General features: G+C 47.8%; 46 protein-coding genes (2 of these 46 cut by a window edge). 23 read left to right on the forward strand and 23 right to left on the reverse strand.

Features of this window, described 5'->3' with window-relative positions; genetic code table 11:
• From hrpA to BFC18_RS00660, 3 genes are all read right to left on the reverse strand, one after another.
• A protein-coding gene (hrpA, locus tag BFC18_RS00650) for an ATP-dependent RNA helicase HrpA (protein ID WP_070123262.1) crosses the window boundary here: on the reverse strand, positions 1–1769 show its start. It extends 2137 nt beyond the left edge of the window; 1769 of the gene's 3906 nt are visible here — the first part of the coding sequence; the start codon lies at positions 1767–1769; its stop codon lies off the left edge, out of view.
• A gap of 160 nt (positions 1770–1929) precedes the next feature.
• Positions 1930–2952, reverse strand: a complete 1023-nt coding sequence (locus tag BFC18_RS00655) for an AraC family transcriptional regulator ligand-binding domain-containing protein (RefSeq protein WP_083272837.1) — start codon at positions 2950–2952, stop codon at positions 1930–1932.
• Positions 2949–3848 (reverse strand): GGDEF domain-containing protein, encoded by a 900-nt coding sequence (locus BFC18_RS00660; protein WP_070123263.1) that lies wholly within the window; start codon positions 3846–3848, stop codon positions 2949–2951. The genes BFC18_RS00655 and BFC18_RS00660 overlap by 4 nt, the downstream gene beginning before the upstream one ends.
• 355 nt (positions 3849–4203) lie before the next feature.
• Here BFC18_RS00660 and BFC18_RS00665 point away from each other — a divergent pair, with 355 nt between their 5' ends.
• The gene (locus BFC18_RS00665) at positions 4204–6897 is read left to right on the forward strand and encodes a TonB-dependent receptor (RefSeq protein WP_070123264.1); all 2694 of its coding nucleotides are present in this window, start codon (positions 4204–4206) and stop codon (positions 6895–6897) included.
• 81 nt (positions 6898–6978) lie between these two features.
• Entirely contained in the window at positions 6979–8850 is a 1872-nt protein-coding gene (locus BFC18_RS00670; RefSeq protein WP_139138917.1) for a phytase, read from the forward strand.
• Positions 8851–8911: 61 nt separating this feature from the next.
• Here the strand turns inward: BFC18_RS00670 and BFC18_RS00675 are convergent, their stop codons facing one another.
• Both BFC18_RS00675 and BFC18_RS00680 read right to left on the reverse strand, forming a co-directional pair.
• Entirely contained in the window at positions 8912–9334 is a 423-nt protein-coding gene (locus BFC18_RS00675; RefSeq protein ID WP_070123266.1) for a CBS domain-containing protein, read from the reverse strand.
• A gap of 95 nt (positions 9335–9429) precedes the next feature.
• A complete protein-coding gene (locus BFC18_RS00680; protein ID WP_070123267.1) occupies positions 9430–10443 on the reverse strand; it encodes an isoaspartyl peptidase/L-asparaginase family protein in 1014 nt (337 codons plus the stop codon).
• A gap of 131 nt (positions 10444–10574) precedes the next feature.
• Between BFC18_RS00680 and sbcB the strand changes: the two genes are divergently transcribed.
• The gene (gene sbcB, locus BFC18_RS00685; protein ID WP_070123268.1) at positions 10575–12008 is read left to right on the forward strand and encodes an exodeoxyribonuclease I; all 1434 of its coding nucleotides are present in this window, start codon (positions 10575–10577) and stop codon (positions 12006–12008) included.
• Positions 12009–12116: 108 nt separating this feature from the next.
• The gene (locus BFC18_RS00690) at positions 12117–13778 is read left to right on the forward strand and encodes a flagellar assembly protein A (RefSeq protein ID WP_070123269.1); all 1662 of its coding nucleotides are present in this window, start codon (positions 12117–12119) and stop codon (positions 13776–13778) included.
• A 19-nt stretch (positions 13779–13797) separates the two neighbouring features.
• On the opposite strand, the gene BFC18_RS00695 is transcribed toward BFC18_RS00690, so the two are convergent.
• From BFC18_RS00695 to BFC18_RS00710, 4 genes are all read right to left on the reverse strand, one after another.
• The gene (locus BFC18_RS00695) at positions 13798–15150 is read right to left on the reverse strand and encodes a transporter substrate-binding domain-containing protein (RefSeq protein WP_070123321.1); all 1353 of its coding nucleotides are present in this window, start codon (positions 15148–15150) and stop codon (positions 13798–13800) included.
• A gap of 262 nt (positions 15151–15412) precedes the next feature.
• Positions 15413–15961 carry a PEP-CTERM sorting domain-containing protein gene (locus tag BFC18_RS00700; RefSeq protein WP_070123270.1) on the reverse strand — a complete coding sequence of 183 codons (549 nt, stop codon included), beginning with the start codon at positions 15959–15961 and terminating at the stop codon, positions 15413–15415.
• Positions 15962–16021: 60 nt separating this feature from the next.
• Positions 16022–19150 carry a S8 family serine peptidase gene (locus tag BFC18_RS00705; protein WP_245680305.1) on the reverse strand — a complete coding sequence of 1043 codons (3129 nt, stop codon included), beginning with the start codon at positions 19148–19150 and terminating at the stop codon, positions 16022–16024.
• Positions 19151–19562: 412 nt separating this feature from the next.
• Positions 19563–20738: a thiolase family protein gene (locus BFC18_RS00710; RefSeq protein ID WP_070123272.1), complete on the reverse strand. Its 1176-nt coding sequence runs from the start codon at positions 20736–20738 to the stop codon at positions 19563–19565.
• 248 nt (positions 20739–20986) lie between these two features.
• Here BFC18_RS00710 and BFC18_RS00715 point away from each other — a divergent pair, with 248 nt between their 5' ends.
• The 6 genes from BFC18_RS00715 to BFC18_RS00740 are packed head-to-tail and all read left to right on the forward strand — an operon-like array spanning position 20987 to position 27920.
• Positions 20987–21397: a MerR family transcriptional regulator gene (locus tag BFC18_RS00715; protein WP_070123273.1), complete on the forward strand. Its 411-nt coding sequence runs from the start codon at positions 20987–20989 to the stop codon at positions 21395–21397.
• A complete protein-coding gene (locus BFC18_RS00720) occupies positions 21394–22563 on the forward strand; it encodes an isovaleryl-CoA dehydrogenase (protein ID WP_070123274.1) in 1170 nt (389 codons plus the stop codon). The genes BFC18_RS00715 and BFC18_RS00720 overlap by 4 nt, the downstream gene beginning before the upstream one ends.
• A 55-nt stretch (positions 22564–22618) precedes the next feature.
• Positions 22619–24229, forward strand: a complete 1611-nt coding sequence (locus BFC18_RS00725) for a carboxyl transferase domain-containing protein (RefSeq protein WP_070123275.1) — start codon at positions 22619–22621, stop codon at positions 24227–24229.
• Between the two features lie 10 nt (positions 24230–24239).
• Positions 24240–25043, forward strand: a complete 804-nt coding sequence (locus BFC18_RS00730) for an enoyl-CoA hydratase/isomerase family protein (RefSeq protein WP_070123276.1) — start codon at positions 24240–24242, stop codon at positions 25041–25043.
• A complete protein-coding gene (locus BFC18_RS00735) occupies positions 25040–27010 on the forward strand; it encodes an acetyl/propionyl/methylcrotonyl-CoA carboxylase subunit alpha (protein WP_070123277.1) in 1971 nt (656 codons plus the stop codon). Before BFC18_RS00730 ends, BFC18_RS00735 begins: the two co-directional genes overlap by 4 nt.
• On the forward strand, positions 27000–27920 hold the full coding sequence (locus BFC18_RS00740) for a hydroxymethylglutaryl-CoA lyase (RefSeq protein ID WP_070123278.1): 921 nt from the start codon (positions 27000–27002) through the stop codon (positions 27918–27920). The genes BFC18_RS00735 and BFC18_RS00740 overlap by 11 nt, the downstream gene beginning before the upstream one ends.
• Here BFC18_RS00740 and BFC18_RS00745 read toward each other — a convergent pair.
• Together BFC18_RS00745 and BFC18_RS00750 are read right to left on the reverse strand one after the other, a co-directional pair.
• On the reverse strand, positions 27917–29101 hold the full coding sequence (locus BFC18_RS00745; protein ID WP_070123279.1) for an MFS transporter: 1185 nt from the start codon (positions 29099–29101) through the stop codon (positions 27917–27919). The two genes, BFC18_RS00740 and BFC18_RS00745, sit on opposite strands and share 4 nt — an antisense overlap.
• Before the next feature lie 93 nt (positions 29102–29194).
• On the reverse strand, positions 29195–29728 hold the full coding sequence (locus BFC18_RS00750) for an SRPBCC family protein (protein ID WP_070123280.1): 534 nt from the start codon (positions 29726–29728) through the stop codon (positions 29195–29197).
• Between the two features lie 303 nt (positions 29729–30031).
• Between BFC18_RS00750 and glgC the strand changes: the two genes are divergently transcribed.
• Positions 30032–31303 carry a glucose-1-phosphate adenylyltransferase gene (glgC, locus tag BFC18_RS00755; RefSeq protein ID WP_070123281.1) on the forward strand — a complete coding sequence of 424 codons (1272 nt, stop codon included), beginning with the start codon at positions 30032–30034 and terminating at the stop codon, positions 31301–31303.
• On the opposite strand, the gene BFC18_RS00760 is transcribed toward glgC, so the two are convergent.
• Positions 31300–32091, reverse strand: coding sequence for an alpha/beta fold hydrolase (locus tag BFC18_RS00760; RefSeq protein WP_070123282.1), 792 nt, complete (start codon positions 32089–32091; stop codon positions 31300–31302). The two genes, glgC and BFC18_RS00760, sit on opposite strands and share 4 nt — an antisense overlap.
• An 83-nt stretch (positions 32092–32174) precedes the next feature.
• Between BFC18_RS00760 and BFC18_RS00765 the strand changes: the two genes are divergently transcribed.
• Positions 32175–32990, forward strand: coding sequence for an acyl-CoA thioesterase (locus BFC18_RS00765; protein WP_070123283.1), 816 nt, complete (start codon positions 32175–32177; stop codon positions 32988–32990).
• Positions 32991–33027: 37 nt separating this feature from the next.
• Here BFC18_RS00765 and BFC18_RS00770 read toward each other — a convergent pair whose 3' ends face one another.
• On the reverse strand, positions 33028–33873 hold the full coding sequence (locus BFC18_RS00770; protein ID WP_070123284.1) for an HDOD domain-containing protein: 846 nt from the start codon (positions 33871–33873) through the stop codon (positions 33028–33030).
• A gap of 274 nt (positions 33874–34147) precedes the next feature.
• Here BFC18_RS00770 and BFC18_RS00775 point away from each other — a divergent pair, with 274 nt between their 5' ends.
• Positions 34148–35422 carry a glycosyltransferase family 4 protein gene (locus BFC18_RS00775; protein ID WP_070123285.1) on the forward strand — a complete coding sequence of 425 codons (1275 nt, stop codon included), beginning with the start codon at positions 34148–34150 and terminating at the stop codon, positions 35420–35422.
• Between the two features lie 74 nt (positions 35423–35496).
• Positions 35497–35925 (forward strand): hypothetical protein, encoded by a 429-nt coding sequence (locus tag BFC18_RS00780; protein WP_070123286.1) that lies wholly within the window; start codon positions 35497–35499, stop codon positions 35923–35925.
• On the opposite strand, the gene BFC18_RS00785 is transcribed toward BFC18_RS00780, so the two are convergent.
• Complete coding sequence (locus BFC18_RS00785) at positions 35918–36295, reverse strand: SufE family protein (RefSeq protein ID WP_070123287.1); 378 nt, start codon at positions 36293–36295, stop codon at positions 35918–35920. The two genes, BFC18_RS00780 and BFC18_RS00785, sit on opposite strands and share 8 nt — an antisense overlap.
• Positions 36295–36696, reverse strand: a complete 402-nt coding sequence (locus BFC18_RS00790; protein ID WP_070123288.1) for a DUF2750 domain-containing protein — start codon at positions 36694–36696, stop codon at positions 36295–36297. Before BFC18_RS00790 ends, BFC18_RS00785 begins: the two co-directional genes overlap by 1 nt.
• A gap of 124 nt (positions 36697–36820) precedes the next feature.
• On the opposite strand from BFC18_RS00790, the gene BFC18_RS00795 reads away from it, so the two are divergent.
• Together BFC18_RS00795 and BFC18_RS00800 are read left to right on the forward strand one after the other, a co-directional pair.
• Positions 36821–37666: a hypothetical protein gene (locus BFC18_RS00795; protein WP_070123289.1), complete on the forward strand. Its 846-nt coding sequence runs from the start codon at positions 36821–36823 to the stop codon at positions 37664–37666.
• Positions 37667–37677: 11 nt separating this feature from the next.
• On the forward strand, positions 37678–38124 hold the full coding sequence (locus BFC18_RS00800) for a hypothetical protein (protein WP_070123290.1): 447 nt from the start codon (positions 37678–37680) through the stop codon (positions 38122–38124).
• Positions 38125–38139: 15 nt separating this feature from the next.
• Here the strand turns inward: BFC18_RS00800 and BFC18_RS00805 are convergent, their stop codons facing one another.
• On the reverse strand, positions 38140–40248 hold the full coding sequence (locus BFC18_RS00805; RefSeq protein WP_070123291.1) for a two-component system response regulator: 2109 nt from the start codon (positions 40246–40248) through the stop codon (positions 38140–38142).
• Positions 40249–40324: 76 nt separating this feature from the next.
• Positions 40325–42898: an HWE histidine kinase domain-containing protein gene (locus BFC18_RS00810; RefSeq protein WP_070123292.1), complete on the reverse strand. Its 2574-nt coding sequence runs from the start codon at positions 42896–42898 to the stop codon at positions 40325–40327.
• A gap of 83 nt (positions 42899–42981) precedes the next feature.
• On the opposite strand from BFC18_RS00810, the gene BFC18_RS00815 reads away from it, so the two are divergent.
• Genes BFC18_RS00815 through BFC18_RS00825 form a run of 3 tightly spaced genes read left to right on the forward strand, consistent with a single transcriptional unit; the run spans position 42982 to position 45106 of the window.
• Positions 42982–43578, forward strand: coding sequence for a heme oxygenase-like domain-containing protein (locus tag BFC18_RS00815; RefSeq protein ID WP_070123293.1), 597 nt, complete (start codon positions 42982–42984; stop codon positions 43576–43578).
• 60 nt (positions 43579–43638) lie between these two features.
• Entirely contained in the window at positions 43639–44448 is an 810-nt protein-coding gene (gene xthA, locus BFC18_RS00820; protein WP_070123294.1) for an exodeoxyribonuclease III, read from the forward strand.
• A 13-nt stretch (positions 44449–44461) separates the two neighbouring features.
• A complete protein-coding gene (locus BFC18_RS00825; RefSeq protein ID WP_070123295.1) occupies positions 44462–45106 on the forward strand; it encodes an energy-coupling factor ABC transporter permease in 645 nt (214 codons plus the stop codon).
• Between the two features lie 146 nt (positions 45107–45252).
• Here BFC18_RS00825 and BFC18_RS00830 read toward each other — a convergent pair whose 3' ends face one another.
• Together BFC18_RS00830 and BFC18_RS00835 are read right to left on the reverse strand one after the other, a co-directional pair.
• Complete coding sequence (locus BFC18_RS00830; RefSeq protein ID WP_070123296.1) at positions 45253–45825, reverse strand: phosphoribosyltransferase; 573 nt, start codon at positions 45823–45825, stop codon at positions 45253–45255.
• Positions 45826–45928: 103 nt separating this feature from the next.
• A complete protein-coding gene (locus BFC18_RS00835; RefSeq protein WP_070123297.1) occupies positions 45929–47122 on the reverse strand; it encodes a lipoprotein-releasing ABC transporter permease subunit in 1194 nt (397 codons plus the stop codon).
• Positions 47123–47234: 112 nt separating this feature from the next.
• Here BFC18_RS00835 and BFC18_RS00840 point away from each other — a divergent pair, with 112 nt between their 5' ends.
• The 3 genes from BFC18_RS00840 to BFC18_RS00850 are packed head-to-tail and all read left to right on the forward strand — an operon-like array spanning position 47235 to position 52881.
• Entirely contained in the window at positions 47235–47825 is a 591-nt protein-coding gene (locus BFC18_RS00840; protein ID WP_070123298.1) for a PilZ domain-containing protein, read from the forward strand.
• A 50-nt stretch (positions 47826–47875) separates the two neighbouring features.
• Positions 47876–51367, forward strand: coding sequence for a transcription-repair coupling factor (mfd, locus tag BFC18_RS00845; RefSeq protein ID WP_070123299.1), 3492 nt, complete (start codon positions 47876–47878; stop codon positions 51365–51367).
• Complete coding sequence (locus BFC18_RS00850) at positions 51367–52881, forward strand: CsiV family protein (protein ID WP_070123300.1); 1515 nt, start codon at positions 51367–51369, stop codon at positions 52879–52881. Before mfd ends, BFC18_RS00850 begins: the two co-directional genes overlap by 1 nt.
• An 18-nt stretch (positions 52882–52899) precedes the next feature.
• Here BFC18_RS00850 and BFC18_RS00855 read toward each other — a convergent pair whose 3' ends face one another.
• The gene (locus BFC18_RS00855; RefSeq protein ID WP_070123301.1) at positions 52900–54270 is read right to left on the reverse strand and encodes an SLC13 family permease; all 1371 of its coding nucleotides are present in this window, start codon (positions 54268–54270) and stop codon (positions 52900–52902) included.
• A 157-nt stretch (positions 54271–54427) separates the two neighbouring features.
• Between BFC18_RS00855 and ybaK the strand changes: the two genes are divergently transcribed.
• The gene (gene ybaK / locus BFC18_RS00860) at positions 54428–54913 is read left to right on the forward strand and encodes a Cys-tRNA(Pro) deacylase (protein ID WP_070123322.1); all 486 of its coding nucleotides are present in this window, start codon (positions 54428–54430) and stop codon (positions 54911–54913) included.
• A gap of 29 nt (positions 54914–54942) precedes the next feature.
• On the opposite strand, the gene BFC18_RS00865 is transcribed toward ybaK, so the two are convergent.
• The 3 genes from BFC18_RS00865 to pheT all read right to left on the reverse strand — a co-directional run.
• Positions 54943–55494 carry a hypothetical protein gene (locus tag BFC18_RS00865; RefSeq protein WP_070123302.1) on the reverse strand — a complete coding sequence of 184 codons (552 nt, stop codon included), beginning with the start codon at positions 55492–55494 and terminating at the stop codon, positions 54943–54945.
• Between the two features lie 110 nt (positions 55495–55604).
• The gene (ihfA, locus tag BFC18_RS00870) at positions 55605–55904 is read right to left on the reverse strand and encodes an integration host factor subunit alpha (protein ID WP_070123303.1); all 300 of its coding nucleotides are present in this window, start codon (positions 55902–55904) and stop codon (positions 55605–55607) included.
• Between the two features lie 3 nt (positions 55905–55907).
• Positions 55908–57671: the 3' portion of a phenylalanine--tRNA ligase subunit beta gene (gene pheT / locus BFC18_RS00875; RefSeq protein ID WP_070123304.1), read on the reverse strand. Its footprint extends 624 nt past the window's final position; only the last 1764 of its 2388 coding nucleotides appear in the window; the start codon falls outside the window, past its right edge; the stop codon is at positions 55908–55910.

Raw genomic sequence — 57671 nt, forward strand, 5'->3', positions numbered from 1 at the left:
CGCATGCGCAGGTAATTAATAAAATTCGTTTTACACCATTTACGCAATTGATTATTGGTCAGTGCTGCCTGCTGCTCACGGAACGCCAGCCACAGATTAAACAGACTGATAAAGTCGGAATCTTTGTCGCGGTGTTCGTTATGCTTCTCATCGGCTTGCTGACGTTTCTCTTGTGGCCGCTCTCGGGGGTCTTGAATAGATAAACCGGCAGCGATAACCATCACTTCCCGCAGAGCATTGGTTCTCCCGGCTTCAATCACCATGCGGGCATAACGAGGGTCGATAGGCAAACGGGCAATATTGCGACCCATTTGCGTAAGTTTCGGCTGCCCTTTGCTACGGGCTATGGCTTGAATTTCTTCCAGTAAACGGAAACCGTCGGTGATATTACGGCTGTCTGGCGGCTGGACAAACGGAAATGCGCCGATGTCACCTAAGCCCAGTGCCAGCATCTGAAGAATAACCGACGCCAAATTCGTACGCAGAATTTCCGGATCGGTAAATTCCGGTCTGCCAAGGTAATCGTCCTCGCTGTACAAGCGAATACAAATACCGTTAGAAACACGGCCACATCGCCCGGCCCGCTGGTTCGCGGAAGCCTGGGAAATCGGTTCAATAGGAAGGCGCTGTACCTTGCTTCTGGCACTGTAGCGAGAAATCCGCGCGGTCCCCGGATCGATAACATACTTTATGCCCGGAACGGTGAGCGAGGTTTCGGCAACATTGGTGGCAAGTACAATACGCTGGCCGCTGTGAGACTGAAAAATACGGTTCTGTTCTGCTGCCGACAAGCGAGCGTAAAGCGGGACGATTTCCGTATTACGGTATTTTTGTTTTTGCAATGCGTCCTGGGTATCACGGATATCACGCTCACCACTTAAAAACACCAGGATGTCGCCGGGCGCTTCGTTACGCAGCTCATCCACTGCCGCAACAATGGCTTCAGTCTGATCGGCATCATCGCTACGATCTTCCGGATCGTGATAGCGAATCTCCACCGGATAGGTCCGACCGCTCACTTCCACAATGGGCGCATCGTTAAAGTGTCGGCTGAACCGTTCTGGATCGATGGTCGCCGAGGTGATAATGAGCTTCAGCTCCGGACGCTTGTCGAGCAGCTGTCGCAGATAGCCCAGCAAAAAGTCGATGTTCAAACTACGTTCGTGGGCTTCATCGATAATGATGGTGTCGTACTGATTAAGGAAGCGGTCCTGCTGCATTTCAGCCAGTAGCATACCGTCAGTCATCAGTTTCACGTAGCTGGCATCGCTGACCTGATCGGAAAAGCGAATTTTAAAGCCGACTTTATCACCCAGCGGCGTTTTCAGTTCTTCCGCAATACGACTAGCCACGCTGCGGGCCGCCAGTCGTCGTGGTTGGGTGTGGGCAATCATGCCGTTTACGCCCCGCCCTAATTCGAGACAAATCTTCGGCAACTGAGTGGTTTTACCTGAACCGGTCTCACCGGCAACAATCACAACCTGATGGGCTTCGATGGCGGCTTTAATGTCGTCTTTTTTATCGCTCACCGGCAGCGGCGGATACTCAATCTCCGGCAGGTTATCTGCCCGCCACTGACGACGTGTTTTCGAATCTTCTATACGTTGGCTAACATCAGCAACAGCTTCACCCGCTTTGGGCGACTTTTCTTTAATCAGTGAAGACACTTTTTGCAATCGACGACGCAGAGGGAAGCGGTCGGCCAGCATACAGTGAGATAATTCATTAAACAGCGAAGAAACTGACGGTGCGGCAGGTTCTGAAGACAAGACACTTTCCTTACAACAAGACTAATCAGTAATTTTGGTCGTTCCGGATAAGTACGACAAAAAAGACGAATAGTTTATCACAATGTCTCACCGCATAAAGACGCATGTCGTAAAACACTGTGTCGTCGTCAATCGGCCTGAAAGACTCGGCTCGCTGCGTCTAGTGACCTCTGAGTTCGCTGGGAGTACGCCCGGTCCAGCGCTTTACAGCCCGGCGGAAATTGGTCAGGTCGGAAATGGCCATGTTCAGCGCGCTTTGCTCGTTAGTTAATCGGCAAATGCGCAGTAAAAATACCGCCTGTTCACGGCGCACTTCGTCGTTAAGTGCAGAAAAGGTGGTGTTGCATTCTTTAAGTTTACGTTTTAGCGTGGCGGGGCTTATATCAAGGGCTTGAGCCACGTCCAGCGCAGCAATCTGAGGGTTACGCGTAACCATATTTCTGATAATTTGCGGTAACAAGGCCCCTACTTTTCGCGTTTTAGCGAAATGATGAACCGAAGCCATAAGCAAAAAGCTGTCGGCCCTGGAAAACGGTTCAACCAATGCATTTTCAGAAACAGTCACACTAAAACAAGGTGAATCGAAATGTAACTTTCGGCCCAGATACATTTCAAATTCCGCGATGTGTCTGGGGCGGCTGAAGGGGAAATGGAAGGTTAGCGGTAACCGGTGACCACACCACAGTTTACTGATTGAAACCATAGCCGAACAAACAATCATCGATGCAATACCAAACGCTTTGTGATGGCCAGCGGCATCTCTAAACGTGAACAGTCTGGCACTGCCCTGACGATATTCGCCAAATGATACCAGCGAGCATACCTGATTAATAAAGGCCGACAGTAACCGTAAAGCCTGATTTAAATCGCGGCTGTAACCCAGGGCATTCAAAAAGCCTTTGTTGTGTGACGTTGCTAATGCCTGACCAATAAGAAACCCTAGTTCTCTTGCACCGCTCAGTTTTTCCGCATTAACCAGTAATGCGGCCAATTGCAGCACCGATACCTTCCCGTTATCCCGGATGTCTGCTTCAAATATGCCTGTACCGCGCAGTAATTTATGTTCAGCCACGCCAAGGGAGCGACAAATATCGACCACGACCTGGCATAGCGGCTGCGCAGGAATGTACCGTGTGTCCTGAGCAATCATCGTGTTAGACATCATTAATTGCCGTTTACTCATGCAGCGTGGAAATCCTGGCTGTTGAGTCGGCTTTGCAGCATACACAGCAGATTATCGGCATCAGTGCCATCGTTGATATTCAACACCGACACCCGGGCAGACTGAAACAATGCCGTGGTATTTGCCCCGCATTTAAACGCGAGATGACGTATGGATACCTGAATATCACTTGCCAGTCTTGTAGCGGATTCACAGGAGAGTTCCGGCATCAGGAACACAAATCTGTCACCGGCGAAACGACACACGAGATCAGATGCCCTGACATGCATTATCAATAAGCGGGCTATGTCTTGTAAGAAACGATCACCTTCCTGGTAACCGTGATTTTCGTTGAACGACGAGAATCTATTAATATCCAGCATCATCACACAGCCGCTAAGCTGATGAGATTTGGCATCGTTCACTCGCGCCCGCCAATAGTCGGCCTGATAAAGCTGCGTGACCGGATCGATTTGCTCGTGATTCCGATACGACCACTCTCTGCGCTCAAGCTGGCGATTCAGCGCCTTTTGTTCCTTATGCCAGCCTATGAGTGCCGCCGACATCACCACCATGCCAAAAGCAGCTGGCATAGATTCAAGCATACTCAACCATTCATGGGCAGCCGAGTAGCTCATACTCTCATCAAGAAAATCGAGTAATGCGGTAAACGCAAAGCAATTGAGTCCTGCCACTAACAACGTGGTTACCCTGCCCGGCGGACGGCTGATGATCGCGGCGACGATCCAGGTTAAAGCGAACAACAATACGCAACCTTCGCCGAGTACATCAAACCAATCAATTTCTGCTGCATGGCGCAGTACACCGTGGGATAAACTTAAGTACACAGCAATGCTCTGTGCGCCAACGCTGGCACCAATCAGATGACTCTGTCGGTTACGATATACAGGATTCATAAAACCTCGATTAATACAACCATCAGGCTGGCTGTCATGGTGACTTGATTCGATTTGGCAGATTTAATATCTTGCCAGCCTGACAAAGAACAGGGTCATATTGGCTCATGAATGTGACAATCCCATGATAACTTTCTCACTTGCACCGTAAGTTTTCCTGAAAAGTGCAGCGACATCAGCATGTTAGCGAAGGGTCTTTTTGGCTCACGCTTTTATCGAAAACACAGAAATTCATTAAAAACAGTGATTTATGACAGTCTATGTCACGTTTCAGTCACAAATTTGTCATCAACAGTTTTTAGCGTAGCGGCCAGCATTTTGACTCAACAATAAATTTCTTTGCAGGAACGCACACATGCCACGTCTTTCGAAACTGACTCAACATTGCCTTGCAGCACTCAGCTTAAGCACTTTTGCACTTACTGCTAATGCCGGTGAAATTGCCGGTCAGCTGACCAATAATGACAACAGCCGGGTTTTCGCTGGCGCTCAGGTGAAAATCCAGGAACTGAATCTCACCACGGAATCTCGCCGCGATGGCACTTTTCGTTTTACTGCACTTCCTGCAGGAACCTATACGCTTCATATCAGCTACCTGGGCGCTCAGCCGGTGACAGAAGTGGTTTCGGTAACTGAAGACGGTGTCGTCACACCGGTTATTTCATTGTCTGACAACGGCAAAGCCATTGCTGATATTCTGGTGAAGGGTCAACGCAGCGGCCAGGCTAGCGCTATCAACCGTCAGCGCGTTTCAGATAGGATCTCTTCGGTTGTTTCTGCCGATGCCATTGGACAATTTCCCGATCAAAACGCAGCAGAAGCCTTACAGCGCCTACCCGGTCTTTCCATCGAGCGTGACCAGGGCGAAGGCCGGTTTGTTAGCATTCGCGGTATCGATCCTAACCTGAACAACGTGACCATCAACGGCCTGAACATCCCTTCTCCGGAGTCTGGTGTACGTTCTGTCGCCCTCGATGTTATTCCTTCTGAACTGATTCAAACCCTGGAAGTGTCCAAATCTGTTACACCAGACATGGATGCCGATGCGATTGGTGGTTCCGTTGAAGTAAAAAGTGTCAGCGCTTTTGATTATCAGCAAGACACCGCAAAACTGACCCTGCAGGCCAGCCACAATGAGCTGGTAGATAAAACCAGTCCTAAGGTTTCTGGCAGCTACACACATCGTTTCAACGAGTCGTTTGGTGTTGCTGCTGCGTTGTCCTGGTTTGAGCGCGACTTTGGCTCAGATAATGTGGAAAGTAACGGTGACGACGAAGTAGAACAACGTGATTATCAAATCACCCGGGAACGTCTGGGCGCAGCGGTTAACTTTGATTTCCGTCCAGACTTTAACAATCAATATTTCCTGCGCACGTTGTACAGCGAATTTTCCGATGACGAATTCCGTCAGGCTAACGTTTTCACTTTCGACGGTGAAAACTCTGAAATTGAGCGTGAGAGTAAAGACCGTAAAGAAACCCAAACCATCCTTACTATTGCTGCAGGTGGTGAGCACCAGTTGGACAACTGGGATATTAACTGGCAGTTGGGTTATGCAAAATCTGACGAAGATGAGCCAGGTGGCGTTTATTACGTGTTTAAGCAAGACAACAGCAGTATTTCAGCCGATCTCGACACCATGAAGCCCCAGGTTCAGCAAAATGCGGAAGCCATGGATTTGTCACTCTACGACCTCGACGAGATCAGTTACGAAGATAATTACACAAAAGATGTTGAGAAAAGCGCCAAAATTGACTTCATTCGCTCCGTGCAACTGGGTGATTATGCGGGTGAATTTAAGTTTGGTAGTAAGTACCGTTCCCGGGAAAAAGATCGCGACAGTGGCATCTACATTTACGACGGCGATTTTGAAGGCATCACCGGTGAGGCTTTCGCAGCCGCGCAACCAGACTGGAACATTGGCAACTTTGGTGATGGCTTGAACCGCGGAGCCCTGCGCAGCAACTTTGAGGCTAACCGCAACGCACTGGAACTGGCCGAGTTAAACTCAGAAGTTGAATCTAATGGCGCGTCTTACGTGAATAAAGAGGGCATTTTTGCCGCTTACGCCATGCTGACCGCCGACATTGATGCGCTACGTGTTGTCGCCGGTTTGCGTTACGAAAAAACCGACTTCAGTACCACCGGCATGCGTGTAGAGCTGGTAGAAAACGAACAGACCGACGTTGAAGAAGTCATCAACACGCCCTGGAATTCAGATCGTGATTACGATTACTGGCTACCCAGTGTAAACCTGCGTTACGACCTGAATGACAAAGTGGTTTTGCGTGGTGCTTATACACAAACCATTGCCCGCCCTAAATTTGTGGACGTGGCCGCTTTTCAAATTATCGAAACCAAAACAGAAGAAGACGGCGACAACTTCGTGACAGTTCGTGAAGCTGAAGTGGGTAATCCTGAACTACAGCCATACGAATCAGATAACTTTGATCTATCAGTTGAGTATTACCCAGGCGCTATCGGCGTGGTATCTGCCGGATACTTCTACAAAAAAATCGACAATTTTGTGGTTTATGCCGACGTTGCCGGTACCGAAGGATGGGAAGGTTATGATGAAGTTATACAGCCGTTAAATGGCGAGTCTGCCAGTCTGCACGGTTTGGAATTATCCTGGGTGAAAGCCTTCGATAATGGCTTTTTGGTATCTGCTAACGGCACCTTCTCGAATTCCGATGCGACCACACTGGTTGACGGTGAGCGTTTTGAAACCAGCTTACCTAATCAGTCTGATCGCATTGGCAATCTTACTTTAGGTTATGAGAATAATCTGGTGAGTCTGCGTTTGACCATGACGTACAAAAGCGAGAACTTTGAGGAAATTGATGGCGATATGCTGCGTATGGAAGACGATCACCACCAACTCGATTTTTCCGGCAAGTACTATATCAACGACGATATGATGTTGTACCTCAATGGTGTGAACCTCACTGATGAGCCGTATTACAACTATTTCGACCAGCGTAACCGCAATGCACAGTATGAAGAGTACGGCCGTACTTTCGAAATTGGCTTTACCTGGCAGATGTAACACGCAGGCAGATGCGGCCGCTGGTCGCATCTGATCTCTCATAGAATTATCGTTTTTTCAGAACATTAACCGAGACTTCCAGTGAAAAATACTTTCTTCCCGCTTTCCTTTTTATTCTCCAGTTTGCTCCTCACACCGTGTAAAGTAATGGCTGACGATGTGATCGCAATCGCAGAGCCTCAGGCGTTTTCAGTCAACGGTGCTCAGCTCACCCCACTCACATTGAATGAAAAGCTCTTCTACCTGGTGACCAGCGAAACCAAAGGTTTAATCCTCACCAATGAAAAAGAACAGCCTGTCACTACCCTGGCCGGTCACTTCGCTCAGTCCGATGTGCTCGTCACCGACAGCGGCTTAATCGTTGCTGCACTCAACAACGATACCTATGGTGTTGAGTTGTTCCGTTATACATTCGCCAATCATGCATTTTCCCCGCTCACCACGGTAAATGCAGGCACCGCAGATTTGGAAGCCGTCTGCCTGTCATCGGTAAACGACAAACTCAATTTGATCACAGCCGATGCCCTCGGCCGCATGCAGCAGTTCTGGCTTGAACACGACAAAAACATTGCCATGCGCACGGTAAACGTGGGCACAGGGCAGAAAAACTGTCAAATAGACATGATGAGTGGAAAAGTGTTGCTTGCAGATGAAAACGTAGGCTTGTGGCAGTATGACAATTCAGTAGAAGCCGGTGATGGACGTGATCTGATTACTTTACCCGATATGGCGGGTATAGAAGGCGTTGGCGTTTTTGATGGCCTAACAATGCTGGTATCACCAGATATTAACGCCGTAGGCGTATTGCAGGATTCAACCATTAACTGGACCACCACCAACGGCGATCACAAATGGGAAACCATCCGGTTTACGGCATATAACGAAAACGCAATTGTGGGTTTGTACGATGATAAAACGGAATCCCTTTATACCGTGCGCTTCGCCCTGCCCGCCGAGGCGGAACCCAAAGTTTCGACAAGCGCGAGAGTCGACGCCTACCTTATTGCCTTCGCGCAAACCGATACCGTTGCACGATTTGGCGATGCTGCTGACGATCCGGCTATCTGGTATTTGCCCGATTCGCCGGAGAAGTCCGTCATATTGGGTACCGATAAAAAAGGTGGATTGGACTTGTTTGATTTATCCGGCAAACGTTTACAGCATTTGCCTGTCGGCAGGGTGAACAATGTGGATGTGCGTACCCATTGGCAGACAAAGCAAGGCACGTTCGACATCGCCGCTGCATCGAACCGCACTAGCCGCACCGTTGATATTTTTTTACTCGATGCTGATACCCGCACGGCCAGCACCGCGAGTAAGCTAAGATCCAATCTGAATGATTTGTATGGCCTATGTATGTATCACAGTGACAAAGGCGAACTTGACGTACTGGTAAACGATACCGATGGTCACGTTGAACGCCATCGTTTAACGATGCAAAACGGCACCATTACCAGCCGAATTATGGATACCTTTACCGTGCCCTCACAGCCTGAAGGTTGTGTGGCCGATGATGAAACTGGCATGCTGTATTACGGCGAAGAAGATGAGGCGGTGTGGATACGAGATCTAAATAACATCGACGCCACACCGCGCATAATCGCTCGCGTTGGCGGACCTATCCAGGACGATATCGAAGGCATGTCGTTGTTCGATGTGGATGGCGAGCGCTACCTCATCATTTCCAGCCAGGGCAATCATCGCTATGGCGTGTTTAGTACCAAAGACCATCGCTTATTGGGCACGTTTGCTATTGCAGCAGACACAGATGCGGGTATAGACGGCGTGTCTGAAACCGATGGGCTGGAAAGTTTGTCAGTCTCTTTTGGTAAGCGCTTACCGGAGGGTCTGCTGGTGGTACAGGATGGCCATAACGTCATGCCTTCGCAACAGCAAAATTTTAAGTTGGTATCGGGCTCACAACTGGCCGAATTTATTCGCCAGTACCGTTAAATAAAGTGATTCTATTTAGAACAACAAAGCCGGCTCGCAACTGCGATCCGGCTTTTTCTATTTAGCTCGCAATGCGGCTGTAACCCGATTCCAATTGCTTATCGATTGCCCGAAGGATGGCCGCACGGTTAATCACGCCTACCAGCACGCCATCTTCATCGATAACCGGAAACACCCGTGGCCGTTCTGCAATGAGGCGCAGGGCAACTTCAAGCACAGAATCCCAGGGTTTTACCGCGCTGATCGTGGTTTGCATGATGTCTTTCACCCGACAAACCTGTTCGCGATAATAGGTCGATTCAATCATTTGTTTGAGACAGTCCTGCTCAGACAAAAAACCGACTACCTGCCCTTTATTATCTTGAACGGCTCCCCCCGTTTGCTTGCTGGCCAGCAATGTCTCCACCGCGGCTGCTACCGTCATTTCTTCGGTTAACTTCACCGGATGATGGTTCATATAATCGCTTACTTGCAAAGATTCCATGTTTAGCCTCCAGTCCGCCACAATAGCGCTTTCTTTCAGCCTAGACCCAGTTAACAGGTTATGCGAGTTGCCAGTCGCCAAATCTCACATTTTTTTTACAAGTCGGCCCATTCACCATAAATTCCCACAGAAAGCTTACCGTGCTTGTCAATTTTGGCTCGATACATACCCGCAGAATTGAACGGCGTCGCAATGTTACCCTCGTGATCGATGGCAATAATGCCGCCATCGCCGCCCACCGGTTTCAATACATCAAAAATGACGGTATCAGACGCGTCTTTAAGACTCATATTCTGGTACTTCATACGCGAGCAAATATCTGCCGCCACGTGATAGCGGATGAAGTACTCACCGTGTCCCGTTGCAGACACCGCACAGCTGTCATTATCTGCCCAGGTTCCGGCACCAATCACAGGCGAATCGCCGATGCGGCCGTAACGCTTAGCGGTCATTCCGCCGGTGCTAGTGCCGGCGATGAGGTTGCCTTCGGAATCCAGTACCACTGCGCCAACCGTACCAAAACGTTCGTTGCCTTGCTGATCGCCGTATAGCCCTGCATTTTCCATGCGCTGTTTTACTTTTTTCAACGACTCCAAACGGCGTTCCGTATCGAAAATATGGTTATCCACCAGTGCTAAACCTTGCTCTTTGGCGAAGGTTTCGGCTCCTTCACCAGATAGCATCACATGTGGTGACTGATGCATAACGGCGGCTGCCGCTGCAATGGGACTACGAATGGTTTTCACACCTGCTACAGCGCCCGCATTGCGCGTACCGCCGTGCATAAGCGACGCATCCAGTTCATGTTCACCATTCCAGGTATACACCGCACCAATACCGGCGTTAAAAAGCGGTGAGGTTTCGAGGATCTGAATAGCGGCGATAACGGCCTTTTCGCCCGGCTCGCCTTTTTCTAAAAGGGCGTAGCCGGTAGACGCGGCTTCTGCCAGCTTCGCTTTATAAGCTTGCTCAAGTTCAGGGGTAAAGTTCTCTTTTAAAATAGTGCCGGCACCACCGTGAATAACAATGGCGACTGGCTTTTCGGCAGCTACCGCTGGGGTAAGTAGGTTAGCGGCACCGAATAAAACGGCGGTTATGACTGCTTTCATGTGTGAATCCTTTATTATTGTTGAGTTATTAACCGAATTGGTGTGTCAGCTAGCCCCTTCGGCTAGCATGGTGAAAACTGCGCTGGTATAGTGCCTGCGCACAGTAATAACACAATGGACATGCATTACCAATGACACAAAACACGCCTTCCCTGCTATGGTACGATTTTGAAAGTTGGGGGGCCAACCCACTCAAAGACAGTCCTTGCCAGTTTGCCGCAATACGCACTGATATGGCACTGAATGTCGTTGGTAAACCCATCAATATCATGGCGCAAATCGCCAACGATACGCTACCTCAACCTCAAGCCTGCTTGATCACCGGCATCACACCGCAGCAATCACTTCGTGATGGCATGACAGAGGCAGAATTCGCCCGCAAAATTGCCGAGCAGATGAGTCAGCCTAACACCTGTGTGGTGGGTTATAACAGTATCCGGTTTGATGATGAAATGACCCGCAGTCTGTTGTATCGCAATTTTTATGACCCCTACAGCCGGGAATGGCGAAATGGTAACTCCCGCTGGGACATTATTGATCTAGCCCGCGCGTGCTACGCCTTGCGACCTGATGGCATTACCTGGCCTACCCGGGAAGATGGTAGTCCAATATTTAAGCTCGAAGCCTTAACCAAAGCGAATGACCTCGAACATGGCCAAGCCCACGATGCGTTGTCTGACGTTAGAGCAACCATTGCGCTGGCTAAGCTTATTAAACAACACCAGCCGAAACTTTATGACTACGCGTTTAGTTTACGCAGCAAGCAAAACGTCATGAAACAAATTGACGTGACTCAGCCATCGGTGGTGTTACATGTTTCTTCCAGGCTACCTGCTTCACAGGGCTGTACTACCTGGGTCATGCCCGTAGCGATGCACCCGACCAATGCCAATGCGGTTATTGCGGTGGACTTGTCGCAGCCTGTCGATATGCTCCTTGAAAATGACGCAGAGACGTTGCGGGAAAAGCTTTACACGAGTGCAGAGGATCTTGGTGATACTCCCCGCCCTGGACTTAAACTGATTCATATTAATCGCTCACCGTTTGTTACCACGGCGAAAGCCATGACCGAAGAAAATGCCGCCCGTCTAGGCTTGAATCGTGAACAGTGTCTGCAAAACTACAAAACCTTGGCCAACTATCCCGATCTGCAAGGGAAACTGTCCAGCGTCTACAATCAGCCTTATGAAGAAAGTGACGATGATGCAGACCATACGCTTTATAGTGGCGGTTTCCTTTCCGATGCCGACCGACGGTGGTGTGACGAAGTGCGTGAAACACCACCAGAACTGCTTGATCGTTTGAGCGAGCAAACGCAAAATTCAACATTACGCACATTATTGTTTCGCTATCGTGCGCGTAACTTCCCCACTACCCTCACAGCCGATGAGCTTCATCGCTGGCAGGCTCATAGACAGTACCGTCTTACCGACAAAGATTCACCGGCCACGATTACCCTGGAACCGTTTTTGATGGAACTAGAACAGCTGGCACATGAGCATGAAAATGATCCCGATAAACAGGCGATTTTGCGTGCACTTTATACTTACGCGCAAAACCTTTGACGGAAACGCAAAAAAGCCGATAGAGTAAGCCTAAGGTCATGAATAAATGTAAAGACTTAGCGGCATGATGCCGATAGGTGTAAAGCGCAGCAGTATTGTGGATAAAACATGAAAGGAATTGCTTTCAATTATAATAGCGACACGCAGTATGTTTCACTTATTTTGCTTCCAGGAGACATGGAAAAGGAAGCGGATATGGACTGGATCAAAAACGCACTGCAAGAAAATGGTTACGGTGATTTTTACCTGTCGCAAAAGGCGTTGAAATCTGCCTGTGATAAAGCGAATTTGTGTTTTAAAACCGGTGACAAAACGGAGGTGTCTGCTGAAATCGCACAACTGCGGCATGCCGAGGTCGACTTTACCATTAGCGAAGATAACCTCTCTGCGACCTTGCGCCTTACCACACCCTATGGTGGCCGTATGCCTAACGCGATCACCATTCGCAATCTGGCTTATAAAAACCGTATCACCCGCGGTGTCGGCATGCGCCATATTAATAACCTGCTGAAAGCTGCTGAACGTGCCGAACCAGGAAAAGTATTCGAAGAAATCATTGCCAAAGGGTTGCCGCCGCGCACGGGTAAAGGTTGTCGATTTATTCCGCTGGTGCCCAATGCATTAGAACGTATCTTGCGCCCTCAACTCGATGAGAACAGTAAATCGGATCTGCGAAATTTGGGCGACGTCATCTGCGTGAAAACAGGCACGCCGGTGCTAAGACGTACGCCCCCGACGCAAGGCCGCAAAGGTTTCGATGTTAGAGGCAACGTGCTCTATCCCAAACCCGGCGAATGGACAGATTTTAAAATGGGTACGGGTACTAAGGTGTGCGAAGAGGATGACAATATCCTGCTGGCAACAAAATCCGGTATGCCTAAATACAACGACCTGCGAATGAACATTGATGAGACCTTCATTTGCAATGGCGTGAATGTGGGCACGGGTCATGTTACCTACGATGGTGCGGTGCTGGTAAATGGTGACGTGGCAGAGAATATGCGCATTAAAGCCACCAAAGACATTACAATTAACGGCTTTGTTGAATCCGCGACTATCGAAGCTGGTGGCGATATTATTATCACCGAAGGTGCCATGGGTAAGGTGACATCCAACACCGATGGCTACGGCTGCGTGCTTATCGCAGGCGGCAGCATCCATGTTCAGCATGGTCAGGGCATTGAAATTAAAGCCGGCAAAAACCTCACTGTTGGTCGTCAGTTGGCGTACAGTAAAGTGCAAAGTGGCGGTTCTGTCACCGTGGGTAATATTCAGAAGCCCATGGGCAATTTGTTTGCCTGCGACATTACGTGTCAGGACAAAGTCGAAGCAGGCACGTTAGGGGCTATCTCGGGTAGCACGCTGAAAGTCGATTTTTCTGAAGGCATGAGTGCCCTGCTTGAACGTAAAGAGTCAACAGAAGAGTTGCTTCGACAACTCAGAGAAAACAATTCCCGTCATCGTGAAAAACTCAATGTGATTACCAATCGCATTTTACACAAAGGGTTAGAAAACAAAGTCAGCGAGGCAAAAAGTTTACTTACCAATGAAAGTGCATTACTGAATTGGTTAGAACAAAAGGCAGCTGAACTGGCTACCATGAAAGAGGAATATCAGCGCCGCATTTGTTTGAAAGCGAATAAGCGAATTTACGCCGGTGTGTCGGCAAAATTAAACAACAGAAACTGGCGTTCAGAAAGGGAATACGAGCGCTGTCGTATTCGCTACGAAGGTCATAAATGGCACTACGAGCCTGATACCTCAGCCTGATAAAAGTTCCCAGACTAACCTATTCAGACACCATGACACAGTTCCCGCCCTGGCGACGGGAAGCACTGATAGCCCGGTGCAAATCGTCGCTCCATTCCTGGTACGTTTGGCCATTCTGAAGCTCTGCTACGCCAATATAATACGTATTCGCAGGCTCTGATTCTTCGATTAACATAGAAAGCAGACGTTGCGCTAAGTGACGTGCTGCAGCAAGTTCTGTTTGCGGGCAGAGGATCACAAATCGGTCTGGCTCACTTCGCCCCGCTATGTCTACATCTCTCACCGTCGACAAACAAAGTGAAGCCAGCTTTTTACACAACGCATCACTCGCTGGCCCCGCAGAAAGCGGCTTCTGGTTGACCATAATATTTACGGCAATAAGCGTACACGGTGAGTGAAAACGTTGGAACCGTGAGATTTCTTCTTCACATTTTTGCAGTACATAGTTTCGGTTATACAAACCGGTGACGGCATCCCGGGTAGAGAGAAACTCCAGCGTTCGGTTTCTCTCTAATAACGAGGACTGCAGAATTTCAATCTCTTCGTCTTTGTAAGCGATTTCTCGTCGATACTGTTTCAATAAACGCTTACGCCAACCTATAAAACCAATAAGCGCCAAACCGAGAAAAGCCACGGTGATTACCTGGACGTAACGGGTTTGTTTTACCTGCCGGACTGAATTCCATCTTTTATAAATTTCAACCCGGCGAACTTCTGGAATTGCATCAATGGCTTTGTTTAGCTTTGGCAGCAATTCTGAATAGTTTTTATTCACGCCAAAAGACAACATATCAAACGGCTCAGCGAAGCCCACGATCTTCAAATCCGTCAGGTCGTTCGCATTTATGGCTGAATAAACGCCCATGAGTGAACCAACCATGAGGTCAATATCGCCGGAAGCCAGTTTGTTCAAACCATCAATTTCCGAATCAACATACTCAGTAAGAATCTCAGGATAGTATCTCGCCAAGTATTCGGCATGACGATACCCGCTTACTATGCCTACCACCCGATTTCCAACAGCCTCGAAGCCTTGGAGCATAGGCGTATTGTCTTGCCCAATGATGACATTAGGCACTTCAAGATAAGGATTTGAAAAGAGAAGAAAATGACTTCGGCTGGGGGTACGGTTAATCATGGTAGTCACCATACAGCCACCGGACTCTACAGCCGCCATGGTGTCTTGCCAGTTTTCGGTAGGAACCAGCTTGAATTTGTAACCGGAAAGCTTACTGATAAGAGACAAATAATCAGCTGAAATGCCTATGTGCTGACCATTCCGTAATGCTTCGTAGGGCATCCAGTCAGGATCGATACAATAAGTCACTGTGTCTATTTCTGTTTGTGCCGCGAGTGTTTGATGAGCAAACATCGTCAACAACACAAAAACAAAACACAATTTGGCAAAACGCTTCAACAAAAACAACCTCTTAGAAAATTACAGCAACAACCTTATCAGTATCTCCTATCAATACGCACTAACGCAATGCTACTTTTTGAGAGTTAATATTGTAGCGACAAAAATGACAAATAAGTATTACCTTAATCGCTTTACGTATCTTAATCAAAGAAGGATTTAAACGCATAAAAAAAACCTCCCGGAGGAGGTTTTTTGATAATAAAAATTGCAGCGATTAAGCGCGGCGACGTGCAACCAAACCACCCAATGCCAGGGCAAACAGTGCCAGGACTGAAGGTTCAGAAACATCAACGAAAGAGCGTGATGTTACAATGCTTCCATAAGCTGAAAGGTTAGGCAAGTAACCGTCCACGTCACTGAACGTTTCAAAATAATTTGAAGCTGCATCATAATCGTCAATACTAAATTGATAGAACCAAACATCACCAGGATAGGTATCTTCGATGTCAGCAGACAAAAATTCAATGCCGGCAAATAGGTTATCTACATCAATTGAAGCGTCGATCTCATTGAGAATTTGAGGGATCCCAGCTGAAAAATAAACCTCAAAGTCAATAATATCAAAACCTAAGTCATCTAGAACATAAACCTGCCCCATACCGGAGTTAATCAGCATATCGTCCAGCTCGAACGTTAAACTAGCTACATCAATGCCATCAATAGATACTGTTTCGGTGATGATTGCAGCATTAGATTGGGCTGCAAACATCATTGAACTCGCAGCTAATAATGCTGCACTAAAAAGTGATTTTAAGTTTTTCATGTGTACTTCTGCCTATTTTAGTGAGAGCGCAGCACCTGTGCTGCGCTCAATTTTTTAAAATTATTGTTTAATGGCTTCTACCAGGGTCGTGCCTTGATTCACACCTTCACCATCGAAGAAGGTAACTGTTCCAAGGTAAGGTAGGCCCGATTCCATACCACGAGTTGTAATGTTCACGTTGTTAAGACGACCATCGACGGCACGTCTTGACATGCTGAAACGACTGCTACGATCCTGCCCTTCAGACACCCAAACTGGCATCTGGAAGTTAGTTTCTGTAGCACCATTCAAGTCCCATCCGTGTACAAACACGAGGTAGAAGTTGCCATTGGCACCAGAAGCCGGCTCAGGATTAACCAGAGTCACTTCTTCATCAGAACCACCCGCAGCAGATACACCAACCTGAGTACATGAGTAATCAACACAGCGGTATACATAAAGGTCAAGATCAGTTCCTGATTGCTCAACTAAGCTGTCAAACAGGCTGAATCTAAGCACGCCGGTATCTTCCGGGATAGCATAGAAGGTAGCGGACAAACCGTCTTCGAAGAATGCGAAGCTGCTATCTCCATCTTGCTCAACGGTATCGCTTACCAGGCTAGGCGCAGCCAGGCTGGTGTACTCGATAGAAGCACGACCGGTATAGTTCATCTGCGCTGTGAAGAATCCGCGACCTCGACTATTGATAGCAACAGCGACTGCCTGTGGTGCAACTATGGTTTCATCTGGTACAGGCATTACGGCTACCGGGCTACGAACTACGGTACCGTCAGCACCTGTCAGTACGATTGCACCAAATACCCACTCGTCGGCCACTGTCGACGCCGTTTTAGCGAAAGTTACCTGGAATGGTGAAGTCGCAGCAGGATCAACTTCCAGCATGTTACCGGCTAACGGTTCTTGCGCAGTGTTGTAACCTTGAACAGTCACATCCAGCGTTTCCAGTCCCTCAACAGAAATGGAGTAAGCACCGCCAGAACCCGTTGCATCGGTTACCCAACGAAGAATCGTTTCTTCACCCGCCAGCTCACCAATCGCAATTGATGGATAGTTCAGCTGAGAAGGATCAGTTGGGAAGTTATATGCTTCGTAGGTTGCGCAATCGATACCAGATTCACTGATAACGAAAGACTCTTCATCTAAACCACACATAAAGCTCATGTAGTCGTAGAAGGTCGCATCGAAAGTCAGGCCAGGTTCCATTGCAGAAACCGGCGCAGCATGACCTGCACCAAAGTCGAAAGGATCGGCGGGTGTAGAACCATCTTCTTTCGTTACACCCTGATACGCCGATGTCATCAGTGCAGATTTAACCTGTGCAGGTGACCATTCTGGATGTTGATCCATCAGCAGTGCTGCCATACCCGCAATATGCGGAGAAGACATGGATGTACCACTCAAGTAAGCCACCTGACTGCCCGGCTCACCAAACATTGGCGTGTCGGTTGTTGCAGCAAGAATACGTACACCAGGGGCAGTAATATCAGGTTTAATGACATCCAGGGTTGAGCCATTTGGACCACGGCTTGAGAATGCAGCCATGATATTACCCACTTCCTCAACGGGTACAAAGGTACCAGCGCTCATAGTGACGCTTACATTACCACCTTCAAGCGCTGCAGAGTAAAGCGCGCTGCCTACGTCAAGGGTAACCATACCACCTGGGATTTGGCCTACGTAGTCACCGCCCATGCGGGTTACACCACCGCCATTGTCGTACACAACGACCGCAGTAGCGCCAGACTCAACCGCTCGGGTTACTTTTTGCGTAAATGCACAAGAACCGCGTTGGATAAGCGCAATATTGCCTTCGATGTCGGCTGCGTTGTCTAATGGTGTTGCGGCTTCACCCACATAACAAGCTTCTAGCGGTTCTGCGACAACCAGTGAGCCAGTAACCGGGCCAGATTCGCTAAGCGGCAGTGTGATAGAACCTTCTGTGAATGCAACCGTGTCGGTTTCATCGTAAGCAGTCACTTCAAGACCATTTGCAACAGATTCGCCATCATAAGTTGAGGCGGCAACGGTAGTCACCCATGGTGCAGGCGTACCGATAGTAGAAGGCGTAGGGCCAGAGTTACCCGCAGATACAGAAACAAAAATACCTGCCTGAGCAGCACGTAACATAGCAGCCGTTGACGGATAAGTCAGGTCGGTACGGCTACCGCCAATTGAGAAGTTGATAACATCAACACCATCAACAATGGCTTGATCGATGGCGGCCATGCTGTCACTGGCAAAGCAGCCAGCTTCATCGTTGCCTTCAGGGCTGGTGTAGTTAGAGTTCCAGCAAACCTTATACATGGCAACACGGGCGCGAGGAGCAATACCACTCATCACACCGATTTCAGTGCCATTCATAATAGCTGGCACGCCTTCGTTACCCGCCGCTGTGCTGGCAGTGTGGCTACCATGGCCATCAGCATCACGGGGTGATTCAAATTCACCTAGCCCGTATTGGATGTCATAAACGGAACTGAACGTTTCGTTGAAGTAACGTGCACCGATGAGTTTATTATTACAGGTAAAGGTCCCCTCTTGGGCTTCTTCACCGGTATCACAAGCACCGCTCCAACCAATGTCACTGGGATCGCTGTAAGTACCGTCATCGGCGAAACTTGGATTTTCTGGCGTGATACCCGTATCGAGTACACCTACAACAATGTCATCACCTTTAATGCCCAGAGTGTGTTGGCCATCAGGGCCTGTGAGACCTAAAAATTCTGGGGTGCTGGCGGTATCAACTTTTACCAGTTGGTCTTCCCATACATTGGCAACGTTTGGATTCGCGCGAAGGGCTTTAACCTGCGCTGGAGTCAGCTTAGCGGAGAAACCGTTGAAGCTGTGAACATAGTTATGGATGATTTTAACGCTGCCGGAACGGCTAGCAACACTGCGTTGTTGACGTTTTAGCTGGTTAGTGTAACGACGAAGCTGTTTAGATTTGGCGGAATACTGGTTACCTTTACTGGCAACAAGCTGTTGATGTGGGATGAGTTCCCCGATTTCCTCTGCGTAGGTGATACCTGGTTCCTTTTTCATCTGAACGATGTAAAGGCCAGAACTTCTTTTGACATTAGCTGAAGCTTCACTAAGTGAAATCTTCGACAAGTCTTGAGGAGCAATCTGTTGAGCGTTTACTGCGGTTGTCATACCCGCAGATACCGCCATTGAGATTACTGTTCCCAATAGTTTCTTCTTGAATGTCATATTGTTGCGTCTCCCATTGACACTTTTTGTTATTGCGGCTTCCGTCAAAATCGCAGCTAGCGCTGCGTTGAATCGGGAATTATTCTGCGAATTATCCACTTCGTCAGAACCCGCTTCTGGATTTACTGCATTTATTATTATTCCCGATGTATTTTTGACTTCCGTGACATCGGTGAGGAATAAGTTATACAAAAAATGCACCAAAAAATATAGGAGACTGATATAAAAGAATTATATCTCGTCGTTTAATATGAGATTTTACTAAAGTGTAAATTTAATTGACATTTACCGGCTCAAAAAACGAGCAATTTCAGATATTTACAATTAAATTAATATACAAAAAAGCAGCATAAAAATGCTGCTTTCAGGTAAACCACTTTCATGAAAATGACTAGATCATTTCAACGGCCAGTGCTACACCTTCACCGCCACCAATACAAAGTGATGCCACACCTTTCTTAGCACCTTTATTAGCAAGTGCATGTAACAGAGTTACCAGAATACGCGCACCCGATGCGCCAATGGGGTGACCTAGCGCACACGCACCACCGTTAATATTCACTTTGTCTGCATTAAGACCCAGCTTTTGAATTGCAAGCATGGTAACCATGGCAAACGCTTCGTTAATTTCCCAAAGGTCAACGTCGTCTTTTGTCCAGCCGGCTTTGTCTAAGACTTTCTCCATCGCGCCGACGGGTGCCACAGTAAACAGTTCTGGCTCAATGGCATTGGTCGCGTGAGCCACGACTTTAGCCAATGGCTTTAAGCCCAATGATGCCGCTTTAGATTCAGTCATCACCAACAACGCGGCTGCGCCATCAGAAATCGAACTGGAGTTTGCCGCTGTGACGGTACCGTCTTTTTTGAAGGCAGGACGTAATGAAGGAATTTTGTCGGGGCGAGCCGCGCCAGGACCTTCGTCAGTATCAACAATGACATCGCCTTTGCGTGAAGACACAGTAACCGCACAAATCTCGTTACCAAACGCACCACTGTTAATGGCTTCGTTTGCACGCGACAATGAAGTCAGCGCGTATTCATCCATCTGACCACGGGTCAAACCTTCGTTGTCTGCCGTATCCTGAGCAAAACAACCCATAGCCTTACCGTCGTAGGCATTTTCAAGGCCGTCCATCATCATATGATCGAGCACTTTACCGTGGCCCATACGATAACCTGAACGGGCATTTGGCAACATGTATGGCGCGTTACTCATGCTTTCCATACCGCCAGCAACAACCACGCTCGCACTGCCCGCCTGAATAATATCATGGGCCAGCATTACCGCTTTTAATCCTGAACCACACACCTTATTGAGTGTAATTGCCCCTGCAGACAAAGGCAGTCCGGCTTTAAGTGCAGCTTGTCTGGCTGGCGCCTGCCCTAAACCTGCTGGCAACACACACCCCATAATGACTTCGTCAATTTCACTTACGTCAACATCTGCACAAATAGCTTTGATTGCCTCAGCGCCCAATTCCGTGGATGGCACAGAAGATAAACTGCCATTGAACCCACCCATGGGCGTTCGTTTTGCTGCCACAATTACTACCGCTTCGTTGCTCATAGTTATATTGCCTCACTTGGTTAGAAAAAGATCCTTTACTTGTACCGCGTAAATTATAGCCAGTACATCATACATTTGAGAAAAACGTAACAGAAACTTTGCAGTTATTGACGCTACATTATTCATACATTACCTTAACGTTAACTATCATTTACGTTAACGTAAACCTGCAAGGAAGATTTATCGTGTTGTTCATCTGTCAACATGGCGCACCAGTGCAGGATTTACTGTTTTAGAAGGCATGCTCAATGACTACCGACAAAAAAGAACAGCAAACTTACACCATTGGTGAACTGGCAAAGGAATTTGACATTACTCCCCGGTCAATCCGGTTTTACGAGGAACAGGACTTGATCAATCCAACCCGAACGGGAATGAACCGGATTTATAACAATAAGGATCGGGTACGACTAAAACTCATATTGCGCGGTAAGCGATTGGGCTTTTCGCTGGCGGAAGCGAAAAACCTGTTTGAGCTTTACGATAGCAACCCGGATTCTGCAATGCAGCTTGAAACCATGCTTAGCATGACCGAACAAAAACGCGCTGTCCTTCTTCAGCAACTGGAAGATATCCAGATGCTTATGGGGGAACTCGACGAAGTAGAAGCGCGCTGCCGGGAAGAACTGGCTGAATTAAAACGAGGACATAAAGAATGACAACATCTTACCCTACCCTGAATTTCGGCCTTGGCGAAGACATTGACATGTTACGAGAACACGTCAGTCAGTTTGCCAGCCAACAGATTGCCCCATTGGCCGGTTCGGCTGATGAAGACAATCAATTTCCAAATCAATTATGGACACAATTCGGGGAGATGGGTTTGCTAGGTGTCACCGTATCAGAACAATACGGGGGCGCAGAGATGGGCTATCTTGCCCATACCGTTGCCATGGAAGAAATCAGCCGTGCCTCCGCGGGGATTGGTCTTAGTTACGGCGCTCACTCCAACCTTTGTGTGAATCAAATCTATCGAAACGGTAATGACGCCCAGCGAGAAAAATACTTACCGGGCCTGATAAGCGGTGAGCACATTGGTGCCCTGGCCATGAGTGAACCCAATGCGGGTTCTGATGTGGTTTCCATGAAACTGCGCGCAGAAAAGCGAGGCGATAAGTACATTCTCAACGGTAATAAAATGTGGATCACCAACGGTCCCGACGCCCACACTTTTGTCATTTACGCAAAAACCGACACCAATGCTGGACCCAAAGGGATTTCTGCTTTCATCGTAGAAAGAGATTTCCCTGGCTTCAGCCGGGCTCAAAAGCTCGACAAACTGGGCATGCGTTCTTCCAATACCTGTGAACTGGTATTTGAAGATTGCGAAGTGCCGGCTGAAAACCTCATGGGTAACGAGGGTGATGGTGTACGTATTCTCATGAGCGGCCTGGACTACGAGCGACTGGTACTTTCCGGCGGTCCACTCGGCATTATGCAAGCCTGCATGGATGTGGTTGTACCTTATATTCATGACCGTGAGCAATTTGGCAAATCCATTGGCGAGTTCCAACTGGTACAGGGCAAAGTTGCTGACATGTACACCCGCATGAACGCCGCAAAGGCTTATGTATACACGGTAGCGAAAGCCTGTGATCGGGGTGAAACCACCCGCAAAGACGCTGCCGGTGCCATTTTGTATTCTGCTGAACTTGCCACCAGCATGGCGTTAGATGCGATTCAACTGCTCGGTGGTAACGGCTACATCAACGAATATGCGACCGGCCGTTTACTCCGCGATGCCAAGCTTTACGAAATTGGCGCAGGCACGTCAGAAATACGCCGAATGTTGATTGGCCGCGAGCTGTTTAAAGAATCTGAATAATAACAAGAAGGTGGCTAAAGCCATCTCATTTACCTAACGTCATTAAGGAGGGGTTATGCCCGTTCTGTCTTCGTCAGTTAATCCCGCATCAGGGAGCTATCAGGACAATGCTGCACACATGCAGGCACTGGTAGAGGATTTACAGCAGAAAATTGCCCAGATCGCCCAAGGTGGTGGCAGCAAAGCGGTAGAGAAGCATCACGAGCGAGGAAAACTGCTTGCCCGTGAACGTATTGACGCCCTGCTCGACCCGGGTTCACCGTTTCTGGAAATTGGTCAGTTCGCCGCCTGGGAAGTCTACGAGGACTACGTGCCTTGTGCTGGCGTGGTAGCGGGTATTGGATTAATAAACGGCATTCAGTGCATGATTGTGGCAAATGATGCCACGGTGAAAGGCGGCACTTACTATCCGCTCACGGTAAAAAAACACCTACGCGCGCAAACCATTGCGGAAGAAAATCATCTTCCCTGTATTTATCTCGTCGACTCCGGCGGTGCGAATCTGCCCCGGCAAGATGAAGTCTTTCCCGACCGCGAGCATTTTGGTCGTATATTCTTCAATCAAGCCAATATGTCAGCGCAGAATATCCCCCAAATTGCTGTTGTCATGGGCTCGTGTACAGCAGGCGGTGCCTATGTTCCCGCCATGGCGGATGAGAGTATTATTGTTAAACAACAAGGCACCATTTTCCTTGCCGGGCCGCCTTTGGTGAAAGCTGCCACCGGTGAGGTGGTAACCGCGGAAGAACTGGGCGGTGGCGATGTACACACCCGTACGTCTGGTGTGGCCGATCAATTGGCGAACAACGATCATCACGCCCTGGAAATGGCCCGCAATGCGGTAAAACGACTGAATAGAGGCGATACAGCTTGCCAGGCTTTCAAGCAGCAGTTCGCAGTGCCCCGTTACCCCGCTACCGATTTATACGGGTTAATCCCGAAAGACAGCAAGCAATCATTCGATGTGCGTGAAATCATTGCCCGGCTTGTTGATGATTCCGATTTTGATGAATTCAAACCCCTCTATGGCACTACCCTGGTGTGTGGCTTCGCCAGCATTTTTGGTATTGAAGTTGGCATTGTTGCCAATAACGGCATTCTGTTCGGAGAAAGTGCCCTCAAGGGAGCACACTTTGTGCAGCTGTGCGCCCAGCGTAAAACACCGTTGATATTTTTGCAGAACATCACCGGTTTCATGGTAGGTAAACAGTATGAAACCAGTGGCATCGCGAAGCATGGTGCCAAAATGGTTACCGCCGTCGCTTGTGCACAAGTACCGAAAATTACCCTGTTGATCGGCGGTAGCTTTGGTGCTGGAAATTACGGCATGTGCGGCCGCGCTTACGATCCTCGCTTTTTGTTTATGTGGCCAAATGCCCGTATTTCGGTAATGGGCGGCGAGCAGGCTGCTGGCGTACTGGCGCAGGTAAAACGGGACCAGAAAGCCCGCAATAACGAAACCTGGTCGGAAGAGGAAGAACAAGCTTTCAAACAACCTGTTATCGACACCTATGAAAAGCAAGGTCACCCCTACTATGCATCCGCACGGTTATGGGACGATGGCGTGATCGATCCTGCCGATAGTCGTCGGGTGCTTGGTCTGGCTTTAGCCGCATCGTTAAATAAACCGATTGAGGAAACACGTTTCGGCGTGTTCCGCATGTAAGGAGAACGCAATGGAATCCATCAATGAAATGGTCAGCTGCGAGCTGGACCACCGCGGCGTTGCTCGAGTTACGTTGAATAGACCGGATAAACACAACGCGTTTGACGATGTGATGATCAATACGCTTGATCAGATATTTTCGTCCCTCGACGAGGATCACCGGGTTCGGGTGGTTGTGCTTCAATCTAACGGCAAATCCTTCAGCGCGGGAGCCGACGCTGCATGGATGAAACGTATGGCGAATTTTTCCGTTGAAGAAAATCAACGTGACGCACGTTGTTTAGCCACCATGCTAGAAAAACTAAACACGTTGAGTAAGCCCACTATAGCCCGGGTGCAAGGCGCAGCTTTCGGTGGTGCCATCGGCCTCATCGCGTGTTGTGATATGGCAGTAGGCACCAAACTTAGCAAATTTTGTCTCAGTGAAGTGAAAATTGGCCTTATCCCTGCCACCATCAGCCCTTATGTGATTGCCGCCATGGGAGCACGCGTTTGTCGTCGCTATTTTCAAACCGCTGAAATGTTCTCAGCCAGACGTGCTCGGCGTCTTGGTTTGCTCAGCGAGGTGGTAACAGAAGATGAACTGGATGACACCATTGAAGGCTTAATCGTAGCCCTGCTTAACAATGGCCCACAGGCAATGAGCCGCGCCAAATTACTGATCAGCGATATGGCGAACCGCTCAGTTGACGCACAATTTATGGATGAAACCAGCCAGTGCATTGCCGAGATCCGCGTCTCAGACGAAGGTCAGGAAGGACTGACTGCCTTTCTCGAAAAACGTCGTCCGGCTTGGCAGGAGAAAACCGAATGATCACAAAATTACTGATTGCCAACCGTGGCGAAATTGCTTGCCGCGTGATCCGCACAGCCAAAAAGCTGGGCATACGCACCGTAGCGGTTTATTCCACCGCAGATAAGCACGCCCAGCATGTCCAAATGGCCGACGAAGCAGTCTGGATAGGTGAATCACCGTCTCAAAAGAGCTATCTGCGTGGCGAACACATTGTTGAGCTTGCCAGTAAATTAAACGTGGATGCTATTCACCCCGGGTACGGATTTTTGTCTGAAAACGCGGCTTTTGCTGAAAACTGCGCTGCCAAAGGGATTATCTTTGTCGGTCCTCCCGCCGATGCGATCCGTGCAATGGGCTCTAAATCTGCAGCCAAGCAAATTATGCAGCAAGCTGGGGTTCCATTAGTGCCTGGCTATCATGGCGACGATCAACACGAAGCGGTTTTACGAAACGCTGCCGATGAAATGGGATACCCGGTGCTGTTAAAAGCGGCTGCAGGTGGCGGCGGTAAAGGCATGCGTCAGGTTTGGCACGCTGACGAGTTCAGCTCTGCTCTCGCGGCCGCTAAACGAGAAGGGATGGCAAGCTTTAATGACGATGCCATGCTGGTTGAAAAATACCTTACCCAGCCCCGACATGTGGAATTCCAGGTGTTCTGCGATCAACACGGCAACGGTGTTTATCTTTTCGAACGGGATTGTTCACTTCAGCGTCGGCATCAGAAAGTCATTGAAGAAGCCCCAGCACCAGGCATGACAACGGCTTTACGGGAACAAATGGGAGAAGCAGCGCTAAAAGCGGCCCAGGCGATTAACTATGAGGGCGCAGGCACCGTCGAATTTTTGCTGGATGAAGACGGCAGTTTCTATTTTATGGAAATGAACACCCGCCTTCAGGTAGAGCACCCGGTTACCGAAATGATCACCGGTGAAGACCTGGTACATTGGCAATTGCAGGTTGCGGAAGGTAAACCATTACCGAAAAAGCAGCATGAACTAGCTCTCAAGGGTCATGCGTTTGAAGCCCGCATTTATGCTGAAGATCCGGATAAAGGCTTTCTGCCAGCAACGGGCACTTTAAGTACATTATCACCTCCTCACGAATCCCAATACGTTAGAGTCGACACCGGTGTGCAGCAAGGTGATGATGTGTCGGTTTTCTATGATCCTATGATCGCCAAGCTGATCGTTCATGATGAAAACCGTGAATCAGCCCTGCGCAGACTGGCGATTGCCTTGCGTCAATACCAGATTGCAGGTGTCACCACGAACACCGATTATTTACATCGCCTTGCTACGCATCCAGCGTTTGTTGAAGCAAAACTCTCGACCACCTTTATCGATAAGTACGCCGACGATTTAACAGCAGAAACGGAAGTGTCTGATTTCTTATTGGCTGTGATGGCGGTATCCACATTGCTAACAGAGAGTCATCATCCGGCCTCGCCCTGGCAGGCAAACAGTTGGCGCATGAACAGTTGTAAAACGCAGCAGGTCACATTAGCTATCCACGAAAGGCACTATGTTGTATCGGTAACCTGGCCATCGGCTCGACAACCTCAATGGCACATTCATGTGGGTGACCAACGCATAGAATTGGACGCACAGTGGCAGCAAGCCCAACTCGTTGTCTCGCACAACGCAGTGCAGCGCTGCTTCACAGTAGCAAAAGGAGAAACCTGGACGCTATTTTCAGATTCAGCTCCCGTTGTCTATCGGTCGGTTGCACCGGATTTGGGTAACACAGATGACGGTGCGGGCGATCAACATTTCAAAGCACCGATGAATGGCACGGTGGTGGCGTGTCCGGTTACAGTGGGCTCACATGTATCCAAAGGAACCGTTTTGGTGGTCATGGAAGCCATGAAAATGGAACACAACATTACCGCCCCCTGCGATGGCGAAGTCACAGCATTACATTGTTCGGCAGGCAGCATGATTGACGGTGGTGCCATATTGCTGGAGTTTACCGCTGATGACGTTTAACTATCCATCTTCGGTTTCACTGGTAGAGGTAGGCGCCCGCGACGGCTTGCAAAATGAAAAGGCGGAAGTGAGCACAGAACAGAAGGTAACGCTGATATCGTTGCTTGCAGCAAGCGGACTTAAGCGAATTGAAGCAGGCAGTTTTGTGTCTGCTAAGTGGGTGCCGCAAATGGCAGATTCTGCAGACGTGTTCGCCCGTCTTGCTGCGTTTGAGCCTGCCTCGGGCGCTCAGGTAACCTACTCTGCCCTCACGCCTAATGTAAAAGGGCTGGAAGCCGCCCTCAGTGCGGGTGTCAGTGAAGTGGCTATTTTTGGCTCGGCGTCTGAATCGTTCTCACAGAAAAATATCAATTGCAGTATTGATGAGAGTCTTCGACGCTTTGAGCCAGTAGTAAAATTGGCCCACTCAAACCGTATCCGGGTTCGCGGGTATGTTTCCTGCACCCTCGGGTGCCCCTATGAAGGCGACATTGCATCGTCAGATGTGGCCAGGGTAAGCCGACAACTCAGCGAAATGGGCTGTTATGAGGTCGTGATCAGCGACACCATTGGTACCGGCACACCGGTTAAAACCGCTAGGGTGCTTGATGCCGTCATGCAACACGTTCCGGTAAATCAACTTGCCGTACACTTTCATGATACCTACGGACAAGCACTGGCTAACATACACACAGCCTTGCAACTCGGGGTAAGTTCCATCGACAGCGCCATAGCAGGACTTGGCGGTTGTCCTTATGCCAAAGGCGCGAGTGGCAATGTGGCCACAGAAGATGTGTTGTATATGCTTGATGGCATGGGCATTAAAACGGGTATCGACCTGTCGGCCTTACTTGAAGCGAGCCTATACATCAGTGACGTGATAGGTCGCCTGCCCCAGAGTAAAGTGGCAATCGCATTACGCGGTGGTTAGCTGTTTTGTGCTTTCTCACCGGGCAGGATACCGGTGAGCAAGATGCCTATAAACAGAAAGCCTGCCATGATGTACACCACACTGAATGCCAATACCGAAGACAAGTACGCATACAGTGCGCCGAACACCAGTAGAATAATGCCAATGGCGGTGTTGGAAAATGCCACTAGTTCGGTGCGTTGCTGCCCTTCCCTCACGTCCAGGCTATAGGTTTTCCGCCCTGTTCTTACGCCGGTATGCGCAACGGACAAAATGAAAAATAGCAATGCGGAAACCCAGACTGTGGATGCTCCAATAAACAGCAACGCGCAAACCGCAACTAACGCTAACGTACCCGCAAACTGCAGGGTTGTTCTCGCACTTTTGTCAGCAATTTTTCCCCAGATGATGGAAGAAAGCATGGTTGCACCGGCTTGCGCAGCCAGATATAGCGGGAGTAATGTTGTGGCATCGCTTTCACTTTCCAGCATAAAGTAAGGAGCAATTAAAGCCGAATGAACAAATAACCCGCGAACCAAAATGAAACGGTACACGACGTTGTCGAATTGCCAGAAACGGGTTTTATCCTCTTTGTCGGTGGAAGATGTGTCTGTGTCTATGCGGGTTTTCACTGGAAACAAAATGAACAAGCCAACGATAAAGGCAACCAGGGCGAGTAGAATGATCACGGTGGTGGCTAGCTGCCCGAGCTGATCTTTATAAAACACCAACGGTACAGCCAATAGCAAGGTTAAGGTGCCCGATATTGTTGAGGCAATACCGAGCAAATGTCCACGTTCGCCTTTAGCCGCTACATCGGCTTCGATGTCTTTTACCGTAAGGGAACAGGCTGAACGCCCTAAACTCAAAATACACAGAGCCGCCATTACCGTGGCACCCGCCATCACCCCATCGAGTAGCAAAGCGGTTGCCAATATGAGCGCAACTCCAGAAGCCTGAATAATCATGCCTACGCGCCAAATCACATGCCGGGCAGGAAATCGCCGCAGTATTAAGCCAACCGCAGCCTGCGGCAGCAGCGCACCTGACTCTCTAAGCGGTACTAACCAGCTTATCATCCAGTCAGGCGCACCTAACGAAAGCAAGAGCGCTGGCAGTGTGGTTTTAGCAGATATGAGTAAGTCAGCCAGTTTTGTACTGGCCAGGGAAGAAATGAGTCGTTTCTTGTTAGAATTTGCCACGATGGAGTGTTGCTTTGCCTGGTCGTAGCGTAACTATAACCAGGCAACGGGAAGAAAAGAAATACGTCCTTGGTCGCTATTTTGGGTTTACCCTCAGCTTCGGTTCTCAACCACCGTTTTCAGGTTTTCTAAACCGAGTTCAAAATCGGGGCCAATCATTCCGTCTATCATCAGGCTCATATAACGATTAACCGGGTTCATGCCTAAATCCCCGCTATCAGACCACGTGACCAGCGTGCCTTGATCAGTGTCTGTCAGTTTTATTACCCCTGTGGATGACATTTCGTAATCGGGGAAATACAAATGATAAATAATTTCCCGATTATGCTTTAGAGACACGATCTCCATTTCACCGTTACCTTGCGATTCACTTTCCCAGGATGTTTGCATACCAATTGCACGGTCTGGCCCGCTGAAAGATACTGCCATATTAGGGTCGCGCATAAACCAGACAGCCCATTGTGGCCAGGATTTCAGGTTGACTATATTGGGATAAATCTTATCTGCAGAGGCATTAATGGTAATTTCTCGTTGCACCTGGTAGTTAGACGGCAGGATAAAACCCACAGCAACAAACAGCGCAACGATAGCAACACAGGTAATAAGTATCTTTTTCAACCAAGCCATCGTTAATCCTTGAGTCTTTTTATTAATAGCAAATATATAACACCTGATTAACATTTGCAGTAAAAATGTCGTTAAACTGGTCGATATCCACTGAACGTCAGTAATAAGCTAGTCGACAAATACCTAAATATAAAGATAAAACAGGAGCAACATACGGGCTTCGATAAATCTCACATTGGCGTTGAAATTTATCTTGTGTAATATGAGGTTAACATCAACGGATACGTTACCAACTCAATTGGTGACATTAAGCATTAGTCTTACCGGCACAGCCGTATCGTGCTGACAAAATGGAGAACAAACATGGCTGATAACAGTTCACGCTATATCAGTAATCTGACTCGCGATACCTATGCATTGATTTTGGCTGGTGGTAAAGGGTCAAGACTGCATGAACTGACAACCTGGCGCGCTAAACCCGCTTTGTATTTTGGTGGAAAATTTCGAATCATCGACTTTCCACTGTCCAACTGTGTTAATTCAGGGATCCGTCGAATTGGTGTTGTAACGCAATACAAATCGCACTCGTTAATTCGCCACCTGGTGCGTGGCTGGGGTCACTTCAAGAAAGAACTGGGCGAATCCATTGAAATTCTGCCAGCGTCGCAACGTTTTTCAGATAATTGGTACGAAGGTACTGCCGATGCCGTGTTCCAGAATATCGATATCATCCGCGATGAACTACCCAAGTATGTAATGATACTGTCAGGCGATCATATTTATCGTATGGACTATGGTCCCATGCTTGCCCGTCACGTGGAAAGTGGCGCTAAAATGACGGTTTCCTGTATGTCTGTACCGTTGCAGGAAGCCGCGGGGGCATTTGGCGTAATGACCGTTGATGAAGATATGCGCATTCACGGGTTTACCGAGAAGCCAGCTGAACCAGCGCCGCTGCCAAACGATCCTAGCCGCTGTCTGGCATCGATGGGTAATTATATTTTCGATACCGAGTTCTTATTTGAAGAATTACGCCGTGATGCAGAAACATCGGGCTCACAACGCGACTTCGGTAAAGATATCATTCCCTCAATTATCAAAGACCATAAGGTAATCGCCTACCCGTTCGAAACGTCGAACGATGAGCAAGCCTATTGGCGTGATGTGGGTACTATTGATTCGTTCTGGGAAGCCAACATGGAAATGGTCGCGCCTGTTCCTCAACTGAATCTTTACGATCGTAAATGGCCAATTTGGACCTATCAGGAACAACTCCCTCCTGCCAAATTCGTTTGGGACGAAGATGGCCGCCGTGGTGAAGCGATAAATTCAGTGGTGTCTGGTGGATGCATTATTTCAGGCTCGACATTGCGCAGAAGCCTGTGTTTCTCAAACGTACGATTACATTCATACAGTACCATTGAGGAAGCGGTGATTCTGCCTGACGTAGAAGTCATGCGTAATTGTCGTCTCAAAAAAGTCGTGATCGATCGCGGTTGTGTGGTGCCTGAAGGAACGGTCATTGGTTATAACCATGACGAAGACCGCGCCCGGGGCTTCCGCGTATCAGAGAAAGGGGTTGTGTTAGTTACCCGCGAAATGCTGGGTATGCCCGTGGGCAGCCTTAACGGCTAACGCTTTATCCAGCCTTTCAACGTGGCCGTGATCAACGCGGCCACGCCTTCAGGATCTTCGAGTGGAAACATATGCCCACCGGCATACATTTTAACCTCAATACCATTATCTTTAGCGAACCGGGCTCTATCTGCTGAAGAAGAAACATGAGAGTCCGTTCCGCCAACCAGCAACCCCGGACACTTCAGTTTCCCGGCAAACTTTTTCAAGTTATGGGGAAAATGGCGGAAGATATCAGCTTCAACCTGATTACTGAACGTTAATCTGCGCATCGCTCCTTCAACACGGGTGGCACTGTTCACATAATCTCGAATACAACGTTTATCCATAGTGCGGAACAGTTTTTTAGCCGCGAAGTAGCCCTCAATATCGTCCTCTTTGTGCCATTGTGTCCGTCTGATCCTGGCCAGTTTCGAGGGTGTTATGTTGTCCATTAAATTAAACCATTTTGCCGATTGCACCACATACCGTTTAACTCCATAAACCAGGGGTGGATCTAGCATAATGACGCCTTTTACCCACTCTGGATGTCGGCATGCGGTTAAAAACGACACCACAGCACCAAACGAATGCCCCACCAGCCACACGGGCTCATCAACATCACATCTGTCGAGATAATGGATTAACTCATCGACCTGATACATCCAGTTTTGTGACACGGGAAATTCCACACAATGACCGAATTGTGGATTGGCAAGGATTTGCCAGCTTTCGGGTAACCGGTTAAACATCGTTTTGTATGTGGCCGCCGGAAAACCATTCGCGTGAGCAAAATGAATAATAGTCATGTAAAACGAATAACCCCTTTTTATGATTGGAAGGTCTGACACTTTTTGCTAGCATACAGCAAACTCATCCGACCAGAAAGATTATGCACGTAGATGAACTTCTTATCCAACCGGAAATGACTGCCCTGAGTGATAACCAATGGCAAACCGATGAATTAACCATTCCTTCTGACTGGGCCCAGGGAAGAACGGCGTTCGGCGGCATCTCCGCCGGGATGATATATCAGGCAATCAGTACTCAGGTTCACGATAATCGCGTTCTACGTTCTTACACTACGAATTTTGTCGGCCCCCTAGCCCTTAACGAACCTTTTCGCATTGTGGTGACCAGCCTGCGGACAGGTAAAAATGTGTCCCAATTTACCGGCGAAATCATTCAAAATAATGCCGTTTGCGTATTTGTTCAGGCCTGCTTCGGTACGGCGCGACAATCTGGAATAAGTGTCACCAATACAGATAAACACGATATGCCAATGCCAACTAAGGCTAAATTTATCCCGCAAATTCCAAAGGTTACCCCGAAGTTCTTCCGTCATTTTGACTTGGCTATTAATGCCGGTGGTATGCCATTTACCCGAAAAGATACAAGTTTCTATCATGGTTTCATGCGATTCACGCAGCCACCGCAGGTGATCACTGACGCGCACCTTATCACCATGATCGATGCCTGGCCCCCTACACTATTGCAAATGCTACGCTGGCCCGCACCGGCGAGTACCGTAAGTTGGAATCTGGAATTTATCCATCCGCACAAAACGGTTTCCGGGCACGACTGGTTTGCGTATCAGGTACATACCCGTCAGGCCGCAGATGGATATGGCCATACGGAAGCGACTATTTGGAACAGTAACAATGACGTGGTGGCATTAAGTAGACAAACCGTGGCAGTGTTCGACTAGCCACGGCTTGCAAGAAATGTATAAGAAGGCAAAACCCTCAATAAACGATAAATGAATTAGGGTTGAATAACGACATTACACTGATGCATTGTAAGTTGGTAATATCCAATGCATCTTCTAAATCTTGTTGCTCAAATGACAACCGGTCATAAAGTTCTGGGGTTAAGTTGTGGTAGCTCGGGAAAACTTCGGGGTTCACATTGTCCAGTGCCAGCACGTAGCTAAGCTGAAGAATGAGGGTGTCTTTATCCATCACACCGCTGTCGGTATCGTGGATTAATGACACCGGACGATAAATAGTATCGGGAATACCCCACCGTTGTACCAACGCAGCAGATAACTCTGCGTAGGTAAAACCTAGTATGGCGGTTTGCAATTCAGCCGGGCTCACTCTGGCATTGAATGCCAAACAGCGCGTCGCTTCCTGCGGCATTTCATCCACAACAACCAACTCCCCGAGATTATGCAGTAAGCCGCAAACAAACAGCCGCTCAGGCTCTCTAACCCTTTTCGCTTCAGCAAAATATTTAGCCAGAAGCGCGCAACTTACACTTTGTTCCCAGAATTTATCTAAATCGATGACTTTTGAATTCACTTCTTTGAACGCATAAGTGATGCCATATGCCAGCGCCAAATCATAGGCCGAGCGTGTACCAATAACCTGTAACGCTTTGCTAATGGTTTCAATTTTATTGGGGAATCGATAGAGGGCACTGTTAGCCACTTTGAGCATTTGTGACGTGAGTCCGGGGTCGAAGGCAATGATCTCAGCAATATCGTCAATGCTTGCCGCCTGGTCATCCATACATTCTTTAAGCCGGGTCACGGCATCTGGTAACACGAAAATGTTGCAGGCTTTATCAGCGATCTCTTGTGCATTCATATGAGCACTACTCCGTAAACCATGTTCATACCATCTAAGATGACGCATCCATTACGTCACACTACCTTTTTATATAGGCTAAATAATGACAACCTGCCAATAAACTCTGTTGTTTCAGTAAATCAGAATTTGCCAGAACAGAGGAAAAAACGGCGGAAATTTCGTCTACCGATAGCAGAAAACGACATGTCAGTCGTTCATTAGTGCGCTACCAGCAGCATCCTCATTTAGCATCTGATAATATTCTTCAAAAAGTTTTATAAAGAGACGCTAAATGTCACAGCACCACGCTCCCCTCCATAAGCATGATCAACGCAAAATCGTAATCATCGGTTTTGTCTGGCCAGAGCCAAATTCTTCTGCAGCAGGCCAAAATATGGTGGGGCTGATCAACAGTTTTCTAAAAGCAAACTGGCAAGTGACTTTTATGTCTGCTGCAACGCCTTCTGAACAGGGGGTCGACCTTGCTCAGTTGGGGGTGCATTCTGAAGCAATATCATTGAATTGTAGCAGCTTCGATGAACGTATTGCTGTCATTCACCCAGATGTGGTGATATTTGATCGCTTTATGACTGAAGAACAATTTGCTTCACGGGTGCGCTCTGCATGTCCGTCTGCAATGCGTATTTTGAACACTGAAGACTTGCATAGTCTTCGGCATTTACGACATCAACAAGTTCGCGATGGTGAAGCCACGGAAATGCCCACAGCGAGTGTAAGCAATGATCATACACTACGGGAAATTGCTGCTATTTTACGCAGTGACCTAACACTGATCATTTCCTCTGAAGAGTTGCAGCATTTGCTGGCGCACTACCCTGTTACCGCATCTCAACTTCACCATGTTCCGCTTTTTACTAGCAAGATTTCTACCCCTTTGCCTGACTTCCAACAGCGACAACACTTTGTCTTTATTGGTAACTTTCGTCACGCCCCGAATTGGGATGCGGTGTTACAACTTCAACAAATATGGCCTGGCATCAAAAAGCAGCTTCCGCACGCTGAACTAAACATTTTTGGCGCCTATCCGCCCAAAAAAGCCATGGCGATGGACAATCCTTCAAAGGGATTCAGAGTACGTGGTTGGGCAGCGAGTGCAGAAGATGAAATTGCCAAGCACCGCGTTATGTTGGCTCCGCTGCGCTTCGGTGCCGGGGTAAAAGGCAAGTTAGTAACAGCGATGCAATGTGGTACCCCGTCGGTCACTTCAAGTATTGGCGCAGAAGGTCTTGGTGATGATAAGCACTGGCCTGGTATGGTTACACATAACCTCGATGACTTTATCAATGCCGCTGTCGCTTTGTATACTGATCCCAACCTATGGCAACAGTGCAGTGATACAGGCCAAGCGAGTTACAAGCAACAGTTTGACGATGCGTTACACGGTCAGAAGTTGACTGCATTGGTTGAAACACGCCTTAGCGACCTTGAACAATGGCGACAACAACAGTTCCTCCAATCATTACTTTGGCATCAGACACTGCGTGCAACCCAGTATATGACCCAGTGGATTGAAGCGAAAAATTCTACCTCACCGCCTTCATCCTAAGCCTGAGCTTAAAATTACGCACGATTTTTAATCAGGTTGCTATGCTTATACAATTAGCCCGCTTAGGAGGCAAAATGATTAAACTTATTCTTGTATCTTTTTCTCTGCTCATTTCCATGAGCACATTTGCCAACCAGCAATATACGTCTGGGCCGCAATTTTGTCATGGCGTCGGTCAGGCGGTTGGCATGATTCAATATGGTCGTGCCACGGGCGTAGAAGACAGCGAAAATGAAGCAGTGCAATTTATAGACGCATTGTCGGTGCAAACCAAAACCAATTTACTCGCGTCTGTCGATCAGTTTATCCGTTCGTCATCGCCTCTGCCCTCGGCATGGACAAGAATACTTTTTACTCACGCTTGCATGTCCAATTATGCTGAGGATCTTGAGCAAATAAAACGCATATCGCGACGAGTACCGTATCAATGTGACGTTAAAAAACCGGATGTCGCCTGCTTGAAAGGGGTTGTGAACAGAATGGCTGAGAATCAGATCATCTAATTTCAGCCAGCCTGTTAGTGACGTGTCGTATACCGCTGGTTCGCGATTCACTCAGATAACGCGCCATGCCTAATGATGTAAGATAAGCCTCGTAGTCCGTTTCATCCTGATCGTTCTGACTATTGGCTTTTTCTAACAATACTGCCAACACACCTCGAATAATTTTCGAATCAGACCAAGCCATCACACCCGAATCGCTTTTCGCTATCCACACATCGCTTAGGCACCCGCCAACTTTATTTTCAGCAGTCCGAAATGATTCGATCAATACTGGCAAGGACTTACTTGCCAGCATGATTTCACGCATAGTGGTATCCCAGCCTCGCGCTGTCGCCACTTTGCTGGCCAGTGGTAGTGATATCTTATCCACTACTTCGCTTCTTCCTCTAAGCTCTGTTTCAATTCTTCAGCAGTCATGAAGATACCGGCATCCTCTTGGCTTAGTGGAAAGACACAAATACCCGTTTGGTTGGCTTGCAACCCCGGTAACCAGGTATTTAAAAACTCCGACAGTGCCACTTGTTCCGGGGTAACATCACTTTGTGCCGCCACATCCCAGGTCATCACTAAATCTGCGTGAGGCCACACAGGGAGAATGATGTCATCGCCGTTTTCTATCATCACGAAACCGTTGGCGCCTTTTGCAAGCCATACCGCCTGGGCTTTTGTTACATATTGAAGCAGTAATGCAAGTCTTTCTTCAGCAGAAAGTGACGTAGATTGTTTGACAACGATGTCTGCAAGTTTGTCTGAAATTGTCTCTGGAAACATAGGTGTTTTACACTGATTTAAATAGAATTTACGGTAATTATACTGCGAGTCGGTACGCGAAACTAATACTAACTTTAGCGTCTCCGTGCTATTCTATTTTCCTAATTGGAAAGGAAAACTATTCATGGATTCTGCATATTGCATCCAATCCCCCGGCAACAACGTTTTAATGCCTCTTGAAGAAGAGCAATTTCGCGAACTCAAGCGTGCTAAAAAACGACTGTCCTCGGCATATGCAATTCGCCATAAGTTTCGCCTGATAAAAACAAACTACGCCCTCATCGCTAACTCTCTAAAGTCGTTGGGTTATTCTTATCTTACAGAACTCACCTCTGAACAAAGACAAGACATTAAAAATCAAGTTAATGCCAATGTCAGCAATTATATTCTGAGTGCCAGAACATTCACGGCACAATTAAAGCGTCATGTTCAAGCCTGTTTGCCTCAGGATCGTGTGGAAGTGAATCGTTTAACCCGACGTATGGAAATTGAATATCAACGTTCTTTTGCTTACCGGTTTATCGATAGTTTGTACGACTATATTTCCTATTATGGCATCAGTGTTCACAGTGTTGATGTGTCGGGCAAACTGTCGCTTAATAATACAGACGAGCGCGTATACGAAATCAAGGCGTACATTGAGCGCGCTTACCTTGGTGGCCCGACGGATTTCAGGGCATCGGTACTCAAAGAAATGCCAGCTCGGGTTGAACTTATAGAGTTACTTGATGCTTACATGGAAAGTTTGGGGCGAATCTATGATTTAGCCTGTAAAATAACCGATGAAGCAACCGAGCAAAGTCAGCTATTGTTGAGAGAATTTCTTAACGTATTTGAAGGGGTAAACGGTACCCGTGCTGACAATCTTTTCGTAGTGCATTCTATCGGCGATTCCCCGGATAAAATTTATGACTCCTTCCCTATCTCCATGTATTCCGCGCAAGCTGAAGTCTACGACAATAACCCCTAGGAATTATCCGGATGGAATTTACCGCTAATACGCCGATAAGTCGCTCATTTCCGGATGGTTACGAAACACTGTATCGCGTTTCCTATAATTACCGGTCGTTTGCCTTATTATTGGATGCATTGGCAGTAAAATCCATAGGGAACAAATCGGTGGAACTCGTTTTGCCCTGGTGTATTTACAGAAGCGAGGGAGAGGAAATCGATATTCATGTTCTTAGGCTTATCGACTATGCAATAGCGCTGCTTCACGAACTAAACGAAAAAATAAATCACTTACAGAGCAAAGTCTATTTGCTTGATTTAGACATTAATCGATGTGTTTTCAGAATTGCCACAGAACAACCGCAAGCAGTGATAACCACACTGCAAAGTATGCCTTGCCCTGAAGTGTTTAATTTACCGCAAATAAAAACAGACACGAGCAATCCAACGGATATTAGGCAGCAGTTTATTGGCTAAGCAGCTGCACACTTACTAGGCGTGCTGCTTATGGTCTGGTGATATCCGTTTGATGATCTCAGTCAGCGCTCTTGGGCGGTCGTGAAAGTACCCTTGCAGTAAATCGGCTCCCATTTTTCTTGCAAACACATCATGCTCAAATGTCTCGATACCCTCAAACACAACTTGTTTGCCGAGCTTTTTGTTCATCGTCACCAAAGATTCAACCAATACCTGCATTTGCGGATTCTCGGATTTCACCAACCAGGAATTGTCGAACTTGATCATGGTGGCCTCGTTATCCGTCAATTCTGACAGCGCCACCAAACCGTGACCAAAATCGTCGAGCGCCACAGCAAATCCATATTGTCGCAATGTGTTTATTAGCCTAATGGTTGTAGATGAAACAATGGAACGTTCAGAAATCTCAATAACGATACATGAAGGCTCAATATTATAGTCTTCAAAAAATGTGACAAACTGTTCAATCAATGAGGGCGAGCTTAATTGCGACGGTGACACATTGATGTGAATTTTAATGTGAGCAAGATTATTGGCTTCTAGCAGACTACACGCGATGCACACCTCGCGAAGCATTTTTAAACCAAGCGGGGTAATTAACCCGGTTTCTTCTGCCACGGAGATAAAGGTTTTTGGTGCTACGTCTTTCACGTCCTTTCCATGCCAGCGACAGAGCGCTTCCAGCGCGACAATTTCCCCTTTTGCATCCACCAAGGGCTGGAACAGCGCAAAAAACTCATGGTTCTTAATGGCTCGGAACAAGCGCTGTTCTATGAGTAAGCGATATTCAATGGCCGTTTCCTGACTTTCAGAATATTTTACGGTTTGATTTTTACCCTGTTTTTTGGCTTCGTACATGGCAATATCGGCACGCTTAAGTAATTCTTCCGGCGTATCGTTATCGTTAAGATCAGCGATGCCGATACTGGCTGTGACAGTTAGCGTAATACCCTGACAAATATACGGCTTACTCAGACTCTCCAGAATTCTTTCCGTGAGCTGATGCACATCGCTGCTTTCCTGTATCAAAATGACAAACTCATCACCGCCGTGTCGGATAAGTGAATCTGTTTCACGTAATTCTGATTTTAGGCGTTTGGCACACGCGATAAGTAAAGCGTCACCAATTTCGTGACCGTAACGGTCGTTTATCTGCTTAAAACCGTCGAGATCGATGAAGACAAGGGATTGAATGAAATCTGCGAAATGCGCTTCTTCGAGCAGCAATTTCATATAATTTCGATTACCCACATTGGTAAGCGGGTCACGAAATGCGAGCGCTTCTAATTTTTTTTCTGCCCTGGCCAAGTCAGTGATATCAGAAACGGTGAGCACAAATTGCTGTTCTTCACTGTCGCGCTGCAAACAAGACATGGTGATAAATGCAGGAAACAAATCATTGTCCTGGTTTCGAAGCGCAATTTTGTGTCGATAAACTTTATTCTGCTCCGACATTTTAAGACAAGCTTCGAAGTGACTTGGCAGCACGCCGAAATCCGTGATCAGTTTACCCAACAACTGCGCAGGCTCCTGACAAAACAACTTGCCGAGAGAGCGGTTGGCATCATTTATCCGAAAATGCTTATCGACAATCGCGACACCTTCAGAAAGTTGATCGAGTATGATGCTCGAAAGATGATGGCGCTTCTCAACACGCCCCCTGTCACCTTTTCTATCAGAGCCATCAAACTGGTTATTAAGCATAACCCCTACGTCGTTAACGTGACTTAGTTTCTGTTCGATTTCAAAACGTTTTAATGCCGTTTCGCAGCTTACCTTTATGGTTTTTGTATCAAAAGGTTTAACAATGTAGCCATAAGGCGACGTTTCTAACGCCTGCTCTAAAGTGGTGTCGTCAGAAAAAGACGTTGTGTATACAATGGGCAAGGTGTGTTTTTGGTTTATTTGCCTGACAGCTTCAATACCATTGCCACCATCAGCGAGATGGATATCCATGAGGATAAGTTCAGGGCTGAATTCATCTGTCATGGCTATCGCTTGTTCTTCAGAACGCGCCAGACCAACCACTTGTGCCCCAAGGGTGGTTAGCTCTCTAGCCAGGTAAGTCGCAGCAATGGTGGTATCTTCGACGACAAGAACGCGCTTATTCTCAATTAAACTCATAATGTTTCCTGTCGGTGCCTCATTTCAGTTACCACTTCGCCATTCCCTACTCTTTTTAATTCCATTAAAACTATGATCAGTTATCTATTTGATCATTCAACAACTGGGCCAATGTAAACTTCAGGTCCTGATCGGCTATCGGTTTAGTGAGTACCGGCACAGAAACCAAATCATCAGGAATAACGATATCTTCACCATAGCCGCTTACTATCATTAACGGCACATGCTGCTGTAATAACTCCCTGATGAGTTCAAAACTTGTCTCTTTACCAAGGTGAATATCCATAACGGCTAAACCGATTTGCCGCCCCGCGACTATCCTTCTCGCCGCATCGGTGCTACCAGAAACACACACATTGGGTATGCCAATACTTTTCAGCTTTTTCTGCATATCCAGTGCAATCACCAGGCTGTCTTCTACCACCAATGCGGATTCTGGTAGTGAGCTCAAGGTTTGATTATCTTCGCTAGGCTGATTATTTAATTGCTCATCAACAGATTGAGTATTAACGACCAAATATCGGTTGGGGATCATCAGCGTTGCTGACACACCGGCAGGATGAAAATTGATGTCCACATCGCCCTCAAGCTCATGAGGGATAACACTTCGAATCATTGTCATGCCAAAGCTTTCATGGGCGGGAGGCGACACTGGCGGTCCACCGCTTTCGCACCATGTGATCACCAAATCAGGCCCCCGATTGAGTGACCAGCTAATTCGGACACAGCCTTTTTCGCCAGAAGCTGACAGCGCGCCATATTTAGCGGCATTGGTAAACATCTCGTGAATCACCAACACCAAGGGTGTCGCAGCATAAGGAGATATCAGTACATCTTCACCATCAAGCTCAATGTTATTATCCAGATTAATATAAGCTTGAATTTCTGTTTCCAATAACTTGCGAAAGGAAACTTCAGACCATTCAGATGCCGTGAGTTGGTCGTGCGCTGACGCCAGTGCCACAAGACGACCGGTAAGTACTTCAACAAAATCACCTAGCGAACGGCCGCTTTGCTCCGTTTGAACCACTATCGCGTTAACCAGATTTAAAATATTACGAACCCGGTGATTCAATTCTGAAATAAGGATTTCGTGCTTTTGTGATGCCTGCTGACGGATGGCTTCTCGCTCCTGTACATGACGAATCATGACTTCCAGCAATGTCACCCTAAGCGATTCAGCATCGGTAATCACTTGTTCCTGCCATTGTGCGCAACTGTCAGTGTGGGTTTGCTGCCAGATTTCAAAGCTGGTACGAGGTAATAATCGACTTCCGTTTGGCCCCAAAGAAACCGGCTTTTCTGGATTTCCGGCCCAATTTACCGTGCGCGTTTGCGGTTCGCGGAAGAATAATAAATAGTCCCTGGGGCTTTTCGAAACCGGCACGGCCAGCACGCCAGCCACGTTATGATCTTCGGTGACATAACCGGGTAAAAAAACCGCAAGGGTATCGATTGCTGCAACTTCGCTCGGCGCCAGTGCATTGAGACTGCGAGATAATTTTTTCAGCATATCAGCGTTAAGGCAAAGTCCTTCACTGCGTACTTCGCCATCTACAATTACTGCTATACCGTGGCAGCTAACCAAGTCTCTAATAACCCTGAATTGCGCGGCAACGCTGTCTACCAGCGACTCCGATGTGGACATGGTAGACATAATGCGATTATGGACATGACGAACACGATCGCGCTCAAGCTCGTTTTCAGCCATTAACTTTGATGAAAGCTCCAACGCAAACACCTCGGCGAATAATTCCAGTTCAGTTCGCTGAAAATAGCTGGGCACTTTGGGTTTGTAATGGTGACACGCAAATAAGCCCCACAGCTTTCCTTTCACAATAATTGAAACTGACATGGATGCCTGAACGCCCATATTTTTTAAATACTCAATGTGAATCGGCGAGACGGCCCGTAAAGTAGAAAATGACAAATCAATTTGCCTATCTAATGACGGCACCTTTGGCAATATGGGTACGACTTCGTCATCCACATCGGCAATAACCCGCAAAAGGTTTTTCACGTAAAGTGCCCTGGCCTGTTTAGGTATATCCGAGGCTGGATAACGCAAGCCAACAAAGGGTTCCAACTGAAAGTTTTTACTCTCAGCCACCACTTCACCAGAACCATCAGGAAGGAAACGATACATCATTACCCGGTCGTACCCGGTAATTAACTGCAGCTGCTGGGTAACCTGTTCAATTAAATCGTTACTGTCTTTTGCTCTGTAGAATTGGGTAAGCAGTGAACGTACGAACTGTTCATCTTTCGCCCGTTCTGCTTTTATTTCTTCAAATTCAACAATTATGTACTGACCGTTGTGGTGAACGGAAATATCCACAGGCATGCCAGTCGAAATCACTTTTTCATCGAACAGACGCTCGTTTCTTCCGGTGATCATGGCAGATTGTAATGCTGAGCGAATATGATGTACGGTGGTACGGTCGAACCAGGTTTTCAGTGGCTCACCAATAACCTCGTCTACACTTTTTCCCAGGTACGCTTCGACGTTTTCTGAACAAAATGCCACCAGCCAGTCGGCTCGCATAGCAATAAAACAACCGAAAGATTGAATATTACCGAGGAGATGGATAGGCTCTCTGTCACAGTTTGTCAGATCGACATCTTCATTTAGGTAGGTAGAGTTGTTCATGTCTGCTCGTTTGCCGAACTTTTTGTCTGACTTACACGTTAGTTACCATTACAAGTTAATCAGAACTTTAGATCAAGTCATTGATGAATATAGACAATCTTTTTCAAACACTCCGGCAGCAAACCGGACAGGCGCATCGAAATCTGGAAGCAACCTATCCGTTTAACCAGCACATGCGCTCAACGAGCTTTAATGCGCAAGCCTATGCCCGGTCACTGCATGTGCTAAAAGCGTTTCACCTTGCTGCGGTTCAACCTATTGCGCTGCTACCAGCGCAGATCACGAAACTTATCGACGACGAGCATGTTCTTAGTGCTTTAAACACTGATATAGCCATCTTGCCTTCGAATAGTGATGAGCTGCCTGTTTTTAGTATAGACAACAAAAATGCCCCTGCAGAGACAGCCATTGCTTTTAGCTATGTATGGATGGGTTCGTCGATGGGTGGCAGCATTATCAGTAAATGGTTGCAGAAACATCATCCGGAATTACCCGTGAATTATTATCTCAGTATGGCGGGAGCGGGTTCGCAATGGGAAGCTTATAAAGCCTCAACGCTCGAATATGCCCGAGAGACGAATGTTGATGTAGCGGTGTGCGCTGCAGAAGCAGTAAAGGTATTTGAAGGCATTATTCAGGCTGCGTCATGCTATCAAGCCGACAATTCACCTTCTAATTGATCTGTAGTGGCATTTTTGCCAGTCAGAATGAATTAAAATAAATTAACAAGTAGAGTTTCAATGAAAGTAGTATCGTTCAATATTAACGGGATCCGTGCTCGCCTACACCAGCTTGCAGCACTCATCGAAAAGCATCAGCCAGATGTCATTGGTCTGCAAGAAATAAAAGTGCATAACGAGCAATTTCCGGTGGCCGATGTAGAAGCCCTGGGTTATCACGTTTTTTTCCATGGGCAGAAAAGTCACTACGGCGTGGCAATGCTGACAAAAAACGCGCCCACAGATGTGCAGTACGGTTTTCCGTCTGATGATGAAGATGCCCAGCGTCGCATGATCATGGTAACGCTAACCGGGAAAGACGGTAAGCCGGTGCGTATTTTAAACGGGTACTTCCCCCAAGGGGAGAACGAGAAACACGAAACTAAATATCCAGCAAAGCGTAAGTTTTATGCCGATTTAATGGGTTACCTGGATGCTGATGTTACCGCAGACGATAACATTATTATCATGGGCGATTTAAACATTTCACCTGCCGACATCGACATCGGTATTGGTGAGGACAACAGAAAACGCTGGCTGAGAACCGGTAAGTGTTCGTTCTTACCGGAAGAACGTGAGTGGATCCAAAAGCTTTACGATTGGGGTCTTACTGACAGTTTCCGCGCTCAGCATCCGGATACTGACGACCAGTTTAGCTGGTTTGATTATCGCTCGAAGGGCTTTAACGATAACCGAGGATTGCGCATAGACCACATCCTCGGTACGGCAACGGTACACAGTACGTTAACTGAAACCGGCATTGACTACGAACTGCGTGGCATCGAAAAACCATCTGACCACGCGCCGATATGGGCGGTGTACGACATATAACATGAGGTAATGAGTGACAACCCTACAGACGCTTGCGACATTAACATTACTTGTTATCAGTGGTTATATCGCCGTCAGCGTGTCCTGGTCTGGGTTGCTTGCGAACAAACGGCAGCAACATTTGCTGTTTGGTTTTACTGCACTGTTGTTTTTCATGTGGATATTCAGGGCTGGTATTTTTGAAGGCCTGAATGTCCATTTCTTATGGCTCACCGCCCTCACCCTTACTCTTGGGTTTCGCTGGGCTGTTTTAGCCGGTCTTATTGCGCTGGTCGGCGTGACATTTAGTGGAAGCGAAAGCTGGCATATGCTGGGCGTGAATGGCCTAATCGGCGTGTTGATGCCTGTGAGTGTCAGTTATCTCATTTTCATGCTGGCATTTCATAAAATTCCGAGAAACCTGTTTATTTATGTTTTCGCCTGCGCATTTTTCCCCGGCGCAATGGTGATTGCGCTTAAAATGGCGATGATGGGTGGATATTATCTGTGGGAAGGGTTTTATGACTGGCCTACAGTACGAGATAACTACTTACTTATCATTCCGCTTTTGCTATTCCCTGAAGGATTATTAAACGGCATGACCATGACGTTACTCACGGTGTATAAACCCAATCTCGTTTATACCTTTCATGACAAATTCTACATAGACGGGAAATAGCGCTTTCTCACCTGCAGAGGGGCAGATGACACAGTGACAGCTTTAGGCAGCAAGAAAAGCTTACGGGCCAGAAAGGCCCGTAATAATGGCTGCTGACAATCAGACCTGCAGATGGATTTATTTGTCAGCCAGCAGGTGAAAGGCGATTACTTGCCGCCTTTTCCGTATAAGATGTCCATAACGCCAGACAATTCTTTTTTGCCTTCGCGCACTTCTTCTTCACTCAGGCCCGCGATTTCGTGCGGGAATACCAGCCACTCTTCACTCTGATTTACAAAGTAGTCAGGTACGATTTCGGTTTTGTTGTTTTGCGGCTTGTACCACGGGCATGCAATACGAATGTCCTTCGGTAAATTAAGACGCATAAGTTTGCGTACTTGTTTGATAAGCGCATCAACAGAACGACCTGAGTCAAATACGTCATCAACAATCAGCAATTTGTCGTCTGCATTGGCGTTTTCCACCAGATAATGCAAACCATGAACACGAATTTCTTTAGACTGTTTATTGATGCCGTAATAAGAAGACGTACGCACAGCGATGTGATCAGTTGGGGCATTTTTGAATTCAAAGAATTCCTGAACAGCGATACCGATTGGCGCACCACCTCGCCAGATCCCAATGATAAAGTCAGGGCGAAAGCCGTCTTCATAAACCATGGAGGCCAGACGGAATGAATCTTCGAGCAGTGATTGGGACGTAATAAAATTTTTGTTCATATTGGTAATCCGGCCTGTTTTTCAGAGGGCGGGCAGTATAGTGAAATTCCGCATTGTTTGCACGTAAAATTAACCATTTGGTCAAGCTAGCAAATAACTTACATCACTCATTCTGTAACGCATTGGCAGGTTGTACTCTCATCGCACGTACTGCGGGATAAACGCTGGCGAGCAAACACAAAGCCATCGAGAACAACGTCACCCAAACAACCTGATGCCAACGGAGATCGACAGGTATTCCCTGCCCGTCGGCAGAAAGCGCCAATTGAATATTCAGCAACGCCAGAATGTTATTAAGTTGGTAAGTTACTAGTATACCCAGAATCAGGCCGATTATCGCACCCTTCACGCCATTAAACAGGCCATTCAGTAGAAATACACTGCGTATCTGGCCAGGTTCCATACCCTGAGTTTGTAAAATGGCGATATCACCTTGCTTCTCTGTAACCACCATAACCAAAGCAGAAACAATGTTAAAAGCGGCTACCGCAATGATCAGTAGCAGCATCATGAACATCATGTTCTTTTCCATTTTCACCGCATCAAACAACGGCCCCTGACGTTCACGCCAGTTGTCTGAGTTCAATTCCAGCGCATTCAATTCATTTAATACAACCTGGTACTGGAAGGCATCGTTAAGAAAAAGACGGGTATCGGTGTCGGCGTTTTCAGGCTTTCTCAACAAACGCATTAAATCGCGCAATGACATAAAAATAATCTTATCGTCCATTTGCGAACCAACGCCATAAATACCAGCCACCTCCACAATGCGTTGGCTGGGCATTCGACCTAGTGGCGTATATACACTTGCCCCGGCTACCATTAAACGCATTTTGTCACCGGGGCGAATATCTAATTGCACCGCCAAAGCACGACCAATGATTACCCTGAAAGCACCGCTCTCAAGTGCATTCATACTGCCTGAGAGCATGTTCTGAGCCACAATAGACTCGGCCATTTGCTTCGGCACAACCCCTTGGATCTGCACTCCGCGTAATCCGTTGCGCGCTTGAATCACACCCTCGGTCTCGGTAAACGGCATTGTCTGTTTTACTGCATTCGACAACGCAGGCATATTTTGAGGAGCCTCATGCACAACCACATGGGGCACCAAACCTAATATTCGCTGTTTTAATTGTTGCTCAAACCCATTCATGACAGACAGCACAATGATCAGTGCCATCAGACCCAGTGCAATACCGGCAACGGAAAAAAAGTTAATGAATGAAACAAAACTATTTTGCTTATTCGCAGTAGAATATCGAAGAGCCAGAAAGGCGGAGACGGGTTGAAACATGTAAACTCGGCGATTCGGTGAAAAAAATCCCTGACGGGGCATGTCACATTAGTAAAGTGGCTAGTCTACGTGTAAGCTTTAGCACGTACAAGATTGATGTAATGGGAAATACATGAGCAACGAAACCCTGGCAGAGAAGAAAGCACAATTCGACGAATACTTCATGATTGCCCATGACATTCCGGTGAATGTGCAGCTAGTGGCTGATAAGGCCGTGCCTGCAACTGCAGATTTAGATTCCTGTATGCCTTACGCCTTTCGTATTGCCGGTGAAATGGCCGCTATCGAAGCGCAAGCGCTACGCCCGTTACGTAATCTTGGTGACCATGCTGCAGCGCTTACCGAATACCTTAATCATCAAGCGCGAAAAATAGATTTGATGATGTCTTACATTCTTCAGCAACAAGATGATGAAAAATGTCGCTACACCACCACCCGCTTCGGTGGTGGTGGCATTGTGGTGCAATCGTCTGAACCCTTTACGCCCGGCACTCACGCAGAGCTAAAAGTCTTTCTTAATCAGGAAGCCGCCGCTATCTATTGTTTTGGCGAAGTTATCGCTTGCGAGGCGCAGGAAGATGGTTACCATATCTCCTTTATTTTTAGCAGTATTCGCGAGCAAGACCAGGAATTACTGGTTCGGGCCAGCCTGCATTTGCAAACTCAGCAATTACGCAAACGCGCGCAGGACAAAAAGGACTAATTTTTTTGCCACAGGCAAAGCAATAATCACTAAATAGTTTTATAGGTAACATGACAGCCTCAATTTTTTCTCTTCCGCTGCCAAAAAGCAAAAAATCAGACGCTCCCGGTGATCATCAGCAATGGGGACAGTTAAAAGGTAGTAGCCGCGCACTGGCGATCAGTCAGGCCTATAAACAGCACAATGGCCCGGTTGTCGTTATCACGGCTGATACGCCTTCAGCAATGAAGCTGCAGCGCGAATTACGCTATTTTCTCGACAATGACCGTTCGATAACCACCTTATTCCCCGATTGGGAAACCCTGCCCTACGACATGTTTTCACCGCATCAGGACATTGTGTCCCAGCGTATGGAAACCTTGTACCGCATGTCCAACGAGCCCAAAGGCATTTTCATCGTTCCGGTAAACACCCTGATGCAGCGTTTAGCGCCTGTCGATTACCTGAACAAATACCTGCTGATGTTACACAAAGGCGAAACACTGGATCGCGACCAGTTCCGCCGCAATCTAGAGCAAGCGGGATATCTGCATGTGAATCAGGTGATGAGCCACAGTGAATTCTCTATTCGTGGTTCCATTATTGATTTGTTCCCCATGGGCAGTAACCGGCCCTTCCGCGTTGACCTGTTCGACGACGAAATTGATTCTATTCGCTATTTCGAAACCGACACCCAGCGCTCTTCCGATGAAGTTAAAGAAATAAGACTGCTACCGGCCCGGGAATTTCCCACCGACAAAGAAGCGATTACCCGTTTCAGAGCGCAGTATCTGGACACGTTTGATAATGTCAGCGCCCAGGAAACCATATTAAGTCAGGTATCTAAAGGCACTATGCCAGGCGGTGTGGAATATTACCTGCCGCTCTTCTTCGAAAAAACCGCCACGCTATTCGATTATTTACATAACAACGCCATGCTCATCATGCATGGCAACATCATGGATGCCGGTGAATTTTTCTGGACCGACATTAACGAGCGCTATGAACAGCGCCGCTATGATTTATCTCGCCCACTGTTATCACCCGATACCCTCTTTTTACCGGTCAACCAACTTTTCGAGCGTGTGAAAGTGTGGCCACGGGTGACGCTACATACGGATGTAATTGAACAAAAAGCAGGTAAAGTCAATCTCGCCTGCGAGGCGATTAACGACATCGCCTTCAATCCGCAGAAAAAGCAACCCGCACAAGCGCTGCTAGACAAAATGAAAACGGCGCGGAACGCGGGAAGCCGGGTGTTGTTTGTCGCAGAATCTCAAGGGCGTCGGGAAAATCTACTTGGCTTGTTGGGTAAAGCCAAAATCAAACCCGAATCGGTGAACCAATTTTCCGACTTCATCAATAGCAGTACTGCCATCGGGATCTGCATTGGTTTAATTGAAAACAGTTTTGAGTGGCAGCGGGCAGAAGGCAATCTGCTGCTAATCACCGAAACCGAATTACTCGGCTACAAGGTAAGCCAGCGTCGTCTTCGTGATAAACGCCAGGCCACCGATGAGAGCGCCATTATCCGTAACCTGGCAGAGCTCTCTTTGGGCCAGCCCGTGGTGCATTTTGATCACGGTGTGGGTCGTTACATTGGCTTGCAAACACTGGATGCAGGTGGCGTTCTCACCGAATATGTCTGTATCGAGTACGCCAAGCAATCCAAACTCTATGTGCCAGTTTCGTCATTACACCTGATTTCTCGCTACACCGGCGGAGACGTAGAGCATGCGCCATTGCATGCCATGGGCTCCGACGCATGGAGTAAGGCGAAACAAAAAGCAGCAGAGAAAGTCCGTGATGTGGCAGCTGAGCTTTTAAACGTTTACGCCAAACGTGCTGCGAAGCCGGGCTACGCTTACGACATTAACTGGGAAGATTATCAGAGTTTTGGTGACAGCTTCCCTTTCGAAGAAACGCCGGATCAGATGCAGGCCATCAATTCAGTGATTCAGGACATGGGCTCACCACAAGCCATGGATCGCTTAGTCTGCGGTGATGTGGGCTTTGGTAAGACCGAAGTGGCCATGCGTGCAGCTTTCCTGGCGGCTAATCATGGGAAACAGGTTGCCATTCTGGTGCCGACTACCCTGCTCGCCCAACAACATTTTGAAAACTTCAAAGACCGCTTCGCCAACTGGCCATTTAATATTCAAGTCATGAGCCGGTTTGTTAGCGGCAAAGAACAAAAGTCTGTCGTAGAAGGCATTAAAGACGGCAAAGTCGATATTGTGGTCGGTACCCACAAACTGCTCAGCAGCGACATTGAGTTTAACGATTTGGGCCTGGTTATTATTGACGAAGAACACCGGTTCGGCGTACGTCAGAAAGAGAAGTTTAAAGCCTTGCGTGCCGATGTCGACATTCTCACTCTCACCGCAACGCCCATACCGCGTACGCTGAACATGGCGTTGTCGGGTATGCGTGATTTGTCGATTATTGCTACACCGCCAGCACGCCGTCTGTCGATTAAAACCTTTGTTCAGCAACGTGACAAAGCGGTAATTCGTGAAGCCATCATGCGGGAAATTCTACGGGGTGGTCAGGTTTACTTCCTGCATAATGAAGTGGATACCATCGAGAAAACGGCAAAAGAAATTGAAGAAATTGTACCGGAAGCCCGTATTGCCATTGGTCACGGCCAGATGCGAGAGCGCGAACTGGAAACGGTAATGAGCGATTTCTATCACCAGCGTTACAATGTGCTGGTGTGTACCACAATCATTGAAACGGGTATCGACGTGCCGACAGCGAACACCATCATCATGGACCGCGCTGATCATCTTGGCCTCGCCCAGCTTCATCAGTTGCGTGGCCGTGTAGGACGTTCTCACCATCAGGCCTACGCGTATTTGCTCACGCCGCACCCTAAACGTATGACCAAAGATGCCGCCAAACGGCTCGAAGCGATTTCCAGCCTGGAAGATCTGGGCGCTGGTTTTGCCCTTGCCACCCACGATCTCGAAATTCGTGGTGCCGGTGAACTACTTGGCGATGGCCAATCGGGGCAGATCGCCTCCATTGGTTTCACATTGTATATGGATATGCTTGATCAAGCCGTTGCTGCGCTGAAAGAGGGCCGTGAACCGAGCCTCGAAGATGCATCAGCAAATCAAACTGAAATTGAGCTGCGTATTCCTGCCCTGCTACCCGATGATTATATCACCGATGTTAACCAGCGTTTGTCGCTATACAAGCAATTGGCCAGTTGCCAGTCTAAAGAAGCCATTGATGAATTCCAGGTTGAATGCATCGATCGCTTCGGTTTGCTGCCCGTACCAGCGAAGCAATTGATTAAGGTTGCAGAGCTCAAACTCATCGCAAAGCAGCTGGGTATCACAAAAATTGACATGACCAGTGTTGGCGGTTCCATTGAATTCAGGGAAAATACCCCTGTAGATCCCGGATATATTATTCAGTTGGTACAGACACAGTCAGACACCTTCCGGTTTGAAGGCAGCCAGAAACTCAGGCTGGTGAAGAAAACCGAAACGGCTGAAGAACGTCTGCAGCTCATTGAAAAAGTACTTAATAACTTCGCCATGGAGACAAGGTAGTGAAGAAGCGGTTATCGACTCTTGCAGCGTGCCTAAGTGCAGCTTTGTTCGCATCGGCACCCGCAAGCGCGGCGGATGACTGGTGGTTTGATATTGAAGTCATCATCTTTGACCGTAACGTCAGTATCAGCGAATTAAATGAACAGTTCGCGCAAAATGACTTGCTGGAACCCGCCGTCGCCGACATGAACCTGATTGAAGGTTATCTGCGTCCGGATATCAATTACGTAAAACAAGCCCTGGGTACATGTGGTGTCTCTTCCAATCCATTGTGGGTAGACAAACCTTCTGTGGAGCAAATTTTAGCAGACCATAAACAATGGAAGGCCACACAGACGCCGCCGCAACGCGCACCGGGTGATAACCGTATTTCCGGCGCAGAGGCTGATTATGCGAACAATAATAATCTAAGTCCAAACGATTCTGTTGATGGCGTGAACCCACCCACTACTCAGTTGAATGAGGAAACGATCCGCGATACGCAGGATGCAGATTCACAGGAAACGGTTTACGAAAGTGAAGACCGTTTCTCCGATGGGCTCAATGACCATTTTGCCTCGCAAGAAAACAGCATGGCGACAGAAGATGCGCCCTTAGAGATTGAAATCATACCAGTAACAGACACGGAGATTGCCAGTTACTGGGTTGCCTTCTCCGGAATTAACGATGCAAAACCGGTTTCCGTACCTGCGTTCAGGTTTTGTGAACCTCAGCATGACTGGTTAAGTCTGGAAAACGGTAAATGGAAAACATGGCAACCGGATAACAGTTTGCCCGCACCATCAGAAGTGCCTGAATTTCTTGATGGACGCGACTGGGAGGCCGCCGCATCGGCGCATTTACTGCCTTATGACAGCCTGGAACTCACCAAGCTCTCTCGCCAAATTCGTCAAACTCGCGGTATTAATCGCCTGCTTCACGTTGCCTGGCGTCAACCGGTGAAATTTGGTGAAAACAAAGCAGATGCGATGCGTATAATTGCAGGTAAAAACTATGCGGAAAGTTTCACCTTAAATGGCGAAGCTATCGAACCAGAAAGCCGCTTTTCACTGACAGATACTACAGACAGTGAGCAAGATGATCCGACACTCCGTCAGGATGCGTTCTTTAGCGAATTGAACGCCCGTCTTGATACGGCTAAGCCGGTGTCATTCAATGCATTGATGACGGCAAATGCCACGCAGCAAACACAGACAGACAATCCGTCGACTTCGCTGGCACTTGTGGGCCAGGGTGAAAACCCAGCCATCTGGCAACTCGATGGCTACCTGAAAGTGTATCTGAAATATATAAATCGTGTGCCGTACCTGCACATCGACAGTGAAATGGATTATCGCCAGCCAATTGCAAAAGAAGAGCGTAGAGAGACTGCCGACGTGGGGCAATCTTTGGAGTATGAGTTAAAAACCGTGCCGTTCCATCAGGTAAGACGGGTGATCAGCAAGCAAATTCACTACTTCGACCACCCCATGTTCGGCATGGTCGTTGAAATCCGAAGACATCAACGACCCTAAGTTCAAGCGCCGTAGCGGTTACAGGCGAGTAACAATCACAACGCCTGTAACCACAAAAGCCACCAGAATATTCAGTATGGTTCCTTCCCTTACCATCGTCTTCATATCTATATGACCACTACCATAAACAATGGTATTGGTGGGCGTTGCTACTGGCATCATAAACGCACAACTCGCACTAATCGCTGCAGGCATCATGAGTACAATCGGGTCGATATCCAAAGCAACAGCTGCACTGGCAAGAATTGGCATCAGTAATGTCGCGGTGGCGGTATTCGACGTGACCTCTGTGACAAAGCTTACAGCCAGGCACAGCACCAGAATGAGTAGCATGATGGGTAAAACGGAGAGGTCGGTAAGCGCATTACCTAACACCACACTTAAACCCGAAACGGTAAATGCTTTCGCTAGGCAAATTCCCCCTGCGTACACCATGAGTAGCCCCCATGGGATTTGCGCTGCGGTATCCCAATCGAGGATCTGACCAGGTTTTTCTTTGTCGCCGTCGGGTATTAAACACATCATCACCACGCCAGCAATCGCAATGGTGCTATCGCTTACGAAAGGCATGTTTAACCACTCTGTCCAAAACGGACGGAAAACCCAGGCCAGCGCAATAATCAAAAATGAAACCAGCACGCGTTTTTCAGCGGGTTTCCACTCGCCAGTTTGTGGCAATACCACTTCCGGGATTTTACCAAGATTACGGGTAAGCCACAGTGCCATAACCGGTATAGCCAGCAGTACAACCGGAATACCGGTTTTCATCCAATCCAGAAAGCTAAGTTCAGTACCGGTAGTTTGCTGGTACACACTCATGAATATAATATTGGGCGGCGTGCCGATGGGCGTACCCACGCCACCGATACTGGCCGCGTAAGCGATACCCAGTAAAATTGCGGATGCCAATGTAGGATTACTCACCGAGCTAATAATGGCCAGGGCAATGGGCAGCAACATTAAACAGGTCGCGGTGTTCGATATCCACATACTCAACACCGCAGAGGTTAACATGAAGCCCAGCACCAGACGTTTAGCGTTTGAAGCACCAGTAAGTTTAAGCATGTAAACCGCAAGGCGACGGTGCACGCCCGACTTTTCCAATGACTTGGAAAGCATGAACCCGCCCATCAAAAGAAGAATAACATGGCTACCCAGTGATGAAGACGCATCCTGATAGGTCATCACCCCTGCCATGGGAAAAGCAAAAAACGGAATTAACGAGGTTACCGGAATTGGCATGGCCTCTGTCATCCATAACATGGCAATGAGAACGGTGAGCCCGGCTGTCATACTCATCTTCTGATCAAAGCCATTGGCAAACATAATAAAAAACACAATCAGGCTTGCCACTGCCGACAGGCTGAGAAACTTGTACTTTACGTGCATAAATATAAATCCGGACGCGAGAAGCGCCTACTACATAAGAAAAATTCTGAAAGGCGTGATTATTTAGTTAAATCGTTGACAGTGATAACATAAAAGCAGACGCTTATGCAAAATGAAACCGATGATTTACGGCGTATATCAGCCTAATAAGAGACAAATGACACCCGCCATAAACTTGCTCAAAAAGAATAAAACGCCTCATTCTGTATTGAAATACCAGCACGATCCTGCAGCGCCATCTTATGGCTTGGAAGCCACAGAAAAACTCGGCTTAAACCCGGCAACGGTATTTAAAACGCTAGTGGTAGAACTCGACAAGCAACAATGGGCCGTATGCATTCTACCAGTCGCGGAAAAGCTCAGTATGAAAGCCGCGGCAAAGGCGGCAGGGGCAAAGAAGGCCGGAATGGCAAAACCACAAGATGTAGAACGAATGACGGGATATATTCTTGGCGGCGTGAGTCCGCTTGGTCAGAAAAAACGACTGCCCACCTTCATTCATGACAGTGCGACGGCGCTGGAAACCATGCATGTCAGTGCGGGCAGGCGTGGGCTTGAAGTGGCCTTAACGCCTGCAGACTTAAGCCGTGCTACCGGCGGACACTTTGCCCCCTTAACTGTTACCGATGGTGGCGAGTCTTAGTAGCTAGCATGCCCTGCTCTTCTTAACCGTTACGATGGGTTTTCGGCTTGCTGGCGGTAACGTTGTTGCCACAAGGTGCGAGCTTCATCCAACTCCGCTTCAGTCGGTGATTGCCCTGGTGAAAACGTATCGGCAATCTGTAAGATGATTTGGTCTCGTTTTTCTATCAGTGCGTCCACTTTAGGAAATAGGTCTTTCGCTTCCGGATAAGCCTCTTTCAACGAATCGATTTCCTCAAGGGCATAATATCGCTCTTCAAATTCATCGTTAAATAAGCTGCGTTTGGCATTGAATTTCACATAATCAATGGCACGTTGCGAATTCAGATAGGCCATATCGTTTGCCGCTAAACCCGCTTGCTCACCCACGTGTGCCGCTTTTTCCATCCAGGTAGCCAAGGCTTCGCTATCGTTTTCGATAACGGCTTGTTTTATGCCTGCTTGTAAATCCGTTGCATGGAGAATATCCATCACGGTAATCACTGGCACAGTTTCAGATTCAGAAGAAGTATCAGAAAGGTAGATGAAGTATCCGATAACGCAAACTGCAACCAGGCCAATAATTAAACCTGCTTTTTTCATTATCACTCCAGGCGTTTTATAAACAAGGAAAAAGGCAAAGCGCTACACGCCTTGCCTTCTACAAAGAAAAGTAAAACAGCGTATTTAAGGCGCTAGCCGCACCCTAATTGTTACTCTGTAGGTGGCTTTGAGTTCTCTACCCGGCTTTTGAGCTTCTGGCCCGGGCGGAAAGTCACAACACGACGAGCCTTGATCGGAATGTCTTCCCCGGTTTTCGGGTTCCGGCCAGGACGTTCGTTTTTGTCACGCAGGTCAAAATTACCAAAACCTGACAGTTTCACTTGTTCACCGGATTCTAATGCTTCTTTGATTTCTTCAAAGAAGGCTTCCACCAAATCCTTAGCGTCTTTTTTATTGATACCCAGTTTTTCGAATAAGTGTTCAGCCATTTCGGCTTTGGTCAATGCCATAATCTACTCTCTTAACGCTGCCCCAAACTCATTTTCCAGCCCTTTAACCACGGTTTCCACTGCTTGTTGAATTTCAGCTTCTTCCAGAGTCTTATCGGGATCCTGTAATACCAGAGACAATGCCAGACTCTTAAAGCCGGGTTCTACACCTTTGCCTTTGTATATGTCGAACAAGTTTAGGCCAACTAGTTGATTTACGCCAATATTTTCTACAAAAGAAAGAATGGCTCCAACGGTAATCTCATCTTTGACCGTAATTGCGATGTCCCGGCGGTTCGCTGGGAAGCGGGAAATCGCTTTAGCCTGTGGCAAGTTACGCACAGAAATCGCTTTAAGATCAAGCTCAAAGACAAAAACACGACCGTTTACACCGAGTAATTTACTGAATTGAGGGTGAACGGCACCCCCGTAACCGATTGATTTTCCGTTGAGGAGAACTTCTGCGGTCATACCCGGATGTAACGCTGAATGCGACGCTGCAACAAACTCAACGGACTGTGTATTAGCCGTTAATGCTAGTATAGCCTCAACATCACCTTTAATATCAAAAAAATCTACGCTGTTATCGTCACTTAGCCAACTTTCTTCGCTACGACGGCCAGCGATTACACCGGCAATAACGAGTTCCTGACGCACACCGTTAGGGGCGGATTCATCAGGCAGAAAACGCAGACCCGTTTCCATCAAACGAACGCGAGACTGTTGACGCTTCTGGTTATAGGCCGTTGCGCCTAATAATCCAGGCCAAAGACTGACACGCATCACCGACATATCAGATGAAATCGGATGCGGCAGTACCATACCCGGCTGTTCAGGGAACAGTGCATTCTGAATTTTCGGATCAACAAACGAATACGTTATAGCTTCGACGTAACCACGGGCAGTAAGTTCAGTTTTAAAACGGGATGCTGGAATATCAGATTCCTTACTATCCAACATCTTAAGTGAACCTTTTGGTGCCTGATCAGGGATGCTGTTGTAACCGTAAACACGGGCAACTTCCTCAATCAGATCTTCCTCAATGGCGATATCGAAGCGATAGCTTGGCGCTTTCGCTTCCCAGCCCGCTTCCGTCACGGTGACATCCAGCCCCAAGCGAGTAAGAATGTCGGTCACTTTGTCATCGGCGATATCGATACCCAGCACACGGCTTAAACGGGCACGGCGCAATACAACATCAGAAGACACTGGTAAGGCGCTTTCTTCGACGGCCTCAACTACAGGACCCGGCTGACCACCACAGATTTCAAGGATAAGCGCAGTGGCGCGTTGCATAGCTTTATGCTGCAGCAATGGATCGACGCCACGCTCATAGCGGTGAGACGCATCGGTATGTAAACCATACTGACGTGCGCGACCCGCAATGGCATCACGATTAAAGAACGCGCTTTCCAGCAGGATGTGTTTTGTTTCTTCGTTCACACCGGAGTGCAAACCACCAAAAATACCCGCCATTGCCAGTGCTTTGTGATCGTCTGCGATAACCAGCGTGTTGTCTTTCAGTTCAACGGTATTTTCATCGAGCAGAGTAAGCTGTTCACCGGCATGGGCCAGGCGCACATTAATATTGCCGTCAATGGCGTCTAAGTTGAACGCGTGCAGTGGCTGACCCAGTTCAAGCAAAACGTAGTTGGTTACGTCAACAATAGGATCGATAGAACGCACGCCACAACGACGCAGCTTTTCTTTCAGCCACAACGGGGATTCTGCTTTTACGTCTACGTTGCAAATAACACGACCAAGATAACGGGGGCACGCTTCTGGCGC

The sequence above is a fragment of the Alteromonas confluentis genome (assembly GCF_001757105.1).
Classification (GTDB): domain Bacteria; phylum Pseudomonadota; class Gammaproteobacteria; order Enterobacterales; family Alteromonadaceae; genus Alteromonas; species Alteromonas confluentis.

Excerpts from the sequence above, each read along its gene's own strand:
- BFC18_RS00655 (WP_083272837.1), bottom strand. The coding sequence starts at position 2,952 with ATGAGTAAACGGCAATTAATGATGTCTAACACGATGATTGCTCAGGAC.
- BFC18_RS00660 (WP_070123263.1), bottom strand. The coding sequence starts at position 3,848 with ATGAATCCTGTATATCGTAACCGACAGAGTCATCTGATTGGTGCCAGC.
- BFC18_RS00665 (WP_070123264.1), top strand. The coding sequence starts at position 4,204 with ATGCCACGTCTTTCGAAACTGACTCAACATTGCCTTGCAGCACTCAGC.
- BFC18_RS00675 (WP_070123266.1), bottom strand. The coding sequence starts at position 9,334 with ATGGAATCTTTGCAAGTAAGCGATTATATGAACCATCATCCGGTGAAG.
- BFC18_RS00680 (WP_070123267.1), bottom strand. The coding sequence starts at position 10,443 with ATGAAAGCAGTCATAACCGCCGTTTTATTCGGTGCCGCTAACCTACTT.
- sbcB (WP_070123268.1), top strand. The coding sequence starts at position 10,575 with ATGACACAAAACACGCCTTCCCTGCTATGGTACGATTTTGAAAGTTGG.
- BFC18_RS00690 (WP_070123269.1), top strand. The coding sequence starts at position 12,117 with ATGAAAGGAATTGCTTTCAATTATAATAGCGACACGCAGTATGTTTCA.
- BFC18_RS00695 (WP_070123321.1), bottom strand. The coding sequence starts at position 15,150 with ATGTTTGCTCATCAAACACTCGCGGCACAAACAGAAATAGACACAGTG.
- BFC18_RS00700 (WP_070123270.1), bottom strand. The coding sequence starts at position 15,961 with ATGAAAAACTTAAAATCACTTTTTAGTGCAGCATTATTAGCTGCGAGT.
- BFC18_RS00710 (WP_070123272.1), bottom strand. The coding sequence starts at position 20,738 with ATGAGCAACGAAGCGGTAGTAATTGTGGCAGCAAAACGAACGCCCATG.
- BFC18_RS00715 (WP_070123273.1), top strand. The coding sequence starts at position 20,987 with ATGACTACCGACAAAAAAGAACAGCAAACTTACACCATTGGTGAACTG.
- BFC18_RS00720 (WP_070123274.1), top strand. The coding sequence starts at position 21,394 with ATGACAACATCTTACCCTACCCTGAATTTCGGCCTTGGCGAAGACATT.
- BFC18_RS00725 (WP_070123275.1), top strand. The coding sequence starts at position 22,619 with ATGCCCGTTCTGTCTTCGTCAGTTAATCCCGCATCAGGGAGCTATCAG.
- BFC18_RS00730 (WP_070123276.1), top strand. The coding sequence starts at position 24,240 with ATGGAATCCATCAATGAAATGGTCAGCTGCGAGCTGGACCACCGCGGC.
- BFC18_RS00735 (WP_070123277.1), top strand. The coding sequence starts at position 25,040 with ATGATCACAAAATTACTGATTGCCAACCGTGGCGAAATTGCTTGCCGC.
- BFC18_RS00740 (WP_070123278.1), top strand. The coding sequence starts at position 27,000 with ATGACGTTTAACTATCCATCTTCGGTTTCACTGGTAGAGGTAGGCGCC.
- BFC18_RS00750 (WP_070123280.1), bottom strand. The coding sequence starts at position 29,728 with ATGGCTTGGTTGAAAAAGATACTTATTACCTGTGTTGCTATCGTTGCG.
- glgC (WP_070123281.1), top strand. The coding sequence starts at position 30,032 with ATGGCTGATAACAGTTCACGCTATATCAGTAATCTGACTCGCGATACC.
- BFC18_RS00760 (WP_070123282.1), bottom strand. The coding sequence starts at position 32,091 with ATGACTATTATTCATTTTGCTCACGCGAATGGTTTTCCGGCGGCCACA.
- BFC18_RS00765 (WP_070123283.1), top strand. The coding sequence starts at position 32,175 with ATGCACGTAGATGAACTTCTTATCCAACCGGAAATGACTGCCCTGAGT.
- BFC18_RS00770 (WP_070123284.1), bottom strand. The coding sequence starts at position 33,873 with ATGAATGCACAAGAGATCGCTGATAAAGCCTGCAACATTTTCGTGTTA.
- BFC18_RS00775 (WP_070123285.1), top strand. The coding sequence starts at position 34,148 with ATGTCACAGCACCACGCTCCCCTCCATAAGCATGATCAACGCAAAATC.
- BFC18_RS00780 (WP_070123286.1), top strand. The coding sequence starts at position 35,497 with ATGATTAAACTTATTCTTGTATCTTTTTCTCTGCTCATTTCCATGAGC.
- BFC18_RS00790 (WP_070123288.1), bottom strand. The coding sequence starts at position 36,696 with ATGTTTCCAGAGACAATTTCAGACAAACTTGCAGACATCGTTGTCAAA.
- BFC18_RS00795 (WP_070123289.1), top strand. The coding sequence starts at position 36,821 with ATGGATTCTGCATATTGCATCCAATCCCCCGGCAACAACGTTTTAATG.
- BFC18_RS00800 (WP_070123290.1), top strand. The coding sequence starts at position 37,678 with ATGGAATTTACCGCTAATACGCCGATAAGTCGCTCATTTCCGGATGGT.
- BFC18_RS00805 (WP_070123291.1), bottom strand. The coding sequence starts at position 40,248 with ATGAGTTTAATTGAGAATAAGCGCGTTCTTGTCGTCGAAGATACCACC.
- BFC18_RS00810 (WP_070123292.1), bottom strand. The coding sequence starts at position 42,898 with ATGAACAACTCTACCTACCTAAATGAAGATGTCGATCTGACAAACTGT.
- BFC18_RS00815 (WP_070123293.1), top strand. The coding sequence starts at position 42,982 with ATGAATATAGACAATCTTTTTCAAACACTCCGGCAGCAAACCGGACAG.
- xthA (WP_070123294.1), top strand. The coding sequence starts at position 43,639 with ATGAAAGTAGTATCGTTCAATATTAACGGGATCCGTGCTCGCCTACAC.
- BFC18_RS00830 (WP_070123296.1), bottom strand. The coding sequence starts at position 45,825 with ATGAACAAAAATTTTATTACGTCCCAATCACTGCTCGAAGATTCATTC.
- BFC18_RS00835 (WP_070123297.1), bottom strand. The coding sequence starts at position 47,122 with ATGTTTCAACCCGTCTCCGCCTTTCTGGCTCTTCGATATTCTACTGCG.
- BFC18_RS00840 (WP_070123298.1), top strand. The coding sequence starts at position 47,235 with ATGAGCAACGAAACCCTGGCAGAGAAGAAAGCACAATTCGACGAATAC.
- mfd (WP_070123299.1), top strand. The coding sequence starts at position 47,876 with ATGACAGCCTCAATTTTTTCTCTTCCGCTGCCAAAAAGCAAAAAATCA.
- BFC18_RS00855 (WP_070123301.1), bottom strand. The coding sequence starts at position 54,270 with ATGCACGTAAAGTACAAGTTTCTCAGCCTGTCGGCAGTGGCAAGCCTG.
- ybaK (WP_070123322.1), top strand. The coding sequence starts at position 54,428 with ATGACACCCGCCATAAACTTGCTCAAAAAGAATAAAACGCCTCATTCT.
- BFC18_RS00865 (WP_070123302.1), bottom strand. The coding sequence starts at position 55,494 with ATGAAAAAAGCAGGTTTAATTATTGGCCTGGTTGCAGTTTGCGTTATC.
- ihfA (WP_070123303.1), bottom strand. The coding sequence starts at position 55,904 with ATGGCATTGACCAAAGCCGAAATGGCTGAACACTTATTCGAAAAACTG.